Below are 57,671 nucleotides of genomic sequence, written 5' to 3'. Positions count from 1 at the left end.
ATTTTCAAACTTGAGTCCTGCAACAGTTACGCATAAGCGCTCATCAACGATCCTCTGATAATTGCTTAATCCATTTTTAAGCCCGACAATTGCTAAACGGTGAGCATGCTCTGGATCCAACATAAATAAAGCTGAACGACCAATACAACGGAAGAAACTCATCAATCTTTCTCCATAACACAAAAATGATCACTCCATCTCACGCAAGCTATTTTACATACAAGATTACAAAAAGGAAAAATTGTCTAAATTAAAATGCAACTATTGTACGAAAGCTTATAATATAACCATCTATATATTTACGTTTATGAACACTAAAAAAATTTACCTCTGTAAAAATATTTTTGTGCCATTTCAATAAAGCAACAAAAAAGCCATAAAATATCCTCCCATTTTTCAATATGTTATCATAAGAACCTTGCAATGATTCTATAAATTCAGTGTCATTTCTCATTTTTAATTGAACAAAAGAGTATCTGCAATTTTTTATAAAAAAGCGTCAATTGCGCTCTATATAAAATGTTCCTTTATAAATCTCAGCAAATCTTATAACGAATTTAATAGACAAAGCAGTTTTATAGAATAACTTTGAGATTTATAATATAATCCTGAAAGGAAATAAAAAGAACCCTTTCCTTTTGTCTAAAAAGTAATAATTAAAATTATCATATATTACATAATTACAAGGGGAAAAGATGCTAAAAGAATTCAAAGAGTTTGCCATAAAAGGGAATATGATAGATCTTGCCGTTGGTGTGATTATAGGAAATGCTTTTGGTAATTTAGTTAATTCAATTGTCAATGATATTTTTATGCCAATTATTGGTTTTATCACAGGTGGAATTGACTTTTCCAATATGTTTATCCAACTTGCAGGTGAAAAACAATCTACATTAAATGCCGCGAAAGAAGTGGGAGCAACCATTAGTTACGGCAATTTTATAACTCTTCTTATAAATTTTCTCATCATTGCTTGGATTCTTTTCCTATTTGTTAAAGGCATGAATAAAATACGCAGACAAAAAGAAAAAGAAGAAAGTCCTAAAAAAATGTCTCTGGAAGAACAACTTTTGTCAGAAATCAGAGATCTCTTAATATCTCAAAAACAATAAATTGGTATGCAAACCTACTCATGGAGTATAGGGAAATGCATTTCTACAATTGTTCCATGATTAGGTCTTGAAAATAGTAAAAATTGGCCGCCACTTTCTTCTACCATAGTTTTACACATCGGTAATCCTAAACCCGTTCCTACAAAAGCACCGTCACCCGATCTACCATCTTTGCGCTTTATCTGACCATAAGGTTGCATAGCTTGCACGATCTCTTCATCGCTCATCCCTATACCATTATCACTCACAGAAACCTTTAAACTTTCTTTTTTTGTATAAGAAACATGAATGATAATCTGTCCACCTGATGGTGTAAAACGAATGGCATTGGAAAGAAGATTCCATATAATCTGCCGAAATATCTGCTGCGAAACACAAATAAATGGTACGTATTCTGGCGCGAAAATACGCATGATAATGCCATTATTATTAGCCTGTGGTCCAAGAAAAGACATACTAGAACGCAAACAAGATATCACATCAAATTTTTCAGTTATAAGGGATACATTGATTTGCTTACCTGAACGAGAATGATTTGCTTTTGAAGATTCTAGATATTGATTAACCAGTGATAATATATGTTTTCCAGATAAAATAATATCACGTAAATACCCACGATAACGTTCATTATCTATTGGACCAAAACAGCCATCATTCATAATTTCTGCAAAGCCGATGAGAGCATTCAAAGGTGTCCGCATTTCATGAACAATGCCCACCATTTTATTTTCTTCTGTTTTTTTACCTAAGGGTAAAGCTACTCCTGTCATATCACGCAGCATAACAGCATAATTATATTGTTGTGCTAAAGGCACAATCATTATAGAAACCCTTATATTTTTATGACTTTTTGTTACTAAATCAGCTGTCTCACTGTAATTAAAAATTTGATTTTTTTCTTTCGCACGAATCAACTGAAAATATTTTTCAATCAAAGATCGGCTTTGCACAGTAAATAATGATGATAATGGCTGTTTTAGTAATTCACTTATTTCATAACCAACGAATGTCACAGCAGCACTACTGACTGATTGAATAAAACCCTGCTCATCTAACCACAAAACACCATCAGTGGCTGTATCTAACAATGATAAAATTGCTGCTGGTTCTTTTACGAGAGTCTGATCTACGACATTTGAAGGCAAAACCCGAGAAGATGATAATTGACATTCCGTTTTTTCAACAAAATACTCAGACGTTACAGATTGATGTAATTCACCACGCAACCGCTCTGCAATCTCAAGAAAAGCTGAACGCTCCTCATCTGAGAGGCTTGATATACTCATATCTGACTGTTCATCTCTTTGTTTTTGTACTTTTTCTCGCATCTTCAAAATATCAAAGCCACAAACTCTTTACTTCAGTACTTAGCATCAAAAAAATCGTACAGCAGATAATTCAACATCAAGCGATTCTAAACAATTATTAATAAATTATCGAACACTTCGCTTACTTCAAAACATTGCTACTTCAATAAAATTACTAAACACTCAATACTCTTAATCATTAAATCTATTGATAAATTCATAAAAATTGGATCCTAAAATATAGAAAGGCACCGAACCCAAAATCTTAGTTAGTTCCTTTAAAGTGTTATAAAATTTACTGTTCCTCTTTTTCTATTTTTCAAGTAAAATGTCATCGTATATCGTCTCTTATTTAAATTTTAATGGCACACATGCCCCCCCCCAAACGCCAATTTTATCTTTAAGCGAATAATGTTAACTTGTATACATCAGCATTTTCTCTGATCAAAATAACTTTAACCAGCGCTTTTACTATCAATCGTCTGCAGCAAAATTTTGACGATTCCATCAACAACATAAAAATAAAAATTATCTCCCCCAACACAGCAGCATGTTCACAAACTATTGTAACGGACATTATTATACTATCCAAGAAGCAATAAAAGAAATATCTTCCTCCAGTGATATTTTATAAAAAAATACCTAACCTATACCAACAATATCAATAAAAATTACGAAAAGCTCAACCTGATACTTTAAATCGCTCAAAAAAATTGAACGTAATGTATTATAAAATTTGCACACTGAAATCCCTTCAGGATCCTATAGTATACTATACCTTTTAACTTTAAAAGAGCTGCTTTCCAGCACATCTAATATAAAAAAACAAACAATATGCTCCCTATTTAACCCAGAATCATTTTGACAATGGAAAGACAAAACAAAATCGCTTATATTTATATGGCTATTTACATAACAACTTCTTTACTTTTTAGATAATGCCAGAGTTACTTTTAATGACCTTTGTATTAATGCATAATGCAGTATTATCTGCATAATGTATTAATAAGTTTAATCCACAATATCACTACTATTTTACTGCCTTTGTTCAAAATTTAATATTTGATATGAAATAAAGATAAACACAAAATAGTATTCACAAACATTAACAAAATTTATGCATTAATCTTAGAAATAATTGTCATTAAATATCTTTAAAATCATCTTGATTGTTGTTGTATTCATTAAGCAAAATTTCACGTTTACCAACATGGTTAGCAGCTCCAACGATGCCTTTTTCTTCCATTTTTTCAACAATGGAAGCGGCTTTATTATAACCGATTGAAAGCCGACGCTGAATATAAGATGTAGAACACTTTTTATCACGCATAACAATCTTAACAGCCCGCAAATAAAGCTCATCACCATCCTCGTTAGAACCTTCTGTTGCAGAAGCTTTAGCATCTGAATCAGAAACTTCTACATCTTTGTTATCTTCTTCACTATCCGTTACCGTTGCTAAATAATCAGGTTTTCCTTGTATTTTAAGATGTGCAACGATAGATTCGACTTCTTCGTCAGAAACAAAAGGTCCATGAACACGTACAATACGCCCACCTCCTGCCATGTGTAGCATATCTCCTTGCCCCAAAAGTGTTTCAGCACCTTGTTCCCCTAAGATTGTACGACTATCAATTTTAGATGTTACCTGAAAAGAAATTCGTGTAGGAAAATTCGCTTTAATTGTACCCGTAATGACATCAACAGAAGGACGTTGTGTTGCCATAATAAGATGAATACCTGCCGCACGCGCCATTTGTGCTAAACGTTGGATGGCATTTTCAATTTCCTTACCAGCGACCATCATAAGATCAGCCATTTCATCAACAATAATAACAATATAAGGAAGTTGTGTCAGATCCATAGCTTCTTCATGATAAAGCATTTCTCCACTTTCCTTATCAAAACCAGACTGTACGGTGCACATGATTGTTTCACCTTTTTGTGCAGCAAGGACGACTCTGGCGTTAAAACCATCAATATTACGCACACCTAACTTAGCCATTTTGCGGTAACGTTCTTCCATTTCACGAACCGCCCATTTTAGAGCGGTTACAGCTTTTTTAGGATCAGTTACAACAGGCGTTAAGAGATGTGGGATGCCATCATAGACTGAGAGTTCTAGCATTTTAGGATCAACCATAATCAAACGACATTGCTGTGGTGTCATTCGATAAAGAATCGACAAAATCATTGTATTAATCGCAACAGATTTTCCTGATCCTGTTGTCCCTGCAACTAATAAATGAGGCATTTTCGCCAATTCTGCAATTACAGGCTTACCATTAATGCCCTTTCCTAAAGCTAAAGCTAATTTAAATTGGCTTTCACGAAAAGATTTTGATTGAATTAATTCACGCAAATAAACTGTTTCGCGAACCGCATTCGGCAGCTCAATCCCAATAACATTGCGTCCAGGAATCACAGCAACACGTGTAGAAATAGCAGACATAGAACGCGCAATATCATCCGCAAGACCAATGACACGTGATGATTTTACCCCAGCTGCAGGTTCAAATTCGTACATTGTCACCACTGGTCCTGGATGAACATGAATAATTTCTCCCTTAATCCCAAAATCTTCCAAAACGCTTTCCAAAAGCCCCGCACTGCGCTCTAATGTTTCTTGTGTAATAATCGTACCTTCGTGAAACACAGGTTCTTGCAATAAATTAATAGAAGGGAATTCATAATTATTATAATTTAAAGATTGATAATTTGATTTCAAAGCAGAATCATAATTATTTGGCAATGCACTAAAATTTCGCAACGCTTTATCTTTTTCTTTTAGGACAGAAAAATTTTTAAAACTTTTTTCTTCATTTTTCGCTGTGCTATCAACAGTATAGCTAGCAGTATTCATTATAGTAGTGTTATCGACTAAATCGTTCAATTTATGAGCAGAGTTTCCGAGAACAAGCCCAGAATCATACTTTTGCGTCTTTTTAGGAAGATCACTTTTTGCATATGTTAGACTAGCAGTTTGTTCAATAGACGGATCCTCCTCTGTTAAGGTCTCTGACATAATTGAATCGTAAAATTTTGGAAAACGGTATTCAAGAACGCGGTAAAGCGCAGTAATTGACTCATCAAAAACAGACCCAGTCTCTAACTTAATCTTACTGCTTACCAAATCAACAGACGCTGCGTCTTTTCCTAATTTTTTTATGTCCACCTGTTCTAACATAAAAGGAGCACACTCAAAAAATGCATCATCCGAAAGATGAAAAACAGGTTTTATTTTTTGCTCTATATTTTTTACTTGTAATTCACACTTCTCAGAATCATCCTGTGTTGGATGATTAACAGTCTGTTGTGATAACTGTCCAAAAAAATTTGAAGTACCAAGCGATGTTTTATTCTTAACTGATCGAGAATTAAACTCTTTTTTTGCCAATTTGGCATTCATTGCTTTCTCATTACAATATGTAACATTGTTAAGCTTTTTTTTCTCTTTTTCTTGCTCTGTAAAAATTTTAAATTGTTTTGCAAAAATTGGATCCGCCTCTATGCGACGGCGTAAAATCTCAACTTCTGGCGTTCGTGTAAAACGTACATTTTGTCTAAGGGTAAAAGCTTTTTTCCATACTTCTGGGTAAGGAAATATTTCAGTAACCTTGGGAGACGAACTTTCTCTTGATGCATCTTCTGCACTTTCATCAGAAAAAGACGTAAAAACGGACTCTATTTTCGAACTATACATGACACCCAACAAAATTAAAGCAATGAGAACAATTGCCTCTTTAAAAAGAATGAGCAGAAATTATAATATGAAGGTTAACAACTTTTTTCTTACATTCATTTTTTTGCAAAAAAGTTATTATTTCGATAATATTTTTTTCATTCTTATTACATAAATTGCAAAATTCATGGTGTCATCTCACTATTATACCTTATCAAACGCAGAAAAATTCTCTTTATCTTGTTTTCCCTTTATCAAAACCGTATAAATAATATGACAAGTTTAACGCTCTAGGTTATTATAAAATCATGCTATTTCTTTTGCTGTTTTAATAAGGTTATCCTTATTATTTTTATTGAAAACAGTTAAAACAATATCAAATATAACAATCAGGATAGGAAGAGAACATGCTTGATAAGCGAAAATTTTATATAAATGGTTTATGGGATAATCCAACCACCCCTAATGATCTTCATGTTATTAATCCATCAACAGAAAAAGCTTGTGCTGTTATCAGTGGTGGCAGCGTAAAAGACATAGATAAAGCAATCAACGCTGCTAAAAAAGCTTTTGAAAATTGGAAAACAACTTCACCAAATGAGCGTCTTGGCTTTGTTGAAAAAATTTTTAAAATTTATGAAAAACGCTCAGAAGAGATGGCAAAAACCATTTCAATGGAAATGGGCGCACCTATTGATATGGCGCGCAGTGCACAAACAGCTTATGGCAGTTTTCATATTCAAAATTTTATTAAAGCATTTAAAGAGTTTTCGTTTCAAGAATCTTTAATAAAAGGAAATGACCAAGCGATTCTTCACTATGAACCTATAGGTATTGTAGGACTCATTACTCCGTGGAATTGGCCTATGAATCAAGTAACGCTTAAAGTTATTCCTGCTTTATTAGCTGGTTGCACGATGATTCTAAAACCTTCTGAAATTGCTCCTCTTTCTTCTATGCTGTTTGCTGAAATTTTAGATGAAGCCGCTCTCCCTGCTGGTGTTTTTAATTTGATCAATGGAAAAGGCATTGAGGTAGGCTCTTATTTATCAGCTCATCCTGACGTAGAGATGATAAGTTTTACTGGATCAACAAGAGCAGGAAAAGATATCTCTAAAAATGCTAGCAGCACTTTAAAACGAGTTTCTCTGGAGCTTGGAGGCAAAGGCGCCAATATCATCTTTGCTGATGCCGACGCAGATGCAATTTCACGTAGTGTACACCAGTGCTTTTTCAATAGTGGACAAACTTGTAATGCACCAACGCGTATGCTTGTAGAACGTTCAATTTATGACAAAGCCATAAAAATAGCTAAAGATGTTGCTGAAAAAACAAAAGTAGGACCAAACGATCAAGCAGGAAATCATATTGGTCCTGTCGTTTCAAAACAACAATATGATCAAATTCAAGCTCTTATCCAATCTGGCATTGATGAAGGTGCAACTCTTGTCGCAGGAGGCACTGGTCTACCAGAAAAAATGGAACACGGCTATTACGTACGTCCAACAATTTTTGCTGATGTAAAACCTAATATGCGAATTTTTCGAGAAGAAATATTTGGCCCAGTCCTCTCAATCCTCCCCTTTAACACGGAAGATGAAGCCGTAGCTTTAGCCAATGACACCCAATATGGTCTTTCAAATTATATACAATCGCAAGATAAAGAAAAGTGCCGTCGTATCGCTGTGCAAGTGCGGTCTGGAATGGTAGAAGTTAATGGACATAGCTTACCTGATGGCAGTTACTTTGGAGGTGTGAAATTTTCTGGGCGTGCTCGTGAAGGTGGAAAATGGGGAATTGAGGAATTTTTAGATACAAAAGCTATTTCCTACTGGTAAAATACTGCATTATAGGAGCATATATTATTGATACAACGAATAACAGATGAGGATGCTCTTGGAAAGCGACTTGATCAATGGCTTGTCAAGCAATGCTGCGATAAGCTGTCGCGTTCACGTTTACAAATCCTTATCCGTGAAGGTTGTCTTAAAATTGACGGTCATTTAATAAAAGAACCGAAAACAAAACTAAAACCAAATCAAATCATTGAACTAATAATACCAGCCCCTCAAGATGCAAAACCTCATGGTGAAAACATTGCATTGGACATTTTATTTGAAGACCATCATGTCATTGTCATAAATAAACCTGCAGGTTTGGTTGTCCATCCTGGTAACGGTAATTGGACTGGCACATTAGTGAATGCTTTGATATACCACTGTAGCGATAGTTTATCAGGTATTGGTGGTATTAAACGTCCAGGCATTGTTCATCGTCTTGATAAAGATACAAGTGGAGTCATCGTTGTTGCTAAAAATGACCTCGCTCATAAAAATCTTAGTGCTCAATTTTTTGATCATGGACGTACCAGCGCATTAGATCGACGCTATCATGCCATAATTTGGGGATCTCCTAGTCGTAATGTTTTAACAATTAATGCTCCCCTTGGCCGTTCTCCTCATAACCGAACAAAACAAGCTGTTGTTCATAATAAGACCCCTCATGCTCGCCACGCGATTACACATTTTTCTTTACTTGAAAAATATGGGACCTGCTCAAATGCAACATCTTTTGCTAGCCTTTTGGAATGTCGTTTAGAAACAGGACGCACGCATCAAATTCGTGCTCATATGGCTCATATAGGACATCCGCTCATAGGGGATAGCGTTTATGGAAACGCTTTTAAAACAAAATCAAATGCACTTAATCCCATAATTAAAAATGCAATTAGCCAATTCCGCCGACAAGCTCTCCATGCGATTAGTCTAACCTTTGAGCACCCCGTTACAGGCAAAATTATGTCTTTTTCTTCACCACTTCCTCAAGACATGGCTACACTTATCAATTATTTTAGAACAATTAATTGAAACTTTTGTCCCTTTCATGATTTCCCAATAAAATATCTCTTTTTCAACAAAATTTTATTATAGAAATACAAAAGAGAGTTATGTAATATCTAGAAACAGAGTTTGCCTTGTCAGGGAATTCGTGAAAAAGGAGGGTGCTATATGGCCCACATGAATTTGATATCAATAGCTACAGGTGACGGAAGGCTGAATCATTATTTGGAGGAAATACACCGCTTCCCAATGCTTAAGCCAAAAGAGGAATATATGTTAGCTCAGCGCTATCGTGAACATAACGACCTGAAAGCTGCACATAAGTTAGTCACTAGTCATTTACGTCTCGTGGCGAAAATTGCAATGGGGTACCGAGGTTATGGTTTACCTATTGGAGAAGTTATTTCAGAAGGTAATATTGGACTTATGCAAGCTGTTAAGCGTTTTGAACCAGAACGCGGATTTCGTCTTGCAACCTATGCAATGTGGTGGATTAAAGCCTCAATCCAGGAATACGTATTGCGATCTTGGAGTTTGGTCAAAATTGGGACAACTGCTAATCAAAAGCGTTTGTTTTTTAATCTTCGTAAATTAAAAAGCAAACTTCAAGCGCTTGATAGCGGAGACCTTAATGCAGAACAAGTAAAAGAAATTGCAACACAGTTGAATGTGACAGAAGATGAAGTCGTATCAATGAATCGTCGACTCAGCGGTGACACTTCTCTTAACACACCTCTTCGCACAAAAGAAGGCGAAAACAGTGAATTGCAAGATTGGTTGGTTGATAATTCTGAAAACCAAGAGCAGATTTTGATTAAACAAGATGAATTAAAAAATCGTCGTTCTATGTTAACAAATGCCATGGATAATTTGAATGAGCGTGAAAAACGTATATTCCAAGCGCGTCGTTTAAGCGATGAACCGTTGACATTAGAAGAACTTTCAAGTGAATTCAACATAAGTCGTGAACGTGTAAGACAAATTGAAATGCGTGCATTTGAAAAAGTACAACATTCTGTCAAAACTTCTGCTTTATCTCAAAGACAATTGCTACAAAGCCAATAATGTTTGCATATCTCGCGATATTGAATCACTATGTAATTTAATCGCTTATTTTTGAGCTGAACTATTAGATTTTTTATTGTAGTGGTGGATATATTCTACCCGCCACTTTTTTTCATCCATCGTTAAGACCTTTTTTCTGATCAAGAACTGTTAATCTATTCGGGGTTGTGAGCCATCTTCCTATGACTTCATCAAAAATAGCCTCACCTATTGGTCCTTTTGCAAAAGTTAACTCATTTATACGTCCGTTTTTATCAGTCAATACTAAACGTATCCAATCCAATTCTCGCATTAATTGTAAATTTTGGTTCAGAAATGGATGATTACCACTTAGTGCAACAAGAAAAAAATCGTCATCAATCTTTGCAGAAACCGTTCTTTTTAAAGGCTGCCCAATCGATTGTTCACTTGCCTTAAAAGTTACTGCTTGCACATTGCTTATAGCCTGTCCTGAGAATTTATCAGAAAGAATAAAAATAAGATCCATAATATACGCAGCAGGAAAAGATAAGTCAGTATTACGACGTAAGATTAACCGTAATGATAATCCTTCATCTGGGATTGTTATATCACCTTGTATAGCCGATTCTTCTGCCTCTCCTTTACCGCGGACTTCTTTTATAAGTGACCATCGTGCACTACCAGTTGCAACTTTTTCTGCATCATAATCTGTACGTGTCTGATAAAAAATAGCTTCACCTAGCTGTTCTTCTATTGACTGCGAATCAGCAGAAACAACTGTGGAGATTTTCCTATTATTTAAAGAATCTGCCATTTGCTTTGAACCAACATCAATTTCACTTCCATCCTCTAATAAACGTTGCGTCAATTTTCTGTTAATCAAAAATTCCTCTTGTAACATATTGGAATCTTGAATATTTTTTCCCGAAAGCTGATGATGATTTAATACAAACAAACGTTCACAAACAAAACAAATGCCAACAATTAAAATGATAAAACTGGCCAAAGCAATGGTACCTATTATAACACGCTTCTTCATCGATGAACGATTAGCACGCCGCAAAGCCTGAGTAAAAATATGCGAAACAACATGTGAATTATCTGCTTGTGATGCAGAAATGGAATTGGAATTCTTGAATGCATGTTCTTTAATATATGGAGAATCTCCATGAGTATCTATATTGACAGGTTCTGCATTTGGCAGAGTTAGTGTAGAAGATTTGCGAGACTTCTGATTGTCTTTCAAATTTATAAGAGAGAGCTCCTGTCTTTTTTCTATCGCCACACTTGAAAGATTATCTTTTGGTTGCAAAGCAGAGTTTTGTGAATTTTTACCGCCTTCAGCTTCACTGTTAGATTTCCATCCAATCTTTGAAAAAAACAACTCCTTTTCGGCAGCTGAATATTCCTCTTCAATAATTTTTATGGCACTTTGCAAATTCTGTTTTTGCTCATCTGCTATCGATTGCGGTATTGTGGCTGTTAAAAATTTATGTTCTAGTGTTTCAAGAGCTCGTTGATAAATTTGCTCGCGCACTCGCGGAGTAGCATAACTTTGTGCATTAATTGTCTTTTTTAAGATCCTAACGAAGTCTATCATATCCCATATAATCTTTCTCAAACTGGATCAAAAACTCCAGTTATCAAGCAAAATACCCTTATTTTAGCTTTCTAAATTAATTTTACCATTATATTGATGTGATGATTGTAACACTCTAAAATGAATATATAAAATAGACAATGTTATTTTGCACTCTGAGCCTTTTATTCGTTCTCAAGTCTCTATCCGTAAAAAGTACAAAACAATAATCAATATCAAAATCTTAACATGATAGCTCATCTGCAAAAGGATCAGTGACAAGAATAGTATCCTTACGCTCAGGACTGGTGGATATTAAAGCCACTCGCGCACCAATCAATTTTTCAATATAGTGTATATACTGAACAGCTTGTCTTGGTAAATCCTTCCAATTTAAAGCATGTGCTGTTGTTTCTTTCCAACCTTCCAGTGTTTCATAAATTGGCTTTACACGTGCTTGAGCTCTCATAGAAGAAGGTAAATAATCTATTCTTTTGCCATCAAGTTCATAGCCAACACAAATTTTAATTTCATCTAAGCCATCCAAAACATCGAGCTTTGTCAATGCTATCCCATGAACCCCGCAAATCATCACCATTTGACGCACTAAAACAGCATCAAACCAACCACATCGACGCTTTCGACCAGTCACAACACCAAATTCATTTCCGCGCATTCCAAGGAATTCACCAATATCATTCATCTGTTCAGTCGGAAATGGCCCCTCTCCAACACGTGTTGTATAAGCTTTTGCAATGCCTAAAACAAAATGAATTGCGCTAGGACCTATACCTGAACCAGTAGATGCTTGTCCAGAAATTGTGTTTGATGATGTCACATATGGATAAGTCCCAAAATCATTATCTAACAAAGCACCTTGTGCCCCTTCAAAAAGAATGCGTTTCCCCATCCGATAATTTTCATCTAAAAGACGCCATGTACAATCCATAAAGGGTAAAATCTTATCTGCTACTTGCATTAATTCATCGTGAAGTGCTTGAGCATCAACTTCTGCAACACCCATCCCACGACGTAGAGCATTATGATGTCGCAAAAGCCGTTCAATCTTAACCATAAGCGTATCAGATTCTGCCAAATCCATCACTCGGATAGAGCGACGTCCAACCTTATCTTCGTAAGCTGGACCAATACCTCGCTTTGTTGTACCAATTTTCAAATCTGAAAGACCACTTTCTCTAATTGCATCAAGATCGCGGTGCAGAGAAAGAATCAAAGGAGCATTTTCAGCAATACGCAAAATCTCTGGAGTAATCTTTATTCCTTGATCACATAATTTTTTTAATTCCGCAACAAAATGATGAGGATCAATTACAACTCCGTTACCGATAATTGATAATTTTCCACGAACTAAACCAGAAGGTAACAGCGACAATTTATAGCTAATTCCATCAATAACCAATGTATGCCCTGCATTATGCCCTCCCTGATATCTCACCACAATATCTGCACGCTCAGAGAGCCAATCTACAATCTTACCTTTACCCTCATCACCCCATTGTGTTCCGACAACAACTACATTGGCCATAATTTTCTCCGTTGTGTTTGGTAAAATAAACCAGCATATAAAAACAAACGTTTCCTTATAACTAAACCTTATAGCAAGTGCGACTCTTCATTTTATTTTTTACCAATCCGCGTGCTATAAAATTCTCAATCATAAAATATTACAAGCAAACAAAATTATGTATCTTCATTTCAAATCAATCAGTTATTTTATAAAAAGCAAAAAATTGAAAAACTTTTGATTCTTATTTTTTCCAACATCTCTTATACAATGAACCGCCACCTCATAATCTTTTACGATCTGTACGGTATCTACAAAATCACTTATTTGATAAAAAATATGAGTTGTCATCGTGACACCTCATATTTTCTTTTTTTATGAAGATTGTTCTATAATAGAATATTATTTAAAGCCGAGCTTTTTCAGCCTGAAATGCCCATTCTAGCCACTCTGTTAAGCACTCAAGATCAGAAGCCTCAACTGTTATACCTGTCCAAATTCTAAGACCTGGAGGTGCATCTCGATACGAACCAATATCATAAGCAGCACCAGCCTCATCAAGACGATTTACTATCGCTTTTATAAAATATTTCTGCTTTTCAGTATCCAAGGCAGTAATCATGGGATCTACAATTGATAAACAAACAGATGTATGAGAACGTATTTGAGGCACTCTTGCCAAATATTCTAACCAAGGTGTTTTGCTAACAAAAGCATCGAGTACAGAAAAATTTTTCTCAACTCGTGCCATTAATCCTGGCAAACCTCCTTGTGCTTTTGCCCACTTTAACGCATCAAGAAAGTCTTCAACACACAGCATAGAAGGCGTATTAATAGTTTCTCCTTTAAAAATACTTTCGTTCAATTTACCATTTTTAGTCAGAGAGAAAATTTGAGGCATAGGCCAAGTTGGAGTATAACTTTCAAGTCGTTCAACAGCACGAGGACTTAAAATCAATATACCATGAGCAGCTTCTCCTCCTAAAACTTTCTGCCATGAAAAAGTAACAACATCTAACTTTGAAAAATCAAGATTTTGAGCAAAAGCTGCTGATGTTGCATCACAAATTGTTAAACCTGCTCTTTTAGTTGGAATAAAATCTGCATTAGGAACACGCACCCCAGAAGTTGTACCATTCCACGTAAAAACAACATCACGGTCAAAGTTAATCTGTGCTAAATCTGGTAATTCACCATAAGAAGCCTGAAAACGACGCACATCAGGCAATTTTAATTGCTCAATAACATCATCAGCCCAACCTGAACCGAAGCTTTCCCATGCAACCATATCAACGCCACGTTCACCTAATAAAGACCACAAAGACATCTCCACGGCACCAGTATCTGAAGCAGGAACAATGCCAATACGGTGATCAGAAGGGACCTCAAGAACCTCACGAATTAAATCAATAACTTCAGCAAGTCTCAACTTTGCTTCTTTAGACCGATGCGAACGTCCAAATAATGCTTTTTTTAAGACCTCTACGGTCCATCCAGGTCTCTTGCTACAAGGACCTGAAGAAAAATTAGGATTATTTGGAATATGATCTGGTTTTTTTAACATCATTATTATTCTCCCCTTTAAAATAGTGATCTCACTTAAAGGAAAGATAAATTATAATGAAGCAATAACCTCTTTATTCAAAAATATTTTCCTTTATTTTAGTAAGATTAAAATAGACAAAGCTTTTGTAAAGATATCTCAAAAAGTCATATTTCTCTTTTGATTCTAAAAAAAGCATTACCACCATCATTCTTGTAATAAAAACAAGCATTTTGATAACGATAGACTAACGGATCACAATATAGCTATCAAGTTGATTTTATAAAAAGAATGATTATAATGCTGGAAATACAAAGGTAATTCATAAAAATTGATATAAAAATTGATTATTTTGCTTTTAGTGGCTGGACAGAGCAAATTTTAATGTTATAACCGCCACACGCTTCATATATGTGATGAAGCATGCCCAGATAGCTCAGGTGGTAGAGCAGCGGACTGAAAATCCGCGTGTCCGTGGTTCGAGTCCGCGTCTGGGCACCGTTTTATTTTGAGTGGTACAATATCACCGGTCATTAAATTAATTTTATTTTTTTATCCACCTGACAGTCTGTCCCTAATTGCTTAATTGAAAATGCTAGATGGGTCTCTAAACAAGCTATTGAAATCTACGACTTATGTTCTCTAAAAAACAATTACTGACAAAAAAACCTTACACACCAAAGATTCGAAACTTAATAATAATTCCATAAATAAAATATCAAATTTGTAAAATCTGTATTACTGTACAGATAACCATTAAAAATATCTGTTTTGGCTAAAATTACGAATCTTCAAAATTACCCTACAAAAGGGTTTGAGAGATTATTTTGTTCCTATCATTCATTATTTATTTTCCAATATCCTTAATTATTATCTATTTTATTTAGCGTCATACAAGATTATATAAAATTTTTTATATTCTTATTGATATTATTCCATTCGTTGTCACAACAGGATTATGGTTGTGATATTCATTTTGATTATTCAGTTTTTAGGTGGACTGCTAGGGGGGAAACATTGCGTTTAGTTCCAGAGGTTATTGCTTGTTTTATACGTATTATAAAAAATGTAAGCACTAAAATATTTCATGAAAAAATTTTGAAGAATAAAACGAACAAGAAGTTTTACAATTTTTTGGACCCTTTATTCACCACATTTTTCTCTCTCTCTCATACGTTAGCAATATTCAATCATTGTCATACGATACAGATGGGTTCCCTTTACGAAAAAGAAATGTCTAAAGATTTTTTCAGTCCTATATTTGTTTATATAAAGCCACAACCCAAAAATCTTTTTTGGTTGTGATATGAACTCTCAAAACTTTCAGAAATCCCCCCATAGTTTTTTCCTAAACTATTATAGACTTACAATCATTTTTCTTTCAACTTCTGATATTAGTTCTTTAATGCAGATGTTACCGAAAACTATAAAGTTACTAAAAATGATTACATGATTGGAAAGACAAGAGATCGAATTCTGCTATTTATTTCTCATTGAAAATAAGAGAACTTTAATTTCAATGAAGAAATTAATTGCAATCGGAACTAGATATTTTTTCTCCTAAGGTAAAATACAAGCTGTCGAATATGGCAAAAATCACATCCTATTAATCAAAACCTGTTAGAATGATAACAATAAAAAAACTTATCCAAATGGCTTTCACATCTGCTTCGATTCATTTTCATTATTCTTTGGAAGAAACTTTTGCTAATAATTTCATTTTCCTTCTCGCGAATAACGCTATGAAAAATTCTGACACTACACCAGTTTACTACATTCTAAAGTAATTATCCATTCTCGAAGACATTTGCAGATCTCACTGCTATGACAATAATAATCAAAAAACTAGCAGCGACCGATCTTGCTGCGCTCCTCCTTCACGCAAGAACAGTCGCAAAATATTAATTGACTCTAAAATAAAGGAACAAATCTTTCACTTACTGTTTTGATTATTGGTTATATTGATCAGTTAAAACTTTCCTCGGATCCTCTCCATATTTGTTATCCTTGTGCTCTCCATCTTTAAAGAGAAGAAATAATGAAAAAGCGATAGAAGAAAATAATAAAGTTAGAAAAAGAAAAGGTAATAAAGCTTGAGGAACAGTAACTTTAAAAAGAAACATTTTGAGCAAAACAAACAGAATTATTCCGGCCATGATGTACTTAAATACTATAGAAAAAATCACCCAAAGACCTGAATAACCTATATCATGTATCCGTCTTATAGACATAGATAGGTCAATATACATTCTGAACAATTGTATTAGACAGACAAAAACGACGACAAAACTGAAATCACTGAAATCATGGAAATGCAACCTTTCTGAAAAATATAGTGAATATAGTAAATCTAGCAGTACCAGCATAGAATACAAAATAATATGAAATATAAACCTGAACCAAAAATATTCAGCACGCATTGCACGCCCGTTCCATCGAAATGAACGTTTTAACCCATAATAAAACCATCTAAATCCACTATACCATCTCAATTTTTTCATTTTAGTATCCTAAACTCTCAAAATTTGCGAGTAAGCGCAATCATTTCGGTGACTGTTTCTTTTCACAAAACAACCTACCGCTCACTTCTTTTAACCATCTTTAAAATTGAATAATACGACGCCAAAGGTATCTCTTAAGTATCCTTTGCCTGAAGATGTAAAAAAACAGTCAATATCCCCTTTTTAATGCTGTAATCTTCTTTGCAATTTCTACACTATATCGCATAAAATCGCTCGCCATATTTCATAATGGCAACAAGACCAACTCCTTGTATCTTATTTAAATCTTATCCCAAATCTCGATCCATACTAATCAACCCATTTACCATAAGATAAAACTTCACTCTAATGATCTCTATAACAAAGACTTGTCTGGAAATACCCCACCGTAAATGCCTCAAAAACTGTTTCCTGATGACGTGGTATATTTGTATTTTCACGTATTTTGAAGAATACTTTCCTTCATTCACTCATACCAACGAACTCCTTATTTTCAGATAAATAAGAACCATTATATATAATAATAATGACTATTTATGTAAAATAAAAATAATGTATATACAGTAATTTTTACAATTTAATAATTTTTACTAAAGACATTTTTAATAAATATTTATTTTATAATCAATAAACATCAATAACGTAGTTACATTACATAATGTGTACAATTTTAATTGTTAATTATGCATCATATTAATACTGTTGAATTAAAGTAAATACTCTCTGAAAAGTATTCAAAAATAGTTGATGATGCTTAGAACGATTTTCAGTTCTGTATTTTGGAGCATTAAATTGGAGAAGATGAACAATAATGATATGGTTTACAGATACAGTATACATCTTTTTAGAGCTAACGCTCGGTACGAACGACTTTTTTTGATTTGTTCGTACAGCTTTCACATCGCATTTATGTCTTCTGATCGATTTTCGGACGCATTGTTGCTAATGGTAAAAATAACATGAGTGGCGAATCTGACAAAGCAATGAAATCATAATATCTGTCAAAAGTAGAGACGCCTTCATCTTTTGCATCCACGACTCAAACAAAAGCAGCAATTTCAGATCGAACTACTCGATCGAACGCATCAGCCAAAAACGCTTCACCAAGTCTGAAACCTTTAAAAGTCAGATCAACAGAAAAACGACCTATACGAACAGCAGGAACTGCTGGATAACGTGAAAATTTTTTACTTACATCGAGCGGGTAAATCGGACAGCACCAAGCCTGCCGAAGCTAAAGTACAATATAGCCTGCGATGCGATGCTCATCGGCCAAAGCGAAAAAGCAGCTGGCTACACGACAGCAAATATCTTGAGTCACTTGCTCTTGTAGATAACGATTTAGTGGTTCGGACGCACAATCGAATGCTGCATGGTTATGTGATGTACCGAGTAAAGTTAATAAAAAAGATTTATTGCTCATTCAGTACACAAAAATTTATTGCGACAAAAAAACTTTCTTCAAAGCTAGTGAATAATTTAGGCGAAAACATCCAATGCTTATGCAAAACATTCTTGATCATTTTAGGATAAACAAACAATATCCACTTGCTCAATTGTGCAATGAGCAGCGTCAGGAACAGTTTTACCTTCAATCTCATTGTTTCTTTAGGAATTGAATGTAATTTAGAATTTAAGTAGGGAGTATTAGTGCTTGCAAATATGTTATTATTCTCCATATCCTGAGTAGAATACAATTTACCGTACAATTCAAACCAAAATGAACTTATATAAAACTTTGCTGTACACAGCAAATACGCTACTTTGGGTTAGCCGAGTTGCACGTCCACATACCCATAAACAATCATGATTATAAAAATTTCAAATACACTATTTCCATTTTATACATGAAAAATATAAGAATAAGAAATGGTTATCTCGAAAAATACCCACTTTGCTGAACATATAGTCGAAAATCACCCTAGCTCTATATTCCTATCACTCTCATTACTTAAATTTGACTATAAAAAAGATATATCAATATTGCAGTTTTAAAAGGAAGGATAAGCCAAAGATGGAACTTTATTACAATGTAAGAGTCAGTTTTTTAAGTCGATTTGATTTATTATATAATAAACTTATACTGTACATCATACGTAAAGCTTTTACTCACACGTATTAGCTTAGCAACCCACAACAAAAAAAGGTCACGGTCTTCCTCCTCCCATTAATGCATATTTCTTGTGTGGTAGTTAGTCTAGTTAGCAGAGCCGTTGATCTAGCTTACAAAGGTGATTTTTAAACCAAAAAGATGCATGTCATGGAGTTTGGTCCGTTAAATGGAGAAAACAAACCCCTATGGAAAATACTTTTACTTCAAAGAGTATCTTGTTCAATATGATATTCATGTCTTGGATAAACCAGATATTTTTTCTCCAATGAAAAGTTTCTCTGATAACAACATGTGCAATATTGCAAAACATATCAATTTTATACCATTTTAACTGTGAGTGCGAATAACTGTGATATATCGTATCAATAATTACTCTAAGCTATTCCTATAATCTGCATCTTTGTGCTTCGTATTCTCTTCTGTATCTATGATAGCTATCCAATTGAAAAACCTTATATAAGGGAAGCATATAATGGCAAAAAAACAATAGCCAAAACAAACAAAAGCTTATAGTATTCTTTTCATGTATATCTTTGTATACTCGTTCTTTTAAATCCAATTATTGATAGAAATTCCCACTATAAGCCTAATAACCCCTACACCGAACAACACTTCTTTCGCGCTCCGGCATCATTATCTTTTTTCGCGCTCCGGCATCATTATATTGTGAACCTCTTTCAAATCTAAACAAAAATTAGGATATTTTCGAAGCCACTCTGGTTTATGCACCATATCATGAAGCGCACGACGCCTTTCATTTTCCAAGCTATATCCTATAGACTCCATATATTGTTTTACAGATTGCATGAGCTCTTGATCTGTTGAAATCATTATGGTGTTCACCCAATTAAAATGTAAGTCTTTCCAACCAAAATCTCTACGCAGCACCTTGCCTGTATTAGTGTCCAATATATCTTGCGCCAATTTGCATGCAAAAAACATTAAGTGACGGTCTCTTGAAACATCAAAAACCAAAAAATAGCCGTTATGACCTCGAATACCCATATACTCCCTTGCTATTTTTAGCTTCCTCGCATGTTCTCCTGGCGCATATTCTCTCTTTACATATGCTCTATATGCTTTATCGTACCCCTCCAGATATGGACTAGGTTCAGAAGAATAAACAAAAAAATGTGGAAGAAACTCATTTTCTACCTCTGAAGAGCAAGCGTTCTTTACTCCCCAAAACGATACAGTTTGTAATATAATAGCTATAGTCAATAACACTATTCGTAAGGGAAAATACATTAACTCTATCTCCTAAGCCTTATTTCAAAGCAGCTATTTTAAAGATCACTTTTTGACCATTATGCAAACTCTTAAAACTCTTAGATAGTCTTAGAGGTTACTCTTAAAACTTAAAATAAATCTCTACCATCTCATCTTGAAATCATAATAAAATTTATTGAATCATAAAAACAACAAATGATCTTCTTATGATTGTATCTTGTTCGATAATGGTATTTAACACGTGAATTAATTAGGTATTCCACCTAGCCGGCAATCAAAATTGCCTTTAATATTTTGAATATAAAATCTACCTTTTGAAGGTGAAAACAGCCAGTTTGCTACGACATAGAAAGGAACTCGACAATAGTGATAGTAAGTGTGCTTCAAAAGCACCACTACATAGCTTTGTTGCGGCTGATAACAAATACGGTGAACAAATGAACTCACTGTGGCTTGGCATTGGAAATTACTTAAATTTACTAATCCGTGGTACTTCACATTCACTGTTTCAGCTGAAGCAACATTTGAAGCTAAGATGACTCCTATCAAAACAAAAAATATTTTTTTCATATTACTTTTCCAAAGTAAAATTAAGAACGATTATTTTATAAGTATTTGACTTTTATTTTGAATCTGATTCTCTGATCACGTGGTGTTACGAAAATGAGCCAACCATTCCACCAAATCTCATAAATACTAAACTCTATTTATCACAACGGGTCGTTAGTTATCATAATATATATATTGATAAAATTATAAATAAAATTTATTCACACATTTCTTTGAATATTTTAAAAGGGGGACTTTTAATAACATACTGTTTTATAAGAAATTAAAGCGCTAATCATGAATTTTACACACGCTATAATTTGCAGATTATATTAATTAATTATGTATGGTATTTATGAATTTGATGATAATTATGAAATGATTTTTAGACAGCTCTTTTGATAATTGCTAGAGTATTTCAATCCTATTTGAGAGATAACACTACTTTATTTTTTAGAGTATCTTATAAGGAATAGAAAATGAAATAAGCAGGACAAGAATGCTTCAAATCAGTAGCGCTATTGTATTCTTAGTTTCTGAAAATTTAACCATGATCTCTTTGTTGAGATTATACAACAACATCTCTTCAATCATCTAAGATGCTGAAAAAAATTTTTATATAAGGAAAAGACATATATAGCTTCTATAGACAGATTAAAAATGGAATACATGGTGCACAATGAAAAAGAACTAAAAATATCGTAAATACTATGTAGGCTAGCAAATTAAATTACCCTTTTTCTATAAACCATCGACACAATATTCTTTCCCCTGAATATAGGACTCCTCTACAAGAGCTATAGCGGGATTTCCTGCGCTATCATCCATAAACTGCTTGACCATTTGCTCATCATGGATCATCCTCGTCTTTTCGCTACCAGTGCTGTTAGTAAGCTTGATTACAAATGGAGTGCAACGACGAAGCAATATCTCCATACAAAGTCCAACGAAATACATACACATTGATCATAGACAGGACACAGTACTTGTGAGTAATGATTTTTGAAAGTACTTATCTCGAAAATGTAGTGGTAAACTATAGGACTAGCTCCAGGAAGTTACAGGTAGTTCAGGATAATTTCTGCTGTAAATATTTCTTATCATGATGAGTGATGACACTAACAATTATTGATAGGAATATTTTGAGCTGATAGCTGATAATTCTGAATACTTCCTGAGCATCTTCTAAATTATCAACAAAACAATGCTGAAAATCATCAATACCATGTTTTGATTTTATAATAATGATAAATAGCTTAAATCCTCTTTGAATTACTTGCTTTACAAGCGATGCACAATATTTAAAATACAAAATGTATTTATTGTTCATTTCACTAACTCTAACGCATATATATAATGGATGCCTTAAAGGGTATCGTTCGAATAAATTTCTGTAATACAAAATTTTTTTCAACACACTTACATCGAATAACAACATCAATCATAGAAATCAGTAAGCCGTGAATATTTTCACGTGCTAAGTTATTTCTGCTGTTACTCTCTTTTACAAGAAGTATCATTTGTTCAAAGGTTGCTAAAGTTGATGAAGTGTGGACAGTTGTTATCAATCTAGGGTGATCAGAGTTAACATTGCAGATATAGTAAAAAGCTATACCATAACGTGATTTTTGCAAAAATATTCTATTTAGCCGTATAGGCAATACAGATTCTCGTAGTTCTTTAGCTCTAGCTTTTGAGAATTCTTGATTGTTTTTTGAACAAAAAAGCTGTGGTTTGTTTGAGTGTGTGTGACTTAAATTTTTATATAAGTGCACCTATTTTTTGTGCTTACATTGATAACCTTATAAAACAGAAATTAAAATAGGAATTCAACTATTTTTATATCGTACTTTTTTTGTAAAATAGAACGAAAAACATCCCAATGGTAGCAAATACACTCTGCATAAAATATATAAGCTGTGCTGAAATACCATAAGTATCTGTTGTCATAAATAGATATATACCAAGGATAAAGCAGCCCGCGATGCCATTAAACGTCGCTTGAAGTCTTCCTTGATATTCAGAACTACAATACAGCTGGGACAAAGAAATAGAAAGAGCCCAACTCGAAAGCCCAACTCCAATCATGAAATAAACAGGGAAAACAATTAAAATATTTGTATTCAATGACAAAATAATAAGCCCTATAATTATAATTGCTAATAAAATAGCGAGAGTTTTTCTTATGGATAAAATTTCACAAAGTATTGGAGAAAAAATAGCTCCCGTAAATATGCCCAATGAATACAGCGCTTCTAATATAGCAAAAATTTTTGTATCAGCATTTAATACTTCTCGTGTATAAGGAACAAGTACGATAGGGATTGTCATCAAAAGAACCATGGTTATCATCTGGTTCATATAAGGCACAAAAAGCACCGGATTTTGTCTAAAATAATTGAGTGATGATATATAACTATCCCACCATCTTTGTTGATTTTCACTTTTATTTTGCGTGATACCGAATCTTGTCATAACAATATTAAAAAACCCCGCAATTATAAAAAATATACCACCTATCAAAAGAGTTGCTTTTATTCCTGTATATGCAAGTATAAATCCACTTAAAGCCATACCTGCTATTGTGCCAAGTTCATAAATCATATCAATAGTCGCATTCGCATTGATTAGGTGATCCTTCGGAATAATATTTTGGATAAAAGGGACAGCTGACGATATATAAAGAGAGGAAAAAGTACCCAAGAGAGCGTATAGATATATAAATTTTATTTCTATACCAAAATGCCAGAGTGTTACCCAACTCACGATTACTAAACCTCTAACGAGATTTGAAATGATAATTTGTGTTTTACGATTATATCTATCTGACAATATGCCTAAAATAGGCGCAAAAATAATACTAGGCACCCATAGAAAAAACATCATACGCGCTACGCCATTGATCGAATTGGTCTGATCATAGGCTAACCATGACAAGGATATATAATTTAGCCCATTGCCAAATGTAGCAAACAAACCACTTAGGGAAAAATAAAAAAACGCTCGGTTATCGAATAATACCAAACGTTCTTTTAATTTTAAAATTAACATAAAATCCCCTCCTTATGCTAATCTCATGCAGTATATGGTGGTTTAACGCTATAAAAATGTAATTTTATACCTTATTTCATAACTTTGAAAAAGCGATCTAAAAAAATTTTCTGGTTATTCTTAGTAATTAGCTTATTAGGAAAATCGCGATAACGGATAGAATAACTGAAATTAGTGAATTTGAAAAACAACTGACTGATTTGGATGCTGATTTTTATTTTTTTTAATTCTTTAAATGAAGATGACTATCCTAATGAAATTGTATAAGTGATTGATATCGTATTAGTTTGGCATGCAAAATAATAGAAAAAACAGCTCCGAAATTAGGTAAGTGTAAAATAGCAGAGCGATTTGGTATAGGTTATAACCAAGTAGATTATAAAGCGTTTAGAAAGCAGAGTATTGAATTTTCTAATAACCCCTTCTTATTAGATGAAATAACTGATACCGCATTAACCATGATTTTGAAAGGTTGCAGACAAGTATCCAGATATAATAATTTGGCAAAAAATATGATAAAATATGGCAAGAAAATAATCTTAAAACATTCCATCCAAAGCATAAAACCATTGGATTGATTAGCTTAAGTAAAATAGGAAAAGCAACACTAGAGCGATTAAAACCTTTTGGGTTCTCAGTAATTGTTTATGATTCATACATTGATGAAGATCTAGCCAAATCACTCAACTTCAAGCTTCTAGAGATATTAATATCTTTTAGGAGAATTTGATATAATATCACTGCACTACCTTCTTATAGAAAAATAATGGGAATTGTAATTCAGAATTCCTAACAAAAATGAAGAAAAATGGTCTCTTAATGAACACAACAAGAGGAAAAATTCTGAGAGATTTTGATTGTTTAGAAAAACATCTAAGCAATAATTCTGCATTCCATGCTCTACTTGACGTTTTACCCGCAAAACCACTCAGTGACCATCCTTTAATTAAGGCTTGAAGAGACAATGCTAATGGGTTATCACCGCGGTTGGTGATTAATCCACACCATGCATATTTTTCAGAAAACTCACATATCGATATGAGAAATGATGTTGTTTCTACAGTTATATCTTATATGTACAAAAAGAGAATGAAAAGTTTAGTAGTTTCTTATGATTCATAATATTTACTGCGTTGGACGCAATTACATTGAACATACCCATGAACTGGGCAATGCTATTGAAGATGAACCAATTATATTTAGCAAACCGAATAGTTCACTAGTCGTAGGAAATCAAATTCATCTCCCTGATTTTTCTAAAGAAATACATTTCGAAACTGAAATTGTGCTTAAAATCTCAAAAGATACTTTTATAGTTGATGAGATAGAAGCCGAAGAATGCTACAATACTATAGCTGTAGGTCTTGATCTAACTGCTAGGGATTTGTAAACGAAATTGAAAGAAAAAAAGCTTCCTTGGCTTTTGTCTAAAGGATTTAAAGGAACCGCATACGTCTCTGATTTCATCAACAAAGAAGAAATAAACAACCCTATAACTTTTAAAATGAAACTGAATGGTAAGACTCGGCAACTTGGTAATACTAAAAATATGATATTTAGCTTTGGAAAAATAATATCATTCCTGAGTAGCTACATTCAACTAAGAAGCGGAGATATAATATATACAGGCACTCCGCAGGGAGTGGGAAAACTTTCTAAGTTTGATGAAATAGATTTATATATCGAAGATAACTTAATTTCAAAAATAAAAGTCAAATGAATCATCAAATACTAGCCTTTTTCATAGTTTCATTTTTTTTAGTCATATCACCTGGACCGAATATGGCTTTTATAATTGATCGTGCAACTAGATTGGGAAAAAAGAATTCATTTGCTAGCGTTATAGGATTATGTACAGCAACATACGCACATGGGACATTTTCCATACTAGGTGTATCAGCAATTATTCTTAATAATAAAACGCTATTTTTTTTAGTAAAATTAATGGGTGGCTGTTATTTATTATATATGGGAGTTAAATCGTTTAAATCTGGAATTAACAGCTTAACTTTAAAAAATGTAACACAACAAAATGACAATAATACTAAAGATAAAGAAAAGTTGCTTACCAGTTATGTGGATGGTTTTATGACACAAATATTAAACCCAAAAGTATTAATATTCTATATAGCAGCCTTCCCAAAATTTTTATCTTTTAGCGATAGTATTAAAAAGGGATTTGAACTTGTAACGATACATTCTTTCAACATATTTGCATGGTTTACTTCGATAACCATTTTTATATCATTTGCTAGCGCTAGTTTAAAAAAGCAAAAAATAAAAGGATATATTAATATAGCAACAGGAACAGCTTTATTTCTATTTTCTTATTTTATTTTCTTCGGATAACTTTAGCTTTTGATAATAAATTATACGGCTGATAGATAAATCCACTCTCATTTGCGCTGTTTATCGCTATGAATATGAAATTTCTGTCCTCTATTCCTACAATTCATCCTGTTTTCTCTTATATAGCTGAACTCTGAGAATCTAACGATTAATTATGCAAAAAAAATTTAAAGCGAAAAAGATATTAATCCTAAAACACAAGTTGTCGATTTAATATTTAGTATAGATGCCAGATATATAAGCACTAATTTATGATATTGCTTAAACAAATATCCCAATTTTGCAGAGACCTAGAAACAATATACGATATAATTGAATCCAAGGTAGACTCTATAAATGATTTAATAACCAAAATATTTACGGCAAGTATTAAGAATAATCCGCAACGCATTCGTCAGATATGGGAGCAACTCATCTTCTATAACCAGATATTATAGCGCAGCTTGCAGATTATGTTGGCGATATAAACGTTGGTCTTTTGCAATAACGTTTTTCACAGCTAGAAACTGTTCTGTTACCACTTTATCCATTTTTCTCTTGCTGATCATCAGAAGATGAGAACATTTCGTTATAAATTGCCTCAGATAAGTTTTTTGCACATAAAGAGTCGTTTTGATTTGCAAATATCATTATGCAGCATTGTATTTAACAAACTTTGACAAATGTCAAATTATAAAACCTAGATTATTCATTAACCTTTTTGGGTATCAAATTTACAAAATTGAAGTTTTGTTATAGTAGATATTGCCATATTTGTAATAAGATAGGAATTTATGTGTATCTTATAAAATAAGGTATTATTTAGCTTTATGAGCGCTGTCGGTGAGGAAATGGCTAGTATATTAACATTTGGTTTTTTGTTTAATGGCATAAGAATTCTGACAGGTGCCTTCATTGTGTTTTATATGCTTGAAAAAGGATTAACTATTGTCGATATAGGTATAATTAAGTCATTTCAAGCTTTTATTATGATGGTTACAGATATTCCTCTTGGATATTTTGCAGATAGAAAAAGTTATAAAATATCTATAATTTTGGCGTCAGCTTTTTCAGCCACATGGCTATTTCTTATGGGGATTTCTAATGGCTTTTACGGCATTCTTTTGGCAGAATTTTTTAATGCATTATCACTTACATTGATTGCTGGTGCCTACAATGCTCTACTTGTTCAATACGCAAAGACAAAACTTACGTCTACTAAAAAGGTACTTGGTTCCAGCTCTCAATATAATTATGTTGGCATGTTTATATTTAGTTTGGTAGGCGCATATTTTGCTGATTATTCTAGTCAATATATATGGTACATATCTGCGTTTTTAATGATGATTACGACACTGTTTGGTTTGTTTTTTTTAGATGATCTAAAAGGAAAGAAAAAAACAGAACAGGCGAACTCGTTAATTTCTGATACAAAAGAGATGTTATCTATTTTTATTAAAATTCCTTATATATCTCTATCTTTTTATTTTTTACTTATCTTTTTTAATATATTTTCGCAATATTGGCAGTGGATATTTAAAGATTACAATATTAATGTAACTTATTCTTATCTCGGTGTGGTATTTTCTCTTATATTGCTTTCCCAGCTACTAGCGAGTTTTTTATTTACAAAACTGAATGAGAGAATGAATTTTATTTTACTGCTGTTTCTTTCAGCTTTTATGATTTTTACGGTTACTTTCTTTTATCCAAGAAAAGAGATTGCTGTTATTTTAATATGCATGATTTTTTATTTAATTAAATTCACATCCCTTCGTGCAGAAGTTGCTCTACACGATAGTATTGGTGATAATCTCAGAGCCACATACGAATCTTTTTTGTCAACTGTTGTAAGACTTAGCTTATTGGTATTTTTTTACCTGAGTGCGTATATGGTAAATATATTTGGCTTTTTGTCATTAGTTTACATTTTTGGTATATTTGTGTTTGTATTTATTTTTTGCGGTCCTTTTTTAGAAGAAACCTTTAAAAAGCTTCAACGAAAATATTAACTTATTATTGTCACTGTTTCATTCTTCCCAGTAGGCTGGTAGATCAACTCACATATCACAGCATTATTAATTAGTTAATTTTTAATTTGTTTTACATTTAATAAAATGACAACAAACACATTTCCCTTTCTTATTGCATTCAACCATGAAAAATTCTCTTGTTAGGGTTGGCGTAAAATGATATCATTTCAGCATTATAGTTCTCATGTTCAGCAACTTTAGCAGTGCTAAAATAAAGTCTCTTTTTAAAAAAATTAAATTTATGTACTGCAAAGGTATGATTTAATTTTTTCAAAGATACTTCAAAGCTAGTTTCTAGGATTTTAAAGATTTTTTTAAATTTTCAAAGACTTTTCAAAATTTCCTTCCCATTTTACCGAAATGAGTCTCTACACTTGCAATTGGTCTTGTCGAAGATGAAACATTTATTTGCAGCAAAAAATGGAAAAAAATACATCAAAGAAAGTTTTGGAAGTCTGTTTTGAAATGCTTGTAACGCGACTGGTATTAAAAAATCAGCACATGGATTAAGAAATTAGCAGCAGCACGAGCCGAAAATGCAAATGCAACGGTCGCATAACTCAAAGCACTTTTGGGTGGAATAGAAGATAAAATAGCATCTCTTTACCCAAAAAACGCTGACCACAGAAGTCTTGCCTTTGAAGTGATAAAAAAGCTCCAAAGACATGGAGGACCACCTCTTAAAAAACTTAACAGAATTAATAGTCGCATATTTTCTTCATATTGAGTTAACATATTTATTTTATTGAAAAATTTTATACAGTGTCTGGGCATTATCCTCTTTATTAATTGTCGTTAATTACACACAATCTATTAATTTTTATTTTCGACATAAAAAAGATTAAGAGAATAGTACTTTGAAATTTGTTTTGACAATGTTTCGCGAGCAAAAACTTTCTTTTAAGGTGCGTATTCTGTAAAATATTTTGCGTTTAAAAGTATTTCTACTTCTAAAAACTTGAAAACTGAAAAAATCTTTTTGCTTCATTACTATTCTTAAGATGCGATACAAATTTGCTTTCGATATATGTTATAATCACATTATATTAATGGATATTATCTGTATTAAAGCTACTTAAGAATAATAGAGATCATTGAAATGCGAGAAAACAATTTAAAACGGACTATTTAGCTTTTAAAATTGACAACACATTCTCACAAAATCCTATTGTATCGAAACCTTTGCTTAATCTGCTCCGTTTAGTCTAAAACTTTGTAAGACTGAAAACATTGATAAAAATTTAAAACAATGAGAGCTCTTTTTGCTAAAACATAAAAGTCATTTTTCTTTTTCAGCTAAAGGACAGCTCTTAAACTCAGTTAGTATACAACAAAAAAACACTTATCTGGAATAAGTAAAATATTTTAGTTTTTGCAAGATCACCAAAATTATTCTGATGATATCGAAAAAATTGATGATCTCACAATCGTAATCACTCTTATCCGTAAGTTTTTTCTTATGAATTAGATAGATTGATTATAAGTATATGTCATTTATATACACAGACATGATCTATAATCTCTTATATTAAGAGTTAACATAAATTCTTTCACTCACAAATGATAAACACTTATAAAAAGATAAAATATATTTTTGCTACAAAAATTATACAGAAAAACACTATAATGTATTTTTTTTACAACTTGAACATACTTAAGAAAAAATTATAGAAATACACAGCTAAACCACAATAAACTTGTTTCATTTTACTAAACCCCGATCCAACCGCCTTCCAAGGGGCACTATAAGTAACTGTAAGTGACGAATGTGATGATGAAACAACTTTATTTAATAAAATTTCATCATGGGTATTATAAAGCAAAGCTTTACTAAAATCTGTAGGATTAATGATAATAGGAGCTGATCCTTTAATATCAGTGCATTCAGATGCGTTTACAACAGAAAAAAAACCAAAAATAACAGTGAATATAATAAAAAAATATTTTATGTTCATAATTCACCTATATAATTTATTTTAATTTTTAAAATACATAGTGAATTTAACATAATTCTACTTATATGTATATAGTGATAATTATTATATATTATAAAAATAGTTTGTTTATTAAAAATAATGTCTTAGTATCACTTTGATTATATTGTGTTACTTAAAATACATTGTTTTCTGCAATTATATAGGAATTTTATACTAATATCTTGCGAAAAAATGGCATAAATACAAATTATTATTTTTTATAAAAATATTATTTGCTCATATATAATAACTACAGTCTGCGTTTAAAGTATCAATTTAAATTCATACTATATTTATTATCATCTCATTAAATAATAAATTATAAAATATATAACGAAAATTCAGGTGTCATTTTACGATAATCACTTCAATAATGCGTCATATATTCTCTTTATTTTGCATATTTTTTCAATTTAAAATGCAATAAATAATACAAAGAACCTCGCACATTATTCTTCTTTCACCTCAATAAAGCATGATACAAATTTTTATAAAAAGTAAAAATATTTTTTGGAGGGTGAAATAAGAGGAACGGATTTCTTAACTGTAAGAGCAATAGAAGACGCAATCAGTACCTTTAAAAAACCGCTTATTATAAAACCCATTGAAATCATTAAAGCTTTCAGTAAAGAAATTTTAGTAATATAAGCCATCCATGGTACTCCAAAAAGATATACAACTCCAATGCCACCTATAGTATTTATTACAACTAATATAATAAAATTTAACCGATACCAAAATAGCTCAACCATAAAACCAATAAGAAACGCAGCAAATACAAAACCTATGAGATAACCGCCCCCTGCTCCTAAAAAAGCGCCTATACCTCCACGCCCACCAGCTAATAAAGGAAAACCAGCTGCAACAAGAACAAGGAACAGAATTGATGCTAAAGCCCCTCTTTTGGCGCCAAGTATAGATCCTACTAACATTGGTCCCATAGACTGGGCTGTAATTGGGATACCTTGCAAAAAAGGGAAGGTAATAGGTGGGAAAAGACCTAAAATTGCATAAATAGCTGCAAATAAGGCAATATAAGTTAAATCTTTTACATTCATTAATTATCCCCTTTTGATAATCCCCGTATCATCATTACACTGATAGCCAATGTCATGATTATAAGAACGTATCTTAAAAAATCTCAGACCCCTCTGAAATAAACCTAGTTTTTCCTATAATTAAACACAAAACACTGCAAGAACAAAAGTACTGACATTAAATCATATACTCATTGCACTTTGAGCATTTTATTCAATCATCTATTAACTAGAATAAATCTGTAAGACAAAAAAGCTCAACATATTATAGTTTTCTGTACTTGTCATATCATTCTATGCAAAGTTCTCTCCAGAATAAGATTTACTTTTTTTTATAGGAAATAAGAGGAACAGACTTCTTAGTTGTAAGAGCAATAGAAGATGCAATGAGCACTTTTAAAAAATCACCAATCATAAAGCCTGAAGAAATTATTAAAGCCTTCAGTAAAGTGATTTTATTGATATAAGCCATCCACGGAACTCCAAAAAGATATACAATTCCTATACCACCTACAGCATTTATTATAACCAATAGGATAAAATTTAACCGATACCAAAATAACTCAACCATAAAACCAATAAAAAACGCAGCAAATACAAAACCGATTAGATAACCACCTCCAGCTCCTAAAAAAGCACCAAGACCTCCATGCCCACCAGATAATAAAGGAAAACCAATTGCAACCAAAACCAGGAAAAGAATCGATGCTAAGGACCCTCTTTTTGCCCCAAGGATGGATCCTGCCAACATCGGTCCCATAGATTGAGCTGTAATAGGAAGTCCAAGAAAATAAGGAAAGTAAAGAGGAGGAAAAAGTCCTAAAATTGCATAAATAGCTGCAAATAAAGCAATATAAGTTAAATCTTTTGTATTCATTAATTATTTATCTGTCATATATTTTTTACCATTACGAAAACTTATTCAATATCGCCGTCATAAGAGCGTGCATCCAAAGCTTCAGCAACTTCTGAAGCCATTTTGATAGTACGTATCATTAAAGGCATTGCAAGAGCAAAAACATTAGTATCAAGCCCACGTGCCCGTTGTGCTTCACGTATTTCATTAAACTTTTCGCTAACAACGGGAATAAATCTAATTGTCATAGATAAAACCATACTAAATTTTGATGGATTTACACCAAAGTATCGAAATGGACTAAGCCCCATCTCAATTGAGCTTACCATATCTGAAACTTTAGTTGTTAACGAAACAAGTGATGCTAAAAAAATAAGGGTGAGCAAGCGTAATATAACTTCAAAACCCGTAAGCCAACTATTAAAAATAACCTGAACAAACAATATAAGTCCTAAAAATAAACTTACCGATTTTAACTGTTTTAAAATATTTCTAAAAGGAATCTTTGCAACTATATATAATAAAGCTACAAGCAACAAAAATAATGAAAGCATCGCTATAGATGAAATCATAAACATAATAATTGCATATACGGCAAGAAATACTAACTTAATCCCGGGTTTTAGCCTATGAATAAATGTATTCTGAGGATAATATAAACTAATCAAGACATTTTTCTCATATACTCTTTTATCGCAATAGAAGGTATATCATCAATAGCTATTTCTCCCTTATCAAAAACTAGTACTCTATCAAAGTTTTCAAGAAACTCCAAATCATGCGATACAACAATGGCTGTTTGCGATAATTCTTCTATAACTTGTGCAACACGACGCTTGTTTTTCAAATCAAGTAATGTCGTTGGCTCATCAAAAATAATATAATCTGGCTTCATTGCCACCACCCCTGAGATGGCAATTAATTGCTTTTGTCCACCACTTAATAAATGAACTGCATGGTTTTTAAAGGCTTGAAGATCATAGCGTTGTAAAATTTCGTCTACACGTTCTTTAATTTCATCTTTACTTAGCTTTAAATTTTTGAGCCCAAAAGATAAATCCTCTTCCACTAACGGCAAAACAATTTGGTTATCAGGATTTTGAAAGACAAATCCTATTTTACGCTTAACTGCTTTTGCATCACGTTTTGTATCGAGTCCATCTACACTCACAACACCATCAGATGGCAACTGCAACCCATTGATAAGGCGAACAAATGTACTTTTTCCAGAACCATTCGCACCAATAACTGCTATTCGTCTTTCAGTAAGTCGTACAGTAATATTTTTTAAAACACACAAATCACCAAAGACTTGCGTTACTTTATCAAATTGTATGATACCCAAAGCTTCTTCCAATCAATCTACTTTCTTTATACATTCCCCTTTATCGATACAGCTTAAGCTTATAACTCAAAAACAAAATTAAACACCATATAGGAATAATAACCACTACCAAACTCATATCAGGCATCTGAGCAGGAATATAGGATTCAATAAATGACGTCTTTACTCCTATAATATTAAAAAATTTAGCCATTAATCCGTCTTGCCCAAAACCACTAATAAACATAATGCAAAATAACAATGCAAGAAAGCAGAGACAAAGATAATTAGCATAAGGATATAAACCAAAAGCATAAATCAATGACTTTTTTCTGTGTTTATATGCTTTTCGAAATTTTAAATGAACAATAACAATAATAGCCCAGGTAATAATTGCCGCTGCCGTTGCAAGAGCCATGATACGCATAAAACTATTATGAGGTACAAGAGCATTAACAATAACAATTATTCCGGTACAGAGAGATGAAAAAAAAGTAGCAACATAAGGAACACGAGCATTGTTCAATTTACTAAAAATATGCGGTGCATTTTTTTGTATAGCTAAATTATAAAGCATACGGCTGTTAGAATAAATACTACTATTATAAACTGAAATAGCAGCTATAATAACCACAAAATTTAAAATATGACCTGCTACGGGAATTCCTATAGTTTCAAAAATTGTAACAAAAGGACTACTATTTTTTCCGATCATATTCCATGGGCTTATCATCATAATAATACTAATAGAACCAATATAAAAAATTATAATCCTCCACATCACTTGACGAATAGCTGTTGGAATTGTTTTTTGTGGATTTGATGTTTCTCCAGCAGCAACACCAATAAGCTCTGTTCCACCAAAAGAAAACATAACAACACAAGTAGCAAAAACAAATCCTGTTGCACCATAAGGGAAAAAACCTCCACAATCCCAAAGACGCTGAATGCTCGCTTGATGATCCCCTATTCCGGTAACAATGAGAAAAACTCCAAAAATGATCATACCGACAACAGCAGCAACTTTAATTAAAGCCAAGCCAAATTCAAATTCTCCGTAAAAGCGAACATTAAACAAATTTATCAATGTCACAAATATAAAAACAATCAAAGATGATTTCCAATGGTCGATGAGAACCCAATGATCAAAGTAAAAACCGATAACTGTAAGTTCTGTCATCCCAACAAGAATATAAAGAAACCAATAATTCCAACCCGTTATGAAACCTGCCAAATGTCCCCAATATTTATAAGCGAAGAAGCTAAAAGCACCTGATAATGGCTCTTCTGCTAACATTTCACCAAGCATTCGCATAATAAAATACATGACAAGCCCCCCAAAAAGATAAGCTAAAATAGTTGAAGGGCCTGTTAACTGAATAGATTCGAGTGATCCATAAAAAAGACCCGTTCCAATAACACCTCCCAGGGCAATCATTTGAACATGGCGATTTTGAAGACTACGCTTCAATTCATTGTGCTTTTCCTCAAACATCATTACTCATTACTTTATTAGATTTATATTAAATTTTCATCGGCGGACCAAAAACTTTGTGCATTTTTTTTAATATAAAAACGAATGTAAGTTTCTTTTTTTATTATAATGCAACCACTTATTTTTCTGTACGTTACGCAAATATCCTTTTTTAACTGAAAAGAAAAATATGTTCCGTGCTTTATTTAAATTAATGGCTTTTATTTTCATCACACTGACGATTATAGTATCCGTCATTGATTGCGCACATACTGTGAGTACAGCACATTGGACTATAACCCCTTTCAATGAGATATTAGCAAAGTTACTGCAAACAGATACTTATAGTCTTAATCAGTCTATAAGTAATGCCATGTCCGTTTTCCTATCTTCAACTTGTATTTCTCTCATTTCTTTACCAGCGTGGCTTATTTTGGGCACGTTAGCAATAGTGTTTTGTATCTTGAATTATAAAAAACCGAAGCCTTTTCACAAAGCCTCGTTTACAAAAAGAAAATATATTTGATATTGTAGAAATGTTTCTAAAATTTATTGCATACGCATAGTTGATTATCTTAAAAAAAAATCGCATGTCGTTAGGATAACTTTAAAATCGTTTTACTAATAAGTGCAAACTAAAAATATTTCACAAATTTGATTATAAACGTATACATTATTCTATTAAAATATTAAATTTTTTAATATACCATCCAAACTTTTCTATCGATCTGTAACAATACGAGCAGAATTTTTCAATTCAAATTTTTTCTTAAGCCAGATTCATTTTTAATTTTGTAAAATCTCTTTTTATCAAACATGGTTTTTAACCTATCTTAGATAGAAAAACATTTTCTCTTTTATCTAGTGTCCCGTATTACTTTCACATATATTATGGGCATTAGTATTATTATTCCTTCCATAAATAGCTTAAAAACTTCCCTTTTCTCATCAAAGCTGCAGGTATCTTTATCTATATTATGGATGCTTAATACATGTACTACTCCCAACAGAGCATTCCTTAATACCTCTTCCACAATCAATTATTTCCATAAATTAAAAAAGCATTTTATCAAAATATTACAACGTAAAGATCAAAAATACTATTTTATTTCTTATTTGATAAAACACTTTTTGCATTTCAAATAATTGCTGCACCTTATAAATGATTACGTAATATGCACACTTGCTTTTATACGTCCCTTCAGCTATTACCCTACAGTCAATTTTGTTTGACAAATGTATGATTTTATGCCGCATTAGCTCAGTTGGTAGAGCACATCATTCGTAATGATGGGGTCGCTGGTTCGAAACCGGCATGCGGCACCGTTTTGTTTTGTTGATAAACCTAAGTAAATAGGATAAACTCGACCAAACTTACTCTTCATGATAAATCATTATACATCAATAAAATTAGTATCTCATTATTGCTTATTTTTTCTAAGAAATGACATTAAAGCTAACAATCCTTACCTTAACAGACATATCTATTTTATAATTATGCAAGTCTTATAGGACTATTGATACATAAACAACGATTACAAAACTTGGAAAAATAATTGCTAAACGACATATGATACGATGTACGGTATTGCTTACAAATTTGTATTATTAAAAGAATACCAAATAAACAAAGCAATTCTGCAATGAAAACCAAGTTGGCGTTTAGCAAATTATAGAGTTAGTAATAATGGTATGACAAAAGTTATACTATCATTAAAATAACACATGAAAATATCTGACTGCACCCAGATTACATTAGTCACTTTGGAAAAACTCTTCCCAAAGACACATATACAGATACACACCCATCACGAATTAGCAACATTGATATTTGCTAAGCTATCACGTGTAATTTCTTTAATTGCGCGCGCACCCGTTAACGTCATAGCTACCCGCATTTCATTAGCGAAAAGATCAAGAACGTGCGTAACACCCTTTTCACCCGCTGCAGCAAGTGCATAAACAAAGGCACGACCAATCATGACAGCATCCGCACCTTGTGCAATCATGCGAACAACATCAAGACCAGAACGAACACCAGAATCAACTAAAATAGTCAAATCACCCTTTACAGCATCCACAATTGCTGGCAAAGCCCGTGTAGTTGATAATGCACCATCAAGCTGACGTCCACCATGATTGGATACAACAAGACCATCAGCACCAAATTTCACTGCTTCTCGCGCATCTTGTGGATCAAGAATACCTTTCAGAATCATTTTCCCTTTCCAAAAGTCTCGAATCCATTGTAAATCAGACCAGCCAATTGATGGATCAAAATTTGCACCAAGCCAACCAATATAATCTTCTAATGCAATCTTCTTTTTAAGATAAGCAGACACATTTCCAAGATCATGTGGGCGCCCCATAACACCAACATCCCAAGCCCAATGTGGATGTATCATAGCCTGTAAAATACGACGTACCCCAGCATAAGGCCCAGACATACCAGAATGAGCATCACGATAACGTGCACCAGGAATCGGCATATCGACAGTAAAAACCAACGTACGTAAACCAGCTTCCCAAGCCCGTTCTAAAACATTGCGCATAAAGCCACGATCCTTAAGAACGTAAAGTTGAAACCAAAATGCGTTTCCAACCGCTGCATGTACTTCTTCAATAGGACAAACTGAAACTGAAGAAAGCGTAAAAGGGATACCCTTCGCTATTGCGGCACGTGCAGCTTGCACCTCACCACGGCGCGCATACATACCAGTTAACCCAACAGGTGCCAACACGACTGGCATATCAAGTGTTTTGTCAAAAAGCTGGATAGAAAGATCAACTTCACCAACCTGTTTCAGAATCCTTTGACGCAATGCAATTTTTTGAAGATCTGTACAATTATGTCGTAATGTCTCTTCAGCGTAAGCTCCACCATCAATATAATGAAAAAGAAAAGGAGGAAGCCGACGCTTTGCTGCTTTGCGATAATCCAACGCTGAGGAAATAATCATAATAACACCATTGTTTCTCAATAAAAGGTGCAATGCACCCAAAAACTAATAATCCCCAACCCGCGCATATTCTCTATCAGATATCCTAATAGAGAATTTCATTCAGTAATTACAGGTACAAGAGATTGCAACAAAAAAAGCTGATAACACACAGATACACACTCCTAAGAACTGTAATCAATAACATGCAAACGCACATATTATTGGTATACGCTCAAACATCAAGGTCATATCACTTTTTGTGATTAATGTTCTTTTGAAATGTCTGCTTTAATGACTGATTACAGTTTTGAAGCAATATCCTCTTACAAAAATGTTTTAACAATCTTGTAAGGAGCGTGTGGCCAATGATTAACTTATATCACGAATCCCCCTGTAAATGTTAAAAAGGCCATTAATAAAACTAATCAAACTCGTTGAACGACATGGCAAACTTCTTAGATAATAAAAAAAATCCAGCGGGTTCCCACATGACATTAACTAAAGTTTATAGGAACACACTTTCAAAGTTTACTTAGGGCACTAAGAGAAAATTTAAATACTATAATGGATCAACGAGATAAGTAATTTAAACAAAATTACGCGAATAACATTTAAATGAGAAAAAAATCTGCATATTCAATTTAAAAGTGAGTAATATCTTATATTCATAACAAATAAATTTTTTTAGTGAATCATTTTTCGTATATGACTTTTTTATTAAGTCTGTTTGTAGAGCCTACTTAAAATGCTTAGAAAGCTTTAATCCCTGAGCTTGATAATGTGATCCAACATCATGCCCATAAAGTGCTAATGGTCGACTAAGCATGTGTTCATATACCAAACGGCCGATAATTTGACCATGCTCCAAGATAAAAGGAACTTCATGATTACGCACCTCCAAAACTGCCCTTGATCCCTTTCCACCTGCATCTGTATGCCCAAATCCTGGGTCAAAAAAACCTGCATAATGCACTCTAAACTCACCAACTAAATGATCAAAAGGTGTCATTTCAGCTGCATAAACTGGAGGAACATGGATAGCTTCTCGCGAAACTAAAATATAAAATTCATCGGGATCAAGAACCAACTCACTTTGACCATTATAGTACAGAGGTTCCCAAAAATCTGCAATACGCGCAGCAGCACGTTTGTCAACATCAATAACACTGGTATGGCGTTTAGCACGATAACCAACAAGCCCATTTTCGTTTCCTTTTAAGTTAATGGAAAGACCAATACCACCATTGCTAATATTGGGGAAATCATCTGACACCAGCATTTCATCCTGATGCAAAGTGTACAACTCGCTTTCATTTAAGTAACTTTGCCCCTTGCGAAATCGAAGCTGAGATAAACGCGAACCAGTACGGACAAAAATTGGAAATGTACGTGGACTAATTTCAAGATAAAGTGGACCGTGGTAACCTGTACAAATTTTATCAAATTCCTGAGCATTATCTGTAATTACACGTGTAAAAACATCTAATCGCCCTGTAGAACTTTTAGGATTCGCAACTGCAGACAAAATTTTTGGTAAAGCCAAACTCTCCAAAAGCGGAACAATATAAACACAGCCCGTTTCTAAAACTGCCCCATTCTGCAAATCAAATTCATGCAACTTTAACCGCTCAATTTTATCTAAAACTTTTGCATCACTGCCAGGCATAAAAGACGCACGTATACGATAAGCCTTACTCCCTAAACGCGTATCTACACTTGCAGGTTGTATTTGCGCTGCATCAAATGGCCAAAGAGCCGTTAAAACATCATTGTCAATTAAAGCTCGTATATCACTATCAGCCAAAATACCGCTTATACGCGTCATATTGTCTTGCCTCCAATCTTTACTTCATTTCTTTTTTTGACTCAGATGATTGACTGGTGCAAGTGTCTCAAGCAAGAAAATTGTTCTCCTTAACTTTATTAATCAATTTTCTGCTACAATCAATGAATCCTACAGATAGCAAAACAGCTTTTAGTATAACAATTTTTTTTAAGAGAGATAACATAATTTTTTGAGTATCAAAGTTTCTAGATTCTCTCTTATTCTTGAATGTTGAATAAATAATGTTATCATGACACAACAATTTTTATAAAATCCGCAAAAAACTTTATTAGAAATTATTATAACCATACGGCATCTCAGCGAAAATATTATTAATCAAATTGCAGCAGGAGAAGTGATTGAACGCCCAGAATGAATCCTACAGATAGCAAAACAACTTTTAGTATAACAATTTTTTTTTAAGAGAGATAACATAATTTTTTGAGTATCAAAGTTTCTAGATTCTCTCTTATTCTTGAATGTTGAATAAATAATGTTATCATGACATAACAATTTTTATAAAATCCGCAAAAAACTTTATTAGAAATTATTATGACCATACGGCATCTCAGCGAAAATATTATTAATCAAATTGCAGCAGGAGAAGTGATTGAACGCCCAGCAAGCGTTGTCAAAGAACTTGTTGAAAATGCTATTGATGCTGGAGCAACTCGAATCGAAATTGTTACAGCAAACGGCGGTAAAAATTTTATCAAGGTAAGCGATAATGGTTGTGGAATTCCTGCAGACCAATTGACTTTAGCCGTTTCTCGTCACTGTACATCAAAAATTACCGATGATGTGCATAATATCTGTTTTCTCGGGTTTAGAGGAGAGGCTTTACCTTCTATTGGTTCTGTTGCAAAACTTAAATTAATTTCACGAACACAGCATGCTGACAATGCCGCTGAAATTACCGTCACAGCAGGACAATGTATTGGACCAAAACCAGCCGCTGCTAATCTTGGCACTATCGTTGAAGTTCGTGATCTTTTCTTTATCACTCCAGCACGATTAAAATTTATGAAAACGGATCGTGCTGAAACAAATGCCATAACCGATATGGTGAAACGAATTGCTATCGCATTTCCACACATCCGCTTTTCTCTTTTTGGCCCAGACCGCGTTTCTATAGAATTGCCTGCTATGGAAAATAACACTCAAGGACAATTACAACGTATCACACAAATTATGGGAAAAGAATTTGCTGCCAATACCATCACACTTAATGCTGAACGTGAAGAAGTTCGCTTGACCGGTTTTACCTGTTTACCATCTTTTAGTCGTAGTAACAATCTTCATCAATTTGCTTATGTTAATGGTCGTCCAGTACGTGATAAACTTATCTGTGGAGCAATTCGAGGAGCATATGCTGATGTCATGGCTCGAGATCGTCATCCCGTATCCATTCTTTTCATTGATATACCGTCCGCCGATGTAGATGTTAATGTGCATCCAGCTAAAGCCGATGTACGCTTCCGAGATCCAGGATTAATTCGTGGTTTAATTGTTGGAGCAATTCATGAAGCTCTACATAAAACTGGTGTTCGTCCCATTTCAACAAACTCTGAAGCAATGCTCGCTGCATTTCAAGCACCACAGCCATCAAGAAGTTTAAAAAATACCTATCAGCCTTTTTCTTATACTTCACAGCATCAAAATTTTACGCCAACATCCATGCTACACAAACCTCTCGATGCTGCAAACCTTGTTAATTTAAAAGAAGATTCCACCTCTATTATAGAGTGCTTAAATACACCAAGCGCTGATGTATGTACTGCGAACACTATGCCCTCACAGGAAGAATTACATTATCCATTAGGAGCTGCAAGAGCACAAATTCATAAAAATTATATCATCGCTCAAACTCAAGACAGCTTAATAATTGTTGATCAACACGCTGCTCATGAAAGACTCATTTATGAATCACTCAAAAGTGCACTTTACTCCAAACCTCTTCCTTCACAACTGTTGCTTATCCCTGAAATCATTGAACTTTCTGAAGAAGATGCAACGCGTCTTTTAACGCACAAAGACGCTCTGCAAAAATTTGGCTTAGGAATAGAATCATTTGGACCTGGAGCAATTGTTGTACGAGAAACACCTTCCATGTTAGGAGAAATTGACGTAAAAGCCCTTATTAAAGATCTAGCAGATGAAACCGCAGAATATGATACGACAGACAATTTAAAAGCAATGCTTGATTACGTTGCTGCAACTATGGCTTGTCATGGTTCAATTAGGTCAGGACGTCTTTTGCGTCCTGAAGAAATGAATGCTCTACTACGACAAATAGAAGAAACACCCAATACTGGTACTTGCAACCACGGTCGCCCTACTTATATCGAACTTAAATTAATCGATATAGAACGGCTTTTTGGCAGAAAATAAATTATTATTTGTCGTTATAGTAGAAAAAATATTTTTTTAATTTACTCTCGACTTTATAAAAATCCTATGGCACCTTACTTAAATCATCTCTCATACAAATAAGAAGGGGATTATGAATGATGTTTTCCAATAATGATCGCGAAGCAAAAATTCATTATTCCAATAGTGAATATAAAATCCTAAAATATGGCACTTACACCCTTTGTGCAGTTACCGGACAAAAAATCCCTATAAATGATCTCAAATATTGGAGCCCTCTCCGCCAAGAAGCTTACGCCAATTGTGAAATTTCCTATCATCGCGAACTTGAATGCAATCAACATCTTAGTCAATTACTAAAGAAACACAAAAAGTAATCAATTAAAGATTATAAAACAAAAACTTTGCTTTCAGAACTGCTCCATTAAAGAGGATTGTTTCGTTTTGCAAAACGGTCTATCACTTCCTCAAGGATTATACTGCAGAAATTTTTTTGAGCAAAATCAACTTTAACATCAAATACAACAAGATTTTTTAAATCTTCTTGTACACAACTTGTTCGTATGCGCATATAATCTTTAGCAGTTGTAGCCAGCCATAAATTTTGCTTTTTAGCTTTTTGCGCAAGATTTTTTAAATCTCTGTCTGTAAAAAAATAATGATCAGGATAAGAGTAAGTTTGCATAATACAACCAGATAACTCTCTAATAGATTTGAAAAATTTATTTGGATTGCCAATACCTGCAAAGGCTAAAAATAATTTTCCCGCAACATTATCCGACACTAATGGTTTAAAATGAGCATGATGTAAAGGCTTTTCAGTGTTGATCAAAAGAGAACAAACTTTATTATTATCTGAATCGCCAATCAACAATACGCTATCCATTAAAGAAAACTGTGTTTTTAGCGGTGCACGCAAAGGTCCTGCCGGGAAAACAGCTCCATTGCCAAAATTGCGCATTGCATCCACAATCAACAATGCATAATCTATGTAAAGATGACGACTGTGAAATCCATCATCCATTAAAATAAGATTGCATCCTTCTTTCTTGAGCCGTTTTGCCGCTGCATAACGATCAGGCGATACAGCAACAAAAGCATGTTGCGCAAGCAAAAGAGCTTCATCTCCAACATGACGTGCATTGTCACTTTCCTTATTTACAAGATGCACCTTCTGCACTGTTCCACCATAGCCACGTGATACGATACCTGGAACGAAACCAAGCTCTTTTGCCACTTGAGCAAAAGCAATAACAACAGGCGTTTTACCCGCACCACCTAATGTAAAATTTCCGATGCACAAAACTGGGAGATCAATAACAGGAGACTGTTTAGCCATAACACAACGTGCGAAATAACTGTACACCCAAGAAATTGGCATTAATAGAAAATATAAAAAACTTTTATCTTTCCACCAAAAACGGGGAGCTTTAATATACATACCTATCCCGATATTGGCTTAAACTTGTTTGTATTACAAGGGGTTGCAAAAATGGATCAAGAACTTTTAACGTACGATCGAGCGCACCAGCCATACCCGTTGCAATTTCATAGGCTGTCTTAATCATTTCTTGCCGTAACACTTCATTTGTTAAAAGTCTATACACCTGAGTAGCAAGCTGCTCTTTATCTTTAACCATATAGGCTGCATCACGAACTAAAAATTGTTCAAACATATTTTGAAAATTTGCAGTATGAGGCCCTGTTAAAATGGCGGAGCCCAAAAAAGCTAACTCCAATGGATTGTGTCCACCACGCCCACACAGCGACTTCCCAATGAAAGTAACTTTCGATAAACGAAGAAAAAGCCCCATTTCCCCAATTGTATCTCCCCAAAAAACATCTGTATTGGCGTCTGGAACGGTATTATCGCTTCGGCGAATAAAGTGCAGATTCTCATTCTCATATTTTTTAATAAGATCATTCGAACGTTCAGGATGACGAGGAACAATAATTGTTAATACACCTGGCAAATATTTTTTAAGAATTTTATGAACTTCAAAAGCAATCTTCTCTTCTCCTTCATGGGTTGAAACAGCTGCCCAAACTGGACGATCGCCAATAGCATTACGATAATACATGAGCAATTCTTTATCTTCAACCAAAGAAACATCCGCCTTAAGATTACCAGAAAACGCAACAGATTTTACCCCAAGTGTATGATAATAGACCACATCTTTTTCATTTTGACCAATAGCCATATCAATATGCTTAAAAATATGTTTGGCAAGAACGCGTCGTTTTTGCCAAGCTGTAAAAGAACGTTCAGACATATGGGCATTAATCAAAATTTGTGGAATGCGCATTTTAGCGAGTTCTTTAATACGTAATGGCCAGATTTCCGACTCACAAATCAATGCCAAATCAGGCTTCCAATGACCAATAAAACGACGCACTGCTAAATCCAAATCCAACGGGGCATATTGATGAATTAGCCGATCCCCAAAGAGTTTTTTTGCCAAAGATGCAGATGTTACAGTACAGGTTGTTAATAGTATATTGATTTTTAAAGATAAAATGTAATTAATAAGTGGAACAAGAGCAAGCATTTCTCCAACACTTGCCGCATGCAACCAGATTAGCGGATTTTGAGGACGTCTTTTACGACTTTTACCTAAACGCTCTTTTTTGCGACTCCAATCTTCTTTTCCATAAATAGCACGAAAAAACAAATAAAAAGGCACTATAGGAGCTAAACAAAAACCAATCATCCGATAGATTAAAAGGGCCGCACGTGCCTTTAGTTCTACCATTTAATCACTCCATTTACTTATTTGGAAACGCTTGTAAGCTTTTTACTTAATGATTCACAATTTCTGTTCATTGCATACATTTTTTTTTAGTAAAAGTACCTTTCACATTTTGGAAAATAAAAAATGTTTCATTTATGAGCATAATTGAATATCTAAAGACAATAGAATTACAATTATATTCCATATTTTAAAAAAATCTTTTCTCACAAAAATACATGTATAAGAGCATCGAAAAATAAGTAATTTTAGCTCATAAAGTAATTATTTTTTTTGATTTTTATATGCTTTTTCATGTTGCATATTTGTAATCATACCCGTCTTCTTAAGATTTAAATACATTTGAATATGAGCTATACATTAGCTCTAGTGCAACGCATTTTCTTTCATCAGCTCCAAAACACACAAAAATTTAAATATAGATTTTTTGCAAGTTACACATTTGTATCTAGAATGGAAAATGAAAAAGCTAGAAACAATTTCCGCATCTAAAAAAGCAATCGCTAGCTGTTCCAAAAGTAAGAATAAGTAAGAATATATGAATATTGATTAAGCAACCGGTGTCTTTTCAGCGCAGCGTAAACCTTTTAACAATGGATTTATCCAACAAACTAATTAGACGCAAACGATACCTCAACATCCACACAACAAAAGCCCTGTTACCACATTTTTATAAATGAAGGTCAGTTCGTTTACAAAGAGGCTTAAAAATAAGGATCATTTCTTCTTTTCTTAAATTATTTGATATCCTTAATAAAAGGCAATCTTACTGTCCACACACAATCTAAGAAAATAATTATATCAACTTCCATCGTTGTTTATACATCACCCGTTTCAGAATCAAGAAACCGGTACAAATCTACAATGTAATAGCGTTGTAATGCGTTATCTACACTACTCTGTGCTTTCGCATGCCATGCTTCTTGAGCCGATTGATAATCTGGGAAAATACCAACCACATCTAAACTATCGGGATTCTTAAACTGATTACTAGTAAGATTTTTTAATTCTCCACCAAATACGAGATGTAAATATTGTTTTTTATCGTTGGGTTCAGCCATATGAATTCTCCGTATTATTAAAGAATTTTAACATGTTTTTACGTGATTAAACTAACTTTATTTGACGAATAACATTTATCATATTTTGACAGCAATTATTTTTTCCAGCAATTAAAAAACCATATCGATGGGGTTCAACTCCATAAGAGATAGAAGACGCATCCAGTGATAAAAAGCATCCACCACATTCTTGTAAAATAAGATCAGCAGCAGCAATATCCCACGCATGACAATCCGGACGAACTAACACAATATCAACCTCTCCTTGAGTAACAAGGGCAAGACTATAAGCAAGCGAAGAAATATGGGGGTAAAAACTAACTTGGTTGCAAAAATCTCGCGGCAATCTTTGAGCAATTGGTTTATCAAGTAAGATTTTATATTTACGATTGCTCTCAGATGCCAAAAGAGGAAGTTTTATATCATTTAATGTCGTCCCTTTGCCAACAGCAGCAGCATAAACTTCTTTTTTTACTGGACACTGCAACACACCCGCGATAGGGCGTCCATTCTCAATAATAGCGACTGAAATACACCAATCAGAACTACCAGAAAGAAAACCTCGTGTTCCATCAATAGGATCAACAACAAAATAGCGTTCATAAGCCCATTGTTTACGATTATCTTGCGTTTCTTCTGAAATCCACCCATAATTGGGACGCGCTTCAAGAAGTTTTTCCTTCAGAAAGCAATCAACTGCAAAATCTGCCTCACTGACTGGTGAATTACCATCTTTTATCCAAACATCTAACGCACATCCAAAATACCTCAGCGCTATCTCTCCCGCCTCACTACAGACATCGAGCAAAAAGTCTAAATCAGAAGAAGAGTGTGTGTTATTTTCCTGCAAGTGTCATTCCTTCAATTAACAATGTCGGAGCAGCCGTACCATAACGCCGATCAATATCATTTGCTGGTGTTAAATGCGCTAACATATGGAGTAAATTAGAACCTAATGTGACTTCACTCACTGGGTAAACAATTTCACCGTTTTCAATCCAAAAACCAGATGCACCACGGCTATATTGTCCTGTCACAAAATCAATACCATGCCCGAATAATTCTGTAACATAAAAACCATTCCGAACATCTTTTATCATATCTTGAGGCGATACTGAACTTGGTTCGATAGCGAAGTTGGTGCTTGCTGGTTGCACTAATGATGCTGAACGGACACCATGCCCATTTGTTTTAAGACCTAATTCACGCGCTGAAGATGATGAAAGAAGCCAGTTTTTTAAAATACCATTTTCAATAATATTCAATGCTTGTCCTTCAACTCCCTCTCCATCAAAAGGACGAGAAGAGTTTCCACGCAAAAGCAAAGGCTGATCTGTTACATTAACATGAGATTTCATTACCGCTTTGCCAACAAAATCTTGTAAAAGACTCGTTTTGCGAGCAACTGATGCTCCATTAACCATAGATGCGATATGCCCCGCAATGCCACGTGCCGTCCGCGGATCAAAAACAACATCAACAACCCCAGTATCTGCACGCACTGCTCCTAAACGTCGAACCGCGCCTACCCCTGCATTTTTTCCCACAGTTTCTGCTTCTTCTAAATCAGAAAAATGTAAAGCAGTTGTATAATCATAATCTCGCTCCATCATTGTTCCTTCACCAGCAAGCGCACTACAAGAGCGTGAAAAATAACTAGAGTGATAAGCTCCACAAAAACCATCACTGGTAACAAGAACAAATCCACTACGACCATATGCTGTCGCAGCTCCACCAGAATTGCTGACTCCTTTAACATCAAGAGCTGCAGCTTCCATTTTTAAAGCATCTTCTGTTAAAAAACGGCTATCCGGAACAAAATTATCAAAAAGATCAAGATCTTTAGGATGAGAAACCAAACACTCTTTATCTGCAAGACCTTCAAATAAACTGTCAGGAGAAACTTTAGCCATAGCAACAGCACGTTCTGCTAATTCTTTTGGGCAAGCTGCTAAATTAGCAGAAACACTTGCTACTTTTTTGCCAACAAAAACCCTTAATGTAAAATCATCACTTTCTGAAGATTCCGTAGACTCGACTTTCCCAAAACGAGCCGACACACGAAGAGAACGCGAACGAACAACAACAGCATCAGCAGCATCTGCTCCAGAACGTTTCGCCGCTTCAATTAACGAAACGGATTTATCAATCTGGTTCTTGTCAGCCATTATAAACTCCCTCAAATATTGATCATATATGCTGGTAAGCAATGTAGAAGATTTATAAAAATATAACTTTTATACGCTTATTGATGTTGATGAAAATTATGCACTATTGATACACTTTTTTTATTAAAAAAAACGAATAATCTCCTTCTTAGTATCTTTTTTAACTTTAATTTGATTTCTAAACATTCCAATACTCAAAATATGATTTATCCTTCATATTTCTCAACTCTTCGGAACTAAATCTTTTTTGTGTAACTTTTCTTACCGTATGCTTTATCTTTACGCAAATATAAGGCAATACTTTTCTCATTATAGTTTTTTCTTTATGCCTATAAATTCTTTCATCAACTCGCAATAAAAAATATCCATTTTTGTGATTGATATAGCCTATTTCAAAATACTATCATTGATTTTATCTTCACACATTTTTACGTAATTAACTCACAATCATCAAAGTCTTTAACTAAAATAAAAAGAAATATTACATTAACAAAATAATCGATACTCAATAAGAAAAATACAATAAACGTTCCATCAAAATTAACTACCTTATCGAATAAAATGAGATCCTTTTCATAACAAAATCTATAATCTCAATTTATAAAAATGTATTGCTGTATCACCATAAAGACGCTTATCATCTATATAAAATATATCAGGTAAACGAATAATCGCATTTTTTTTCTCTTCAAGTATAAAAAGTGTATTGGCTTTTGCCCACCCTCCTTTTAAGGTAGATATAAAGGCAAGCTCACCTAAGCAATGGCCATAAGGCGGATCCGCGCAGATAATATCAAATGGAAACATTGTCCCAATATTACCAAGTTTTGTCGCATCCCGACGCAAAATTTTTCCAGCAGACTGCAATTCAAAAGCCTCAATATTTTTTTGAATCAATCCACGCCCCTCAACGGAATTTTCAACAAAAACAGCAAATTTTGCACCACGCGAAAGTGCCTCAATGCCTAAAGCACCAGTACCTGCAAAAAGATCAAGAATACGTTTATTGTCCCAAAATTGCTCTTCTCGGCTAGAAAGAATATTAAAAAGGCTTTCACGTGTACGATCACTGGTCGGACGAATTGACTGGCTAATAGGTGCACACAAAACACGCCCCGCAAATTTACCGCCTATAACTCGCACGCGATCCTCCAAACAGCTTTGATATTTTTGCATGACCCTTATACGGCTTAGATTTTTTTATAGTGCTCTCAGATGATTTGACCTTTCGCTTCCGCTCAAATAAATGCTCATTATGACCATCTTTAATAGTTTTTTTTGTCTTTTTAAAAAGATGTTCTTTCTTGCTAGAAACATACACACCATCATGGGATATCTTATTTCGTTTTTGATCAAAATAAATACTCTTATTTTTCTGTAACTGGACCTTTGATGACTTGCTCTTATCTTTATGAGAAGACCTCTGATCAAGTGGCTTTCCCTTACGGTCATAAAAATTATTTTCACTATAAGAAGACTTTTTGCGTGCACCTTGTGGACGCGCACCAGGAGCCATCCAAACATTAGAACGACGAGAACGAGGCAAGAAACGTTCTCTTTTTTCATCTTCTCCTTTATCTTTACTCACAAATTTTTCATCAAATTTTGCGCTTAATCGTGCTCGCCCATGCGCAACAAAACCTTTACGCAATTTATGCCCTGTATTTTTCTCAGTTGAGGAAATCCAACCATCATTGGTAACGATACGATCTTTATTACTTGGTTTTTCAACAGTAACCATAGAATTTGAAAATGGTTTAAGAATAGGAGCATCAAAATCTGCATTGGCTTGCATAATTAAGCGTTCACCTAATTGATCACGTAATGTCCTACCTTTTATCTCACGAACCGCTCCTTCTTCTAAATCAGACAACTGAAATGGACCATAAGATACGCGAATTAAACGATTAACCGATAACCCCAAAGCACCAAGAACATTCTTAATTTCACGATTTTTTCCTTCACGCAAAGCAACAGAAATCCATACATTCGACCCTTGTTCGCGCTCAATTGATGCTTCAATAGAACCATAAAAAGTACCATTAATTGCTATACCATTTTTAAGATTATCAAGAGCACTCTGCTTTATTTTTCCATGAGCACGCACCCTATATTTACGCACCCAGCCTGTTAAAGGCAATTCTAATACACGTGCTAAACCGCCATCATTGGTTAGCAGTAAAAGCCCTTCCGTATTAATATCAAGTCTTCCAACAGAAAGAACACGAGGCATTCCTTTTGGCAAATTGCTAAAGACTGTTGGTCTGCCTTCTGGATCACGATTAGTAGTCACAAGCCCTGCTGGCTTATGATAAAGCCATAACCGTGTTCGCTCCATCGGAGATAAAGGTTTGCCATCAACTTTAATAATATCAGAACGAGTAACATTAAAAGCAGGCGTCGTCACAACAGCCCCGTTAACAACAATACGACCAGCAACAATCATCATTTCTGCATCACGACGTGACGCAACACCAGCACGCGCTAACCTTTTAGCAATCCGCTCACTTTCACTGTTTTCATTCATTTGCTTTTCACACCAATTTTTTACAATATGTTCAGCAAATTATTTACATGTACCATACCGCTTATTCTAAAAAAGGAATTAACATAATCATTTATTATTTTCTATCCTTTAGCAGAAATAATATACTTTTACTTGCAAATTGGTTTTAAAAATTTTTAAAAAAGAATGGTATCCTCTTTGTTATAAAAGAATGATATTGCTGCTCGCTTCATAACATGCCTTATAAAAGGTATCTTTGTTGACCTCCTATACTTTATAGAAAGGATACTATGAGTTTAACCCCCATGGAAATAGCTCTTTTAGAGGCTCAATGGGCCAATAAAAAAGATGAAGTTCCTGTAGGAGCTGTTATCGTACGCGAAAAAAAAATTATTGCACGCGCTGGTAACTACATAAAAACGCCATATGATCCTACAGGACATGCAGAAATACGTGTCATCCGTATGGCTTGCGAAAGACTCCAAAGCGAAAGGCTCCCGGATTGCGACCTTTATGTAACGCTCGAACCTTGTGCTATGTGTGCTGCAGCTATTTCATTCACACGCATACGGCGCCTCTATTACGCAACAAACGATCCAAAAGGTGGCGCTATAGAACATGGTCCACGCTTTTATCAACATTCAACTTGTCATCACAGACCTGAAATTTATTCTGGATTTAAAGAGAAAGAAGCAGCTCAACTACTGAAAAATTTTTTTGCACAAAAGCGATGTTGAAAATAACATCTATTTAATATTGAGTACGCCTATCTTTTAATAAGATCATATTTTTTAAAGCAAGCAAATTTTTTACTAAGACCTTCTTCGCAGATACTTCATCTTTATCTTTCATGGATAAGTGCAATGCTAGACAGTTAATGATAGCTTAAAGGCGGCTGAATAAGGGAAGATTCCGTACTGAAGTTTTGTCCTTTTTGACTAGACACGTACTCTTGCTGTTGGTTCGCATTTAATTGTAAAGAATCTCGTGAATAGATAGCTTTTCTTTTATTACCAGAATACTGCTCGGGCACCACCATTTTAACAGAAGAGCCATGCTGCGCTACATCTTTTTGAGGCAGAGGTAAATCCGTAAGCGCACTTGCTTCTGGAAAAACAAGTTTCGGACGAGATTTCATAACAAGCTGAGAGTTATCATTTTTAGATTTTAGCGAAACAGATTGTGCGATATCTTTTAAAAACCGTACAGACACAACCTGCCCTGTACCATAAGTAGGCGTAGACAGACCACATCCTGTTAAAAAAAAACATACACACAAAACACTTATTGAAAATATTTTTAATTTATGCTTTCCCACTGCTCATCCATTTCCAAAAATGCATAGCTGGCTTAAGATTCCCGCGATTTTTATTGAAAACCAGCTTCAAACACAAATTCCCCTCCCAGAGACAAAGCAATGGGAACCCATCGGTACTATAAAAAGCCATATTTATCAATGACAGAATTCAGATAATAGCGAATACACTTTACAATTCTGAACTTTTCCCCATAATTTACATTTTTAAATTTTGCCGAGAATATGTAATTCTCGTAATGCAGCCGCATCACGAGCAGATACATCAGGATAATCTGGATCGCTACCAACATCTTGTGTGTAACGCCATGACCGGGCGCACTTTGTACCCACAGCTTTACCTGAATACACACCAACACCCTCAACATCGCTTAAAGTAAAAGCATCCACAGGCACTATATCATGAACAATTGTTAAAGCACTCGTTATACAGATTTCCGCCATATCTAAATTTTCTAATGCTTCCAATAAAACTGGGTTAGAAATAAAAACAATAGGAACAGCTTCCAAAGATGATCCAATATGTTTGTTTGCCCGTTCAAGCTCTAAAGCACCTGTCACAACTTTACGAACCTGCCGAATTTTTTTCCAACGTTCAGCTAAAGATTCGTTCTGCCATTCTTCTCTCGCGGAACGAAACTGTTCTAAATGCACCGAAAGACTTTCCGGATAACGCTCTAACCAAGCCTCTTCCATTGTAAAAGGCAACATTGGAGCAAGCCACGTTACCATTCGCTCAAAAATCTCACGAATAACCTGCAAAGAAGCCTTGCGTTTTTTTGATGAAGGCGCATCACAATAGAGGGAGTCTTTGCGAATATCAAAATAAAATGCTGATAACTCAATGATTGAAAAATCGAGTAAAGCACGCATAATCTTTTTAAAATCAAAATCATCGTAAGCACGATTGATTAATTTATCTAATTCGAAAAGCTGGTGTAATATAAATTTTTCAAGATCTGGCAATGCGCAATACGGTATTTCTTCTCCTTCATCATGCGTTAGAGTTCCCAGCATCCAGCGAATAGCATTACGTAATTTACGATACGCATCCTTATTTGTTTGAAGAATCGTTTTGCCTAAACGCTGATCTTCCCAATAATCTGTCGTCGTTACCCAAAGACGAAAAATATCCGCGCCAGATGCCTTAATAATCTCTTGCGGAACAATTGTATTTCCTAAGGATTTAGACATTTTTTTGCCATGCTCATCCAAAGTAAAACCATGAGTAATCACCGTTTTATAAGGAGAACAAGCACGCGTACCACAACTCTCTAAAAGAGAAGACTGAAACCATCCACGATGTTGATCAGATCCTTCAAAATAAACATCAGCAGGCCATTGCAAATCATCCCGATCTTCTAGAACAAAACTATGACTTGCTCCAGAATCAAACCAAACGTCAAGAATATCATAGACCTGTACCCAAGGCTCATGTGCACGTTCACCTAAAAAGCGCTCACGCGCTCCTTCAGCAAACCATGCATCTGCACCTTCTGTTTCAAAAGCTTGCAAAATACGCTCATTTACACGCTCATCTTTTAAAATAACACCATCTTCATTTGTAAAAATACAAATTGGCACACCCCAAGCACGTTGACGAGAAAGGACCCAATCAGGACGATCTGTTATCATAGAAGCCAAGCGAGTCTTACCAGAAGAAGGCACAAAACGCGTCGACGAAATAGCATCTAAAGCTCGGCTACGTAGAGTAGACCCATCCCCAAGATCTTTATCCATTGCAATAAACCATTGCGGCGTATTACGAAAAATAACCGGTTTTTTTGATCTCCAACTATGAGGATAAGAATGTTTTAAACGACCGCGAGCAAATAATCGGTCCAATTTAATTAAAGTATTAATAACCTCTTTATTAGCGTCACCCATTTTCCCATTATCATCAATAACGCGCGCAGCTCCCCCTTCACGATCTGGACCAAATCCAGGAACATCTTTTGTATAAAAACCAGCATCATCAACAGGAAACGGTATAGAAGAATCAATACCAGCCTGCTCTAAAATAGGTTTATAAGCATTCCAAATTTCAAAATCTTCCCGTCCATGGCTAGGTGCAGTATGAACAAAACCTGTACCAGCACCCTCTGTTACGTGTGAACCATCAAGCATTGCAATTTTATAATTATAACCTCCAGCTAGCCCTTTTAATGGATGGGAAAGAATAAGGTTTTTTAGTTCATCAACAGAAACGGTACGCAAACGTCTTAAAACAAGTTTTGCTTTTTCAGCACAACTCATGGCTAAAGCATCAGCAAAAAGAAGTTTTTCTCCAGCCTGAGGACCAAAATCATTTTCAGAGCTTTCGACTTCATAAACACCATATGAAATCTGTGAAGAATAACTAACTGCACGATTACTAGGAATTGTCCAGGGAGTGGTCGTCCAAATGACTACATAAGCGTCTTTTAAATCATGAGAATGCGTTTCAAAAACAGGAAACTTAACCCAAATGACTTCTGACTCATGATCATGATATTCGATTTCTGCTTCAGCCAAAGCCGTCCGCTCAACTACTGACCACATCACAGGCTTTGAACCACGATACATTTGATCGGACATAGCAAATTTCATTAATTCACTAGCAATACGCGCTTCTGCATGAAAAGCCATTGTAGTATAAGGATTGTTAAAATCGCCAACAACGCCTAAACGTTTAAACTCTTCGCTTTGAACAGTTATCCAATGTTGAGCAAATTCACGACACTCTTGGCGAAATTCATTAAGAGGCACATCATCCTTATTCTTTCCTTGTGCACGATATTTTTCTTCAATTTTCCATTCAATTGGCAGTCCATGACAATCCCAACCAGGAACATAATTTGCATTAAAACCACGCATTTGGAATGAACGAACAATCACATCCTTTAGAACTTTATTTAAAGCATGACCAACATGAATATGACCATTTGCATAAGGTGGACCATCATGAAGAATATAAAACGGACGGTCTTTTGCCTGCTGACGCAGTTTGGCATAAAGCCCCATATCTTCCCATCGCGACAACAGTTCAAGTTCTTTTTGTGGCAAACCTGCACGCATAGGAAAATTTGTTTGTGGCAAATAAAGAGTTTTTGAATAATCTATAGTTTCATTTTTCACAGTCATTGTGAAATATTCCCATCCACTTTCACGATTTCACTTTTTGCATAATTTCCCTGAATCTCGCAACTTTAGTTTTTTACTATAGAATAACCAAATCAATCATTCAGATTAAGTAAGCAGCGATCGAAAAGATATATCATCATGCTCCATGGGCTTTATCATGAAACTATTAAGAAAGGAAACACCAAAATGGTCTTCTTAAAAAAATAAAGACCCCATCTCTGATGGGGACTTTTAACAATTTTATTTTGCTCAAAATTAAAATTTATAAGCGACACCAACACGGAAGTCATTGGTCTTATAGTTAATTTCAAGTTTTTCTTTTGCAAATTTCTTTTTACCAAAATCTGAATAGCGGTATTCTGCACGCAGCAAAATATTATCTGTCACTGCAAATTCAACACCACCACCAACAGTATAACCAATCATTGTCTTTGTTTCATCCGCTATATTTTCAGACGAAGCAGTTTCCTCATCCTGTTTTTTCAACGATAAAGTATCTTGAAGCTGCGTATATGCAATACCACCAGCAACATACGGCATAATACGATCAGCAGCAAAACCGACACGTACCCTCGTAGCCCCAGACCAGTTTTGTTTTAAAGTATGACTTAGAGATTCAACATGATCTTGGCCATAACCAAACAAAGAAGCCATCCGATTCATTTCTTCTATACTATGTGCATTTGACCCTTTGCTACCCGCAGCATGTGAAGATTGTTGCGCACCATGTCCTGCTCCATGATTTGCATTCCCATATCCACTCCCACTAGCATGTGCCATACCATGATGTGCAGAATCAGGTGCACCATGAGGAGAACTTCCATGCCCACCACCATGAGACACACCGCTATGTCCGTGATGTCCAGCATAATCTACACCTGTTGGGTTTGCGCCCGCTACTGGTGCTACCACTGGCTTTGCCGCTGCCACTGGCTTTGTCGCTGCCACTGGTTTTGCCGCTGCCACTGGTTTTGCCGCTGCCACTGGTTTTGTTGCTGCCACCGGCTTTGCTGGTGCTGGCGTTGCTGGTGCTGGCGTTGCTGGTGCTGGTGCTGATCGGCGCGTTCTTCCAACGACATGGTCTATTGCATCATCATTTAACATATCTAGAGTAACTGTCTTTATGTGCTTTTTTCCGGACCAAATAAAATCCGTATCGACACCAAGTACAAAATCATCTCCAAGATCAATATTAGAACCTGCATAAGCTCCACCAAAAAAACCAGAAAGCTTAGGAGACAAGTCTTCACTCAGCGGTACAACTCCACTTCCATCAACAATGTTTATATCCGTTTTGCCAAAAAAACCGCCTGCTTGACCACCAACATAAAAACCCGTCCATGTAAAATCAGGAGCTACAACAGGTGAAGCAGCAACCGGTTGGACCGATTTTTGAGGAATCATCACATCAGCAGCCTGCGCAACAGATGCTGAAACCAAAGCAAAAATAGATGCCGTTATTAAACATTTTGTGTTCATAAAAATATCTCCAAATATCCATAAAGATGTTTTCTATAAGACATCTTTATTAAAATATCTGTAGTAAAAATAACACAGTCACAAAAAATAAAGGCTCCGTTAAAAACGGAGCTCCTTGATCATTTGATTTTTGCTACATGCACTTCATACTAAAGATTAAAACTTGTAAGCTATACCAACACGAAAATCATTGATTTTATAAGAAACTTCGTGCTTATCATCTACAAATTTCTTTTTACTAAACTCTGAGTAACGATATTCCGCGCGCATAACAACATTATCAGTCACAGCAAAATCGATCCCACCACCCAAAGTATAACCAACCAACCATTTTATTTCGTTAGACAAAGTACCGGAAGCAATCAACTGATCTTCATCTGGTTTTGCATCTTCAGCTTTTTCACCTTTTCTTTTTATTGATATCACAGCAACATCGTGAGTCTGCATATAAGACACACCACCAGCGACATATGGAAAAAAGCGATCGGCAGCAAAACCTATACGCATTCGCGTAGCACCAATCCATTTTTCTTTATAAGTAAAATTGTTAAGTTGTTCGTCACCAGCCTCAATGCCTTCTTCTTTTATCTCAATTCCAATATTTTTCAATATATTCGTAAGCTGCTCTTTCTGCCCTTCCTTAATCTTTCGTGTTGCTGTTGTCTTAGTCTCGCTTTTATTAACCCAAACAATATCGCTATCAACACCCAAAACCAAGCCATTTCTGAAATCAACATTAGATCCGGCATAAATACCACCCACAAAACCCGAAAATTTAGGTAAAAAATCTCTATTAAATAGAGTATTCTTTTTTTTCTCAATAACGTTCATGTCAGCTTTACCTAAAATACTGCCAATCTGGCCACCAAGGTAAAAACCTGACCAAGAAAATGCATGAGGAGTCAAAATAATTGGTGTAGTTGGTGCAACTGCCGTATACGCTGAGTATGTTGCTATAGGTTGATTATGCATGATAACATCTGATGCTTGTGCTGAAGAAGCTAAAACTATAACAAAGGTGGAGGCTGTTATTACCCATTTCATAT

General features: G+C 34.4%; 41 protein-coding genes, 2 tRNA genes and 3 pseudogenes (2 of these 46 running past the window's edge). 15 read left to right on the top strand and 31 right to left on the bottom strand.

Features of this window, described 5'->3' with window-relative positions; all coding sequences use genetic code 11:
* Window positions 1-162: the beginning of a quinone-dependent dihydroorotate dehydrogenase gene (locus tag V4P55_RS06865; RefSeq protein ID WP_455474343.1), read on the bottom strand. The gene continues 930 nt to the left of window position 1, outside the view; 162 of the gene's 1,092 nt are visible here — the first part of the coding sequence; its start codon is at window positions 160-162; its stop codon lies beyond the left edge, outside the window.
* 533 nt (window positions 163-695) lie between these two features.
* Between V4P55_RS06865 and mscL the strand changes: the two genes are divergently transcribed.
* Window positions 696-1,112 carry a large conductance mechanosensitive channel protein MscL gene (gene mscL, locus V4P55_RS06860; RefSeq protein ID WP_455474342.1) on the top strand — a complete coding sequence of 139 codons (417 nt, stop codon included), beginning with the start codon at window positions 696-698 and terminating at the stop codon, window positions 1,110-1,112.
* Window positions 1,113-1,126: 14 nt separating this feature from the next.
* Here mscL and V4P55_RS06855 read toward each other — a convergent pair whose 3' ends face one another.
* Together V4P55_RS06855 and V4P55_RS06850 are read right to left on the bottom strand one after the other, a co-directional pair.
* The gene (locus V4P55_RS06855) at window positions 1,127-2,440 is read right to left on the bottom strand and encodes an ATP-binding protein (RefSeq protein ID WP_455474341.1); all 1,314 of its coding nucleotides are present in this window, start codon (window positions 2,438-2,440) and stop codon (window positions 1,127-1,129) included.
* A 1,123-nt stretch (window positions 2,441-3,563) separates the two neighbouring features.
* Complete coding sequence (locus V4P55_RS06850; protein WP_455474340.1) at window positions 3,564-6,122, bottom strand: DNA translocase FtsK; 2,559 nt, start codon at window positions 6,120-6,122, stop codon at window positions 3,564-3,566.
* Window positions 6,123-6,508: 386 nt separating this feature from the next.
* Between V4P55_RS06850 and V4P55_RS06845 the strand changes: the two genes are divergently transcribed.
* The 3 genes from V4P55_RS06845 (at window position 6,509) to rpoH (ending at window position 10,006) form a co-directional block, all read left to right on the top strand.
* The gene (locus V4P55_RS06845; protein ID WP_455474339.1) at window positions 6,509-7,939 is read left to right on the top strand and encodes an aldehyde dehydrogenase family protein; all 1,431 of its coding nucleotides are present in this window, start codon (window positions 6,509-6,511) and stop codon (window positions 7,937-7,939) included.
* 21 nt (window positions 7,940-7,960) lie between these two features.
* Window positions 7,961-8,968 carry an RluA family pseudouridine synthase gene (locus V4P55_RS06840; protein WP_455475076.1) on the top strand — a complete coding sequence of 336 codons (1,008 nt, stop codon included), beginning with the start codon at window positions 7,961-7,963 and terminating at the stop codon, window positions 8,966-8,968.
* A gap of 141 nt (window positions 8,969-9,109) precedes the next feature.
* Window positions 9,110-10,006: an RNA polymerase sigma factor RpoH gene (gene rpoH, locus V4P55_RS06835; protein WP_455474338.1), complete on the top strand. Its 897-nt coding sequence runs from the start codon at window positions 9,110-9,112 to the stop codon at window positions 10,004-10,006.
* A gap of 112 nt (window positions 10,007-10,118) precedes the next feature.
* Here the strand turns inward: rpoH and V4P55_RS06830 are convergent, their stop codons facing one another.
* The 3 genes from V4P55_RS06830 to V4P55_RS06820 form a co-directional block, all read right to left on the bottom strand.
* Complete coding sequence (locus V4P55_RS06830; RefSeq protein WP_455474337.1) at window positions 10,119-11,567, bottom strand: hypothetical protein; 1,449 nt, start codon at window positions 11,565-11,567, stop codon at window positions 10,119-10,121.
* Between the two features lie 223 nt (window positions 11,568-11,790).
* The gene (locus V4P55_RS06825) at window positions 11,791-13,092 is read right to left on the bottom strand and encodes an adenylosuccinate synthase (RefSeq protein WP_455474336.1); all 1,302 of its coding nucleotides are present in this window, start codon (window positions 13,090-13,092) and stop codon (window positions 11,791-11,793) included.
* A gap of 385 nt (window positions 13,093-13,477) precedes the next feature.
* A complete protein-coding gene (locus V4P55_RS06820) occupies window positions 13,478-14,635 on the bottom strand; it encodes a phosphoserine transaminase (RefSeq protein ID WP_455475075.1) in 1,158 nt (385 codons plus the stop codon).
* Window positions 14,636-15,039: 404 nt separating this feature from the next.
* Between V4P55_RS06820 and V4P55_RS06815 the strand changes: the two genes are divergently transcribed.
* Window positions 15,040-15,112 (top strand) — tRNA-Phe (locus V4P55_RS06815).
* 1,451 nt (window positions 15,113-16,563) lie between these two features.
* Here V4P55_RS06815 and V4P55_RS06810 read toward each other — a convergent pair.
* From V4P55_RS06810 to V4P55_RS06785, 6 genes and pseudogenes are all read right to left on the bottom strand, one after another.
* Window positions 16,564-17,034 (bottom strand): DUF805 domain-containing protein, encoded by a 471-nt coding sequence (locus V4P55_RS06810; RefSeq protein ID WP_455475074.1) that lies wholly within the window; start codon window positions 17,032-17,034, stop codon window positions 16,564-16,566.
* A gap of 2,827 nt (window positions 17,035-19,861) precedes the next feature.
* Window positions 19,862-20,449, bottom strand: a complete 588-nt coding sequence (locus V4P55_RS06805; protein ID WP_455474335.1) for a hypothetical protein — start codon at window positions 20,447-20,449, stop codon at window positions 19,862-19,864.
* 255 nt (window positions 20,450-20,704) lie between these two features.
* Window positions 20,705-21,028, bottom strand: a complete 324-nt coding sequence (locus V4P55_RS06800) for a KTSC domain-containing protein (RefSeq protein WP_455474334.1) — start codon at window positions 21,026-21,028, stop codon at window positions 20,705-20,707.
* 720 nt (window positions 21,029-21,748) lie between these two features.
* On the bottom strand, window positions 21,749-21,943 hold the full coding sequence (locus V4P55_RS06795; protein ID WP_455474333.1) for a hypothetical protein: 195 nt from the start codon (window positions 21,941-21,943) through the stop codon (window positions 21,749-21,751).
* A 429-nt stretch (window positions 21,944-22,372) separates the two neighbouring features.
* Window positions 22,373-22,752, bottom strand: a pseudogene (locus tag V4P55_RS06790) (P-type DNA transfer ATPase VirB11); the annotation flags it as partial.
* Between the two features lie 94 nt (window positions 22,753-22,846).
* Window positions 22,847-24,058 (bottom strand): MFS transporter, encoded by a 1,212-nt coding sequence (locus V4P55_RS06785; protein WP_455474332.1) that lies wholly within the window; start codon window positions 24,056-24,058, stop codon window positions 22,847-22,849.
* 574 nt (window positions 24,059-24,632) lie between these two features.
* Between V4P55_RS06785 and V4P55_RS06780 the strand changes: the two genes are divergently transcribed.
* The 6 genes and pseudogenes from V4P55_RS06780 to V4P55_RS06755 form a co-directional block, all read left to right on the top strand.
* Window positions 24,633-24,788, top strand: a complete 156-nt coding sequence (locus V4P55_RS06780) for a hypothetical protein (protein ID WP_455474330.1) — start codon at window positions 24,633-24,635, stop codon at window positions 24,786-24,788.
* Window positions 24,789-24,856: 68 nt separating this feature from the next.
* Window positions 24,857-25,015, top strand: a complete 159-nt coding sequence (locus V4P55_RS06775) for an NAD(P)-dependent oxidoreductase (protein WP_455474329.1) — start codon at window positions 24,857-24,859, stop codon at window positions 25,013-25,015.
* 154 nt (window positions 25,016-25,169) lie between these two features.
* Window positions 25,170-25,778, top strand: a pseudogene (locus V4P55_RS06770) (fumarylacetoacetate hydrolase family protein).
* A 62-nt stretch (window positions 25,779-25,840) separates the two neighbouring features.
* Entirely contained in the window at window positions 25,841-26,407 is a 567-nt protein-coding gene (locus V4P55_RS06765) for a LysE family translocator (protein WP_455474328.1), read from the top strand.
* A gap of 830 nt (window positions 26,408-27,237) precedes the next feature.
* Entirely contained in the window at window positions 27,238-28,398 is a 1,161-nt protein-coding gene (locus V4P55_RS06760; RefSeq protein ID WP_455475073.1) for an MFS transporter, read from the top strand.
* A gap of 361 nt (window positions 28,399-28,759) precedes the next feature.
* Window positions 28,760-29,146 (top strand): annotated as a pseudogene (locus V4P55_RS06755) (tyrosine-type recombinase/integrase); the annotation flags it as partial.
* Window positions 29,147-30,056: 910 nt separating this feature from the next.
* Here V4P55_RS06755 and V4P55_RS06750 read toward each other — a convergent pair.
* From V4P55_RS06750 to V4P55_RS06725, 6 genes are all read right to left on the bottom strand, one after another.
* The gene (locus tag V4P55_RS06750; RefSeq protein WP_455474327.1) at window positions 30,057-30,374 is read right to left on the bottom strand and encodes a hypothetical protein; all 318 of its coding nucleotides are present in this window, start codon (window positions 30,372-30,374) and stop codon (window positions 30,057-30,059) included.
* A gap of 509 nt (window positions 30,375-30,883) precedes the next feature.
* Window positions 30,884-31,453: a biotin transporter BioY gene (locus tag V4P55_RS06745; RefSeq protein ID WP_455474325.1), complete on the bottom strand. Its 570-nt coding sequence runs from the start codon at window positions 31,451-31,453 to the stop codon at window positions 30,884-30,886.
* A gap of 301 nt (window positions 31,454-31,754) precedes the next feature.
* Window positions 31,755-32,309 (bottom strand): biotin transporter BioY, encoded by a 555-nt coding sequence (locus V4P55_RS06740; protein WP_455474324.1) that lies wholly within the window; start codon window positions 32,307-32,309, stop codon window positions 31,755-31,757.
* A 41-nt stretch (window positions 32,310-32,350) separates the two neighbouring features.
* Entirely contained in the window at window positions 32,351-32,956 is a 606-nt protein-coding gene (locus tag V4P55_RS06735) for an energy-coupling factor transporter transmembrane component T family protein (protein WP_455474323.1), read from the bottom strand.
* Window positions 32,953-33,633, bottom strand: a complete 681-nt coding sequence (locus tag V4P55_RS06730; RefSeq protein WP_455475072.1) for an energy-coupling factor ABC transporter ATP-binding protein — start codon at window positions 33,631-33,633, stop codon at window positions 32,953-32,955. Before V4P55_RS06730 ends, V4P55_RS06735 begins: the two co-directional genes overlap by 4 nt.
* A 40-nt stretch (window positions 33,634-33,673) precedes the next feature.
* Window positions 33,674-35,110, bottom strand: coding sequence for an amino acid permease (locus V4P55_RS06725; protein ID WP_455474322.1), 1,437 nt, complete (start codon window positions 35,108-35,110; stop codon window positions 33,674-33,676).
* A gap of 1,226 nt (window positions 35,111-36,336) precedes the next feature.
* On the opposite strand from V4P55_RS06725, the gene V4P55_RS06720 reads away from it, so the two are divergent.
* A tRNA-Thr gene (locus V4P55_RS06720) sits at window positions 36,337-36,409 on the top strand.
* A gap of 485 nt (window positions 36,410-36,894) precedes the next feature.
* On the opposite strand, the gene lldD is transcribed toward V4P55_RS06720, so the two are convergent.
* Together lldD and V4P55_RS06710 are read right to left on the bottom strand one after the other, a co-directional pair.
* A complete protein-coding gene (gene lldD / locus V4P55_RS06715) occupies window positions 36,895-38,046 on the bottom strand; it encodes an FMN-dependent L-lactate dehydrogenase LldD (protein WP_455474321.1) in 1,152 nt (383 codons plus the stop codon).
* A gap of 718 nt (window positions 38,047-38,764) precedes the next feature.
* Window positions 38,765-39,853, bottom strand: coding sequence for a 2'-deoxycytidine 5'-triphosphate deaminase (locus V4P55_RS06710; protein WP_455474320.1), 1,089 nt, complete (start codon window positions 39,851-39,853; stop codon window positions 38,765-38,767).
* A gap of 552 nt (window positions 39,854-40,405) precedes the next feature.
* On the opposite strand from V4P55_RS06710, the gene mutL reads away from it, so the two are divergent.
* Both mutL and V4P55_RS06700 read left to right on the top strand, forming a co-directional pair.
* Window positions 40,406-42,244, top strand: a complete 1,839-nt coding sequence (gene mutL / locus V4P55_RS06705; protein ID WP_455474319.1) for a DNA mismatch repair endonuclease MutL — start codon at window positions 40,406-40,408, stop codon at window positions 42,242-42,244.
* 119 nt (window positions 42,245-42,363) lie between these two features.
* Complete coding sequence (locus tag V4P55_RS06700; RefSeq protein WP_455475071.1) at window positions 42,364-42,600, top strand: DUF2093 domain-containing protein; 237 nt, start codon at window positions 42,364-42,366, stop codon at window positions 42,598-42,600.
* Between the two features lie 47 nt (window positions 42,601-42,647).
* Here the strand turns inward: V4P55_RS06700 and lpxK are convergent, their stop codons facing one another.
* The 7 genes from lpxK to V4P55_RS06665 all read right to left on the bottom strand — a co-directional run bounded on the left by lpxK (window position 42,648) and on the right by V4P55_RS06665 (window position 50,729).
* Entirely contained in the window at window positions 42,648-43,664 is a 1,017-nt protein-coding gene (gene lpxK, locus V4P55_RS06695) for a tetraacyldisaccharide 4'-kinase (RefSeq protein ID WP_455474318.1), read from the bottom strand.
* Entirely contained in the window at window positions 43,654-44,976 is a 1,323-nt protein-coding gene (waaA, locus tag V4P55_RS06690; protein WP_455474317.1) for a lipid IV(A) 3-deoxy-D-manno-octulosonic acid transferase, read from the bottom strand. Before waaA ends, lpxK begins: the two co-directional genes overlap by 11 nt.
* An 815-nt stretch (window positions 44,977-45,791) precedes the next feature.
* Window positions 45,792-46,034: a DUF4170 domain-containing protein gene (locus V4P55_RS06685; protein ID WP_455474316.1), complete on the bottom strand. Its 243-nt coding sequence runs from the start codon at window positions 46,032-46,034 to the stop codon at window positions 45,792-45,794.
* Between the two features lie 46 nt (window positions 46,035-46,080).
* The gene (locus V4P55_RS06680) at window positions 46,081-46,884 is read right to left on the bottom strand and encodes a 3'(2'),5'-bisphosphate nucleotidase CysQ (protein WP_455474315.1); all 804 of its coding nucleotides are present in this window, start codon (window positions 46,882-46,884) and stop codon (window positions 46,081-46,083) included.
* A complete protein-coding gene (locus tag V4P55_RS06675) occupies window positions 46,871-48,202 on the bottom strand; it encodes a TldD/PmbA family protein (RefSeq protein WP_455474314.1) in 1,332 nt (443 codons plus the stop codon). The genes V4P55_RS06680 and V4P55_RS06675 overlap by 14 nt, the downstream gene beginning before the upstream one ends.
* Window positions 48,203-48,787: 585 nt before the next feature.
* A complete protein-coding gene (gene rsmD, locus V4P55_RS06670; protein ID WP_455474313.1) occupies window positions 48,788-49,345 on the bottom strand; it encodes a 16S rRNA (guanine(966)-N(2))-methyltransferase RsmD in 558 nt (185 codons plus the stop codon).
* Window positions 49,326-50,729: a pseudouridine synthase gene (locus tag V4P55_RS06665; RefSeq protein WP_455474312.1), complete on the bottom strand. Its 1,404-nt coding sequence runs from the start codon at window positions 50,727-50,729 to the stop codon at window positions 49,326-49,328. The genes rsmD and V4P55_RS06665 overlap by 20 nt, the downstream gene beginning before the upstream one ends.
* 269 nt (window positions 50,730-50,998) lie before the next feature.
* Here V4P55_RS06665 and V4P55_RS06660 point away from each other — a divergent pair, with 269 nt between their 5' ends.
* Window positions 50,999-51,445 carry a nucleoside deaminase gene (locus V4P55_RS06660; RefSeq protein ID WP_455474311.1) on the top strand — a complete coding sequence of 149 codons (447 nt, stop codon included), beginning with the start codon at window positions 50,999-51,001 and terminating at the stop codon, window positions 51,443-51,445.
* Window positions 51,446-51,582: 137 nt separating this feature from the next.
* Here the strand turns inward: V4P55_RS06660 and V4P55_RS06655 are convergent, their stop codons facing one another.
* From V4P55_RS06655 to V4P55_RS06640, 4 genes are all read right to left on the bottom strand, one after another.
* Entirely contained in the window at window positions 51,583-52,026 is a 444-nt protein-coding gene (locus tag V4P55_RS06655; RefSeq protein WP_455474310.1) for a hypothetical protein, read from the bottom strand.
* Between the two features lie 204 nt (window positions 52,027-52,230).
* Window positions 52,231-55,146, bottom strand: coding sequence for an isoleucine--tRNA ligase (gene ileS, locus V4P55_RS06650; protein WP_455474309.1), 2,916 nt, complete (start codon window positions 55,144-55,146; stop codon window positions 52,231-52,233).
* Window positions 55,147-55,401: 255 nt separating this feature from the next.
* Complete coding sequence (locus V4P55_RS06645) at window positions 55,402-56,625, bottom strand: outer membrane protein (protein ID WP_455474308.1); 1,224 nt, start codon at window positions 56,623-56,625, stop codon at window positions 55,402-55,404.
* Between the two features lie 156 nt (window positions 56,626-56,781).
* Window positions 56,782-57,671 carry the 3' portion of an outer membrane protein gene (locus V4P55_RS06640; RefSeq protein ID WP_455474307.1) on the bottom strand. 4 nt of this gene lie beyond the right edge of the window, so the window shows 890 of its 894 coding nt (coding positions 5-894); its start codon lies off the right edge, out of view; its stop codon occupies window positions 56,782-56,784.

Source organism: Bartonella sp. B30(2025), assembly GCF_053793825.1.
The sequence above is the reverse complement of the archived record's forward strand: the minus strand, read 5'-3'. Positions and strand labels throughout refer to the sequence as shown.

Excerpts from the sequence above, each read along its gene's own strand:
- mscL (WP_455474342.1), top strand. The coding sequence starts at position 696 with ATGCTAAAAGAATTCAAAGAGTTTGCCATAAAAGGGAATATGATAGAT.
- V4P55_RS06855 (WP_455474341.1), bottom strand. The coding sequence starts at position 2,440 with ATGCGAGAAAAAGTACAAAAACAAAGAGATGAACAGTCAGATATGAGT.
- V4P55_RS06850 (WP_455474340.1), bottom strand. The coding sequence starts at position 6,122 with ATGTATAGTTCGAAAATAGAGTCCGTTTTTACGTCTTTTTCTGATGAA.
- V4P55_RS06845 (WP_455474339.1), top strand. The coding sequence starts at position 6,509 with ATGCTTGATAAGCGAAAATTTTATATAAATGGTTTATGGGATAATCCA.
- rpoH (WP_455474338.1), top strand. The coding sequence starts at position 9,110 with ATGGCCCACATGAATTTGATATCAATAGCTACAGGTGACGGAAGGCTG.
- V4P55_RS06830 (WP_455474337.1), bottom strand. The coding sequence starts at position 11,567 with ATGATAGACTTCGTTAGGATCTTAAAAAAGACAATTAATGCACAAAGT.
- V4P55_RS06825 (WP_455474336.1), bottom strand. The coding sequence starts at position 13,092 with ATGGCCAATGTAGTTGTTGTCGGAACACAATGGGGTGATGAGGGTAAA.
- V4P55_RS06820 (WP_455475075.1), bottom strand. The coding sequence starts at position 14,635 with ATGTTAAAAAAACCAGATCATATTCCAAATAATCCTAATTTTTCTTCA.
- V4P55_RS06810 (WP_455475074.1), bottom strand. The coding sequence starts at position 17,034 with ATGCGTGCTGAATATTTTTGGTTCAGGTTTATATTTCATATTATTTTG.
- V4P55_RS06800 (WP_455474334.1), bottom strand. The coding sequence starts at position 21,028 with ATGAAAAAAATATTTTTTGTTTTGATAGGAGTCATCTTAGCTTCAAAT.
- V4P55_RS06795 (WP_455474333.1), bottom strand. The coding sequence starts at position 21,943 with ATGGAGATATTGCTTCGTCGTTGCACTCCATTTGTAATCAAGCTTACT.
- V4P55_RS06785 (WP_455474332.1), bottom strand. The coding sequence starts at position 24,058 with ATGTTAATTTTAAAATTAAAAGAACGTTTGGTATTATTCGATAACCGA.
- V4P55_RS06775 (WP_455474329.1), top strand. The coding sequence starts at position 24,857 with ATGAAGAAAAATGGTCTCTTAATGAACACAACAAGAGGAAAAATTCTG.
- V4P55_RS06765 (WP_455474328.1), top strand. The coding sequence starts at position 25,841 with ATGGCTTTTATAATTGATCGTGCAACTAGATTGGGAAAAAAGAATTCA.
- V4P55_RS06760 (WP_455475073.1), top strand. The coding sequence starts at position 27,238 with ATGGCTAGTATATTAACATTTGGTTTTTTGTTTAATGGCATAAGAATT.
- V4P55_RS06750 (WP_455474327.1), bottom strand. The coding sequence starts at position 30,374 with ATGAACATAAAATATTTTTTTATTATATTCACTGTTATTTTTGGTTTT.
- V4P55_RS06745 (WP_455474325.1), bottom strand. The coding sequence starts at position 31,453 with ATGAATGTAAAAGATTTAACTTATATTGCCTTATTTGCAGCTATTTAT.
- V4P55_RS06740 (WP_455474324.1), bottom strand. The coding sequence starts at position 32,309 with ATGAATACAAAAGATTTAACTTATATTGCTTTATTTGCAGCTATTTAT.
- V4P55_RS06725 (WP_455474322.1), bottom strand. The coding sequence starts at position 35,110 with ATGATGTTTGAGGAAAAGCACAATGAATTGAAGCGTAGTCTTCAAAAT.
- lldD (WP_455474321.1), bottom strand. The coding sequence starts at position 38,046 with ATGATTATTTCCTCAGCGTTGGATTATCGCAAAGCAGCAAAGCGTCGG.
- V4P55_RS06710 (WP_455474320.1), bottom strand. The coding sequence starts at position 39,853 with ATGACGCGTATAAGCGGTATTTTGGCTGATAGTGATATACGAGCTTTA.
- mutL (WP_455474319.1), top strand. The coding sequence starts at position 40,406 with ATGACCATACGGCATCTCAGCGAAAATATTATTAATCAAATTGCAGCA.
- V4P55_RS06700 (WP_455475071.1), top strand. The coding sequence starts at position 42,364 with ATGTTTTCCAATAATGATCGCGAAGCAAAAATTCATTATTCCAATAGT.
- lpxK (WP_455474318.1), bottom strand. The coding sequence starts at position 43,664 with ATGTATATTAAAGCTCCCCGTTTTTGGTGGAAAGATAAAAGTTTTTTA.
- waaA (WP_455474317.1), bottom strand. The coding sequence starts at position 44,976 with ATGGTAGAACTAAAGGCACGTGCGGCCCTTTTAATCTATCGGATGATT.
- V4P55_RS06685 (WP_455474316.1), bottom strand. The coding sequence starts at position 46,034 with ATGGCTGAACCCAACGATAAAAAACAATATTTACATCTCGTATTTGGT.
- V4P55_RS06675 (WP_455474314.1), bottom strand. The coding sequence starts at position 48,202 with ATGGCTGACAAGAACCAGATTGATAAATCCGTTTCGTTAATTGAAGCG.
- V4P55_RS06665 (WP_455474312.1), bottom strand. The coding sequence starts at position 50,729 with ATGAATGAAAACAGTGAAAGTGAGCGGATTGCTAAAAGGTTAGCGCGT.
- V4P55_RS06660 (WP_455474311.1), top strand. The coding sequence starts at position 50,999 with ATGAGTTTAACCCCCATGGAAATAGCTCTTTTAGAGGCTCAATGGGCC.
- ileS (WP_455474309.1), bottom strand. The coding sequence starts at position 55,146 with ATGACTGTGAAAAATGAAACTATAGATTATTCAAAAACTCTTTATTTG.
- V4P55_RS06645 (WP_455474308.1), bottom strand. The coding sequence starts at position 56,625 with ATGAACACAAAATGTTTAATAACGGCATCTATTTTTGCTTTGGTTTCA.